This is a genomic window from Streptococcus sp. 27098_8_186, assembly GCF_041432055.1.
GTDB lineage: Bacteria > Bacillota > Bacilli > Lactobacillales > Streptococcaceae > Streptococcus > Streptococcus dentalis.
Genome location: NZ_JAPVYV010000002.1, coordinates 56,781 through 113,796 on the forward strand (window position 1 = coordinate 56,781; position 57,016 = coordinate 113,796).

58 protein-coding genes and 2 pseudogenes (2 of these 60 only partly in view) are annotated in these 57,016 nt (G+C 43.3%); 49 read left to right on the top strand and 11 right to left on the bottom strand.

The window, feature by feature from the left end; all coding sequences use genetic code 11:
* From ftsZ to ileS, 7 genes are all read left to right on the top strand, one after another.
* Positions 1-738: the 3' portion of a cell division protein FtsZ gene (gene ftsZ, locus O3602_RS03025; protein ID WP_003005955.1), read on the top strand. Its footprint begins 528 nt before the window's first position; 738 of the gene's 1,266 nt are visible here — the last part of the coding sequence; its start codon lies off the left edge, out of view; its stop codon occupies positions 736-738.
* Between the two features lie 2 nt (positions 739-740).
* Entirely contained in the window at positions 741-1,409 is a 669-nt protein-coding gene (locus O3602_RS03030) for a YggS family pyridoxal phosphate-dependent enzyme (RefSeq protein WP_371611126.1), read from the top strand.
* 9 nt (positions 1,410-1,418) lie between these two features.
* Entirely contained in the window at positions 1,419-2,048 is a 630-nt protein-coding gene (locus tag O3602_RS03035; RefSeq protein ID WP_342986528.1) for a cell division protein SepF, read from the top strand.
* A 1-nt stretch (position 2,049) separates the two neighbouring features.
* Positions 2,050-2,313, top strand: a complete 264-nt coding sequence (locus O3602_RS03040) for a YggT family protein (RefSeq protein WP_003011858.1) — start codon at positions 2,050-2,052, stop codon at positions 2,311-2,313.
* Between the two features lie 6 nt (positions 2,314-2,319).
* A complete protein-coding gene (locus tag O3602_RS03045; protein WP_155125500.1) occupies positions 2,320-3,111 on the top strand; it encodes an RNA-binding protein in 792 nt (263 codons plus the stop codon).
* Positions 3,112-3,120: 9 nt separating this feature from the next.
* On the top strand, positions 3,121-3,948 hold the full coding sequence (locus tag O3602_RS03050) for a DivIVA domain-containing protein (RefSeq protein WP_021152770.1): 828 nt from the start codon (positions 3,121-3,123) through the stop codon (positions 3,946-3,948).
* A gap of 253 nt (positions 3,949-4,201) precedes the next feature.
* The gene (gene ileS, locus O3602_RS03055) at positions 4,202-6,994 is read left to right on the top strand and encodes an isoleucine--tRNA ligase (RefSeq protein WP_270298895.1); all 2,793 of its coding nucleotides are present in this window, start codon (positions 4,202-4,204) and stop codon (positions 6,992-6,994) included.
* A 101-nt stretch (positions 6,995-7,095) separates the two neighbouring features.
* Here ileS and O3602_RS03060 read toward each other — a convergent pair whose 3' ends face one another.
* From O3602_RS03060 to O3602_RS03070, 3 genes are all read right to left on the bottom strand, one after another.
* On the bottom strand, positions 7,096-7,398 hold the full coding sequence (locus tag O3602_RS03060; protein WP_003012157.1) for a DUF1827 family protein: 303 nt from the start codon (positions 7,396-7,398) through the stop codon (positions 7,096-7,098).
* Positions 7,399-7,465: 67 nt separating this feature from the next.
* Complete coding sequence (locus tag O3602_RS03065) at positions 7,466-7,915, bottom strand: NUDIX hydrolase (protein ID WP_371611127.1); 450 nt, start codon at positions 7,913-7,915, stop codon at positions 7,466-7,468.
* Between the two features lie 116 nt (positions 7,916-8,031).
* Positions 8,032-10,284 carry an AAA family ATPase gene (locus O3602_RS03070; RefSeq protein ID WP_371611128.1) on the bottom strand — a complete coding sequence of 751 codons (2,253 nt, stop codon included), beginning with the start codon at positions 10,282-10,284 and terminating at the stop codon, positions 8,032-8,034.
* 248 nt (positions 10,285-10,532) lie between these two features.
* Here O3602_RS03070 and O3602_RS03075 point away from each other — a divergent pair, with 248 nt between their 5' ends.
* The 17 genes from O3602_RS03075 to O3602_RS03155 all read left to right on the top strand — a co-directional run bounded on the left by O3602_RS03075 (position 10,533) and on the right by O3602_RS03155 (position 24,346).
* Positions 10,533-10,763 carry a DUF1797 family protein gene (locus O3602_RS03075; RefSeq protein ID WP_003011913.1) on the top strand — a complete coding sequence of 77 codons (231 nt, stop codon included), beginning with the start codon at positions 10,533-10,535 and terminating at the stop codon, positions 10,761-10,763.
* A 165-nt stretch (positions 10,764-10,928) separates the two neighbouring features.
* Entirely contained in the window at positions 10,929-11,783 is an 855-nt protein-coding gene (locus tag O3602_RS03080; protein ID WP_371611129.1) for a bifunctional methylenetetrahydrofolate dehydrogenase/methenyltetrahydrofolate cyclohydrolase, read from the top strand.
* 13 nt (positions 11,784-11,796) lie between these two features.
* The gene (locus O3602_RS03085; protein ID WP_003012261.1) at positions 11,797-12,570 is read left to right on the top strand and encodes an HAD-IIB family hydrolase; all 774 of its coding nucleotides are present in this window, start codon (positions 11,797-11,799) and stop codon (positions 12,568-12,570) included.
* Between the two features lie 52 nt (positions 12,571-12,622).
* Positions 12,623-13,498, top strand: a complete 876-nt coding sequence (locus O3602_RS03090; RefSeq protein WP_003011660.1) for an NAD(P)H-hydrate dehydratase — start codon at positions 12,623-12,625, stop codon at positions 13,496-13,498.
* 9 nt (positions 13,499-13,507) lie between these two features.
* Positions 13,508-14,962 carry a glycoside hydrolase family 32 protein gene (locus tag O3602_RS03095; protein WP_003011892.1) on the top strand — a complete coding sequence of 485 codons (1,455 nt, stop codon included), beginning with the start codon at positions 13,508-13,510 and terminating at the stop codon, positions 14,960-14,962.
* A 236-nt stretch (positions 14,963-15,198) separates the two neighbouring features.
* Entirely contained in the window at positions 15,199-16,539 is a 1,341-nt protein-coding gene (gene xseA, locus O3602_RS03100; protein ID WP_371611130.1) for an exodeoxyribonuclease VII large subunit, read from the top strand.
* On the top strand, positions 16,517-16,729 hold the full coding sequence (locus tag O3602_RS03105; protein WP_003006013.1) for an exodeoxyribonuclease VII small subunit: 213 nt from the start codon (positions 16,517-16,519) through the stop codon (positions 16,727-16,729). Before xseA ends, O3602_RS03105 begins: the two co-directional genes overlap by 23 nt.
* Positions 16,726-17,601 (top strand): polyprenyl synthetase family protein, encoded by an 876-nt coding sequence (locus O3602_RS03110; protein WP_371611131.1) that lies wholly within the window; start codon positions 16,726-16,728, stop codon positions 17,599-17,601. The genes O3602_RS03105 and O3602_RS03110 overlap by 4 nt, the downstream gene beginning before the upstream one ends.
* Positions 17,594-18,412, top strand: a complete 819-nt coding sequence (locus O3602_RS03115; RefSeq protein WP_342986517.1) for a TlyA family RNA methyltransferase — start codon at positions 17,594-17,596, stop codon at positions 18,410-18,412. The genes O3602_RS03110 and O3602_RS03115 overlap by 8 nt, the downstream gene beginning before the upstream one ends.
* Entirely contained in the window at positions 18,402-18,836 is a 435-nt protein-coding gene (locus O3602_RS03120) for an arginine repressor (RefSeq protein ID WP_342986516.1), read from the top strand. Before O3602_RS03115 ends, O3602_RS03120 begins: the two co-directional genes overlap by 11 nt.
* A 6-nt stretch (positions 18,837-18,842) precedes the next feature.
* On the top strand, positions 18,843-20,501 hold the full coding sequence (gene recN / locus O3602_RS03125; RefSeq protein ID WP_371611132.1) for a DNA repair protein RecN: 1,659 nt from the start codon (positions 18,843-18,845) through the stop codon (positions 20,499-20,501).
* Between the two features lie 20 nt (positions 20,502-20,521).
* Positions 20,522-21,250, top strand: a complete 729-nt coding sequence (locus tag O3602_RS03130; protein ID WP_342986514.1) for a metallophosphoesterase — start codon at positions 20,522-20,524, stop codon at positions 21,248-21,250.
* Between the two features lie 89 nt (positions 21,251-21,339).
* The gene (locus tag O3602_RS03135; protein ID WP_004219672.1) at positions 21,340-22,173 is read left to right on the top strand and encodes a DegV family protein; all 834 of its coding nucleotides are present in this window, start codon (positions 21,340-21,342) and stop codon (positions 22,171-22,173) included.
* 110 nt (positions 22,174-22,283) lie between these two features.
* On the top strand, positions 22,284-22,559 hold the full coding sequence (locus O3602_RS03140) for an HU family DNA-binding protein (RefSeq protein WP_003006038.1): 276 nt from the start codon (positions 22,284-22,286) through the stop codon (positions 22,557-22,559).
* Between the two features lie 101 nt (positions 22,560-22,660).
* Entirely contained in the window at positions 22,661-22,816 is a 156-nt protein-coding gene (locus O3602_RS03145; protein ID WP_004219735.1) for a hypothetical protein, read from the top strand.
* 246 nt (positions 22,817-23,062) lie between these two features.
* Complete coding sequence (locus O3602_RS03150; RefSeq protein WP_151379160.1) at positions 23,063-23,509, top strand: Fur family transcriptional regulator; 447 nt, start codon at positions 23,063-23,065, stop codon at positions 23,507-23,509.
* A 144-nt stretch (positions 23,510-23,653) separates the two neighbouring features.
* Positions 23,654-24,346 carry a phosphoglycerate mutase gene (locus O3602_RS03155; protein WP_003012031.1) on the top strand — a complete coding sequence of 231 codons (693 nt, stop codon included), beginning with the start codon at positions 23,654-23,656 and terminating at the stop codon, positions 24,344-24,346.
* A gap of 50 nt (positions 24,347-24,396) precedes the next feature.
* Here the strand turns inward: O3602_RS03155 and O3602_RS03160 are convergent, their stop codons facing one another.
* The gene (locus O3602_RS03160; RefSeq protein ID WP_037606644.1) at positions 24,397-24,726 is read right to left on the bottom strand and encodes a helix-turn-helix domain-containing protein; all 330 of its coding nucleotides are present in this window, start codon (positions 24,724-24,726) and stop codon (positions 24,397-24,399) included.
* A gap of 145 nt (positions 24,727-24,871) precedes the next feature.
* Here O3602_RS03160 and O3602_RS03165 point away from each other — a divergent pair, with 145 nt between their 5' ends.
* The 5 genes and pseudogenes from O3602_RS03165 (at position 24,872) to O3602_RS03185 (ending at position 28,990) form a co-directional block, all read left to right on the top strand.
* Positions 24,872-25,261 carry a nuclear transport factor 2 family protein gene (locus O3602_RS03165; RefSeq protein WP_002890784.1) on the top strand — a complete coding sequence of 130 codons (390 nt, stop codon included), beginning with the start codon at positions 24,872-24,874 and terminating at the stop codon, positions 25,259-25,261.
* Positions 25,262-25,300: 39 nt separating this feature from the next.
* Positions 25,301-25,429, top strand: a pseudogene (locus tag O3602_RS03170) (phosphoglycerate mutase); the annotation flags it as partial.
* Positions 25,430-25,689: 260 nt separating this feature from the next.
* Positions 25,690-27,681, top strand: coding sequence for a methionine--tRNA ligase (gene metG, locus O3602_RS03175; RefSeq protein ID WP_151379159.1), 1,992 nt, complete (start codon positions 25,690-25,692; stop codon positions 27,679-27,681).
* A 72-nt stretch (positions 27,682-27,753) separates the two neighbouring features.
* On the top strand, positions 27,754-28,260 hold the full coding sequence (locus tag O3602_RS03180) for a DUF6287 domain-containing protein (RefSeq protein ID WP_270298864.1): 507 nt from the start codon (positions 27,754-27,756) through the stop codon (positions 28,258-28,260).
* A 244-nt stretch (positions 28,261-28,504) separates the two neighbouring features.
* Positions 28,505-28,990, top strand: a complete 486-nt coding sequence (locus tag O3602_RS03185; RefSeq protein WP_270298862.1) for a hypothetical protein — start codon at positions 28,505-28,507, stop codon at positions 28,988-28,990.
* Positions 28,991-29,197: 207 nt separating this feature from the next.
* Here O3602_RS03185 and O3602_RS03190 read toward each other — a convergent pair.
* The 3 genes and pseudogenes from O3602_RS03190 to O3602_RS03200 form a co-directional block, all read right to left on the bottom strand.
* A pseudogene (locus O3602_RS03190) lies at positions 29,198-30,583 on the bottom strand (IS1182 family transposase).
* 138 nt (positions 30,584-30,721) lie between these two features.
* The gene (locus O3602_RS03195) at positions 30,722-30,928 is read right to left on the bottom strand and encodes a helix-turn-helix transcriptional regulator (protein WP_003006064.1); all 207 of its coding nucleotides are present in this window, start codon (positions 30,926-30,928) and stop codon (positions 30,722-30,724) included.
* Between the two features lie 10 nt (positions 30,929-30,938).
* Positions 30,939-31,460, bottom strand: coding sequence for a DUF2975 domain-containing protein (locus O3602_RS03200; protein WP_270298859.1), 522 nt, complete (start codon positions 31,458-31,460; stop codon positions 30,939-30,941).
* A 248-nt stretch (positions 31,461-31,708) separates the two neighbouring features.
* Between O3602_RS03200 and O3602_RS03205 the strand changes: the two genes are divergently transcribed.
* The 3 genes from O3602_RS03205 (at position 31,709) to O3602_RS03215 (ending at position 37,339) form a co-directional block, all read left to right on the top strand.
* Positions 31,709-32,971 carry a DUF6287 domain-containing protein gene (locus O3602_RS03205; RefSeq protein ID WP_371611133.1) on the top strand — a complete coding sequence of 421 codons (1,263 nt, stop codon included), beginning with the start codon at positions 31,709-31,711 and terminating at the stop codon, positions 32,969-32,971.
* 209 nt (positions 32,972-33,180) lie between these two features.
* A complete protein-coding gene (locus O3602_RS03210) occupies positions 33,181-34,101 on the top strand; it encodes a metal ABC transporter solute-binding protein, Zn/Mn family (RefSeq protein ID WP_369088361.1) in 921 nt (306 codons plus the stop codon).
* 7 nt (positions 34,102-34,108) lie between these two features.
* The gene (locus O3602_RS03215) at positions 34,109-37,339 is read left to right on the top strand and encodes a pneumococcal-type histidine triad protein (RefSeq protein WP_371611134.1); all 3,231 of its coding nucleotides are present in this window, start codon (positions 34,109-34,111) and stop codon (positions 37,337-37,339) included.
* Between the two features lie 239 nt (positions 37,340-37,578).
* On the opposite strand, the gene O3602_RS03220 is transcribed toward O3602_RS03215, so the two are convergent.
* Entirely contained in the window at positions 37,579-38,763 is a 1,185-nt protein-coding gene (locus O3602_RS03220) for a DUF2974 domain-containing protein (RefSeq protein ID WP_371611135.1), read from the bottom strand.
* Positions 38,764-38,932: 169 nt separating this feature from the next.
* Here O3602_RS03220 and O3602_RS03225 point away from each other — a divergent pair, with 169 nt between their 5' ends.
* The 5 genes from O3602_RS03225 to O3602_RS03245 all read left to right on the top strand — a co-directional run bounded on the left by O3602_RS03225 (position 38,933) and on the right by O3602_RS03245 (position 43,580).
* Positions 38,933-39,610, top strand: coding sequence for a response regulator transcription factor (locus tag O3602_RS03225; protein WP_371611136.1), 678 nt, complete (start codon positions 38,933-38,935; stop codon positions 39,608-39,610).
* Complete coding sequence (locus tag O3602_RS03230; RefSeq protein WP_371611137.1) at positions 39,603-40,577, top strand: sensor histidine kinase; 975 nt, start codon at positions 39,603-39,605, stop codon at positions 40,575-40,577. Before O3602_RS03225 ends, O3602_RS03230 begins: the two co-directional genes overlap by 8 nt.
* 114 nt (positions 40,578-40,691) lie before the next feature.
* On the top strand, positions 40,692-40,820 hold the full coding sequence (locus O3602_RS03235) for a hypothetical protein (RefSeq protein WP_256263225.1): 129 nt from the start codon (positions 40,692-40,694) through the stop codon (positions 40,818-40,820).
* A gap of 15 nt (positions 40,821-40,835) precedes the next feature.
* Positions 40,836-41,594 carry an ABC transporter ATP-binding protein gene (locus O3602_RS03240; protein ID WP_187540860.1) on the top strand — a complete coding sequence of 253 codons (759 nt, stop codon included), beginning with the start codon at positions 40,836-40,838 and terminating at the stop codon, positions 41,592-41,594.
* On the top strand, positions 41,595-43,580 hold the full coding sequence (locus O3602_RS03245; RefSeq protein ID WP_270298845.1) for an ABC transporter permease: 1,986 nt from the start codon (positions 41,595-41,597) through the stop codon (positions 43,578-43,580).
* Positions 43,581-43,947: 367 nt separating this feature from the next.
* Here the strand turns inward: O3602_RS03245 and O3602_RS03250 are convergent, their stop codons facing one another.
* Entirely contained in the window at positions 43,948-44,211 is a 264-nt protein-coding gene (locus tag O3602_RS03250) for a SemiSWEET family transporter (protein WP_003012241.1), read from the bottom strand.
* Between the two features lie 287 nt (positions 44,212-44,498).
* Here O3602_RS03250 and O3602_RS03255 point away from each other — a divergent pair, with 287 nt between their 5' ends.
* The 9 genes from O3602_RS03255 to O3602_RS03295 all read left to right on the top strand — a co-directional run bounded on the left by O3602_RS03255 (position 44,499) and on the right by O3602_RS03295 (position 52,024).
* A complete protein-coding gene (locus O3602_RS03255) occupies positions 44,499-44,756 on the top strand; it encodes a SemiSWEET family transporter (RefSeq protein ID WP_003006102.1) in 258 nt (85 codons plus the stop codon).
* Positions 44,757-44,863: 107 nt separating this feature from the next.
* A complete protein-coding gene (locus O3602_RS03260; RefSeq protein ID WP_247913872.1) occupies positions 44,864-45,241 on the top strand; it encodes a YbgA family protein in 378 nt (125 codons plus the stop codon).
* Entirely contained in the window at positions 45,242-45,607 is a 366-nt protein-coding gene (locus O3602_RS03265) for a TIGR02328 family protein (protein ID WP_371611138.1), read from the top strand.
* 126 nt (positions 45,608-45,733) lie between these two features.
* Positions 45,734-46,072, top strand: a complete 339-nt coding sequence (locus tag O3602_RS03270; protein ID WP_003006111.1) for a nucleotide pyrophosphohydrolase — start codon at positions 45,734-45,736, stop codon at positions 46,070-46,072.
* Positions 46,069-47,799 carry a DUF2075 domain-containing protein gene (locus tag O3602_RS03275; protein ID WP_371611139.1) on the top strand — a complete coding sequence of 577 codons (1,731 nt, stop codon included), beginning with the start codon at positions 46,069-46,071 and terminating at the stop codon, positions 47,797-47,799. The genes O3602_RS03270 and O3602_RS03275 overlap by 4 nt, the downstream gene beginning before the upstream one ends.
* Before the next feature lie 82 nt (positions 47,800-47,881).
* Positions 47,882-48,757: an Rpn family recombination-promoting nuclease/putative transposase gene (locus O3602_RS03280; protein WP_371611140.1), complete on the top strand. Its 876-nt coding sequence runs from the start codon at positions 47,882-47,884 to the stop codon at positions 48,755-48,757.
* Positions 48,758-48,910: 153 nt separating this feature from the next.
* A complete protein-coding gene (locus O3602_RS03285; RefSeq protein ID WP_013903259.1) occupies positions 48,911-49,834 on the top strand; it encodes an L-lactate dehydrogenase in 924 nt (307 codons plus the stop codon).
* A 249-nt stretch (positions 49,835-50,083) separates the two neighbouring features.
* Complete coding sequence (locus O3602_RS03290) at positions 50,084-51,106, top strand: Rpn family recombination-promoting nuclease/putative transposase (RefSeq protein WP_003011732.1); 1,023 nt, start codon at positions 50,084-50,086, stop codon at positions 51,104-51,106.
* A 315-nt stretch (positions 51,107-51,421) separates the two neighbouring features.
* Positions 51,422-52,024 carry a nitroreductase family protein gene (locus tag O3602_RS03295; protein ID WP_003011752.1) on the top strand — a complete coding sequence of 201 codons (603 nt, stop codon included), beginning with the start codon at positions 51,422-51,424 and terminating at the stop codon, positions 52,022-52,024.
* Between the two features lie 53 nt (positions 52,025-52,077).
* Here the strand turns inward: O3602_RS03295 and O3602_RS03300 are convergent, their stop codons facing one another.
* Positions 52,078-52,773: a VIT family protein gene (locus tag O3602_RS03300; protein ID WP_003012100.1), complete on the bottom strand. Its 696-nt coding sequence runs from the start codon at positions 52,771-52,773 to the stop codon at positions 52,078-52,080.
* A 178-nt stretch (positions 52,774-52,951) separates the two neighbouring features.
* On the opposite strand from O3602_RS03300, the gene O3602_RS03305 reads away from it, so the two are divergent.
* Complete coding sequence (locus tag O3602_RS03305) at positions 52,952-53,803, top strand: VOC family protein (RefSeq protein ID WP_003012132.1); 852 nt, start codon at positions 52,952-52,954, stop codon at positions 53,801-53,803.
* Between the two features lie 39 nt (positions 53,804-53,842).
* On the opposite strand, the gene O3602_RS03310 is transcribed toward O3602_RS03305, so the two are convergent.
* A complete protein-coding gene (locus tag O3602_RS03310; protein WP_003011573.1) occupies positions 53,843-55,237 on the bottom strand; it encodes an MFS transporter in 1,395 nt (464 codons plus the stop codon).
* Positions 55,238-55,555: 318 nt separating this feature from the next.
* On the opposite strand from O3602_RS03310, the gene O3602_RS03315 reads away from it, so the two are divergent.
* A complete protein-coding gene (locus tag O3602_RS03315; protein WP_371611141.1) occupies positions 55,556-56,848 on the top strand; it encodes a PTS transporter subunit EIIC in 1,293 nt (430 codons plus the stop codon).
* Positions 56,835-57,016 carry the 5' portion of an alpha/beta hydrolase gene (locus tag O3602_RS03320; protein ID WP_371611142.1) on the top strand. The gene runs 676 nt beyond the window's last position, so the window shows 182 of its 858 coding nt (coding positions 1-182); it begins with the start codon at positions 56,835-56,837; its stop codon lies beyond the right edge, outside the window. Before O3602_RS03315 ends, O3602_RS03320 begins: the two co-directional genes overlap by 14 nt.

The following is a 57,016-nucleotide window of genomic DNA, read 5'->3' on the forward strand; positions in this document are numbered from 1 at the left end:
AAGACACCGCTTCTTGAAGCTTTGAGTGAAGCAGATAACGTTCTTCGTCAAGGTGTTCAAGGGATCACTGACTTGATCACAAGTCCTGGATTGATCAACCTTGACTTTGCAGACGTGAAGACTGTTATGGAAAACAAAGGGAATGCCCTCATGGGTATTGGTGTTGGTAGCGGTGAAGAACGCGTTATCGAAGCGGCTCGTAAAGCCATTTACTCTCCACTTCTTGAAACTACAATTGATGGTGCAGAAGACGTGATCGTCAACGTAACAGGTGGTTTGGATATGACATTGATCGAAGCTGAAGAAGCTTCAGAAATTGTGAACCAAGCTGCAGGTCACGGAGTGAACATCTGGTTGGGTACATCTATTGATGAATCTCTTAAAGATGAAATCCGCGTGACAGTTGTTGCAACTGGTGTCCGTCAAGACAAGGTAGAACGCGTTAGCGGAATTGCTTCCTCACAACGTCCTTATAAAACAGGTCCACGTGAACAACGTCCACAAGCTGCACCATTTGACCGCGAATTTGATTTGAAACAAGATGTTGAATTGCCAACAACTCCAAGTCGTCCAGCGGTAGAACCAAACCGTGGCTCAGCCTTTGGTGATTGGGATATTCGTCGTGAGAATATCGTTCGCCAAACTGAACCAACATCAACACATCAAGTTGATCGTTACGTAGATTCATCTTCAGATGATGATGAATTGGAAACACCACCATTCTTCCGGAATCGTTAATCATGAATCTGGTAGAGAATGCTGATCTTGTTCGGCAACAAGTAGAAACAGCAAGAAACAAAGCTAACCGTCAAGATCAAGTTAATGTGATAGCTGTCACCAAGTATGTGGATGTTGCTACAACAGAAGCACTGGTGAAAACAGGTATCCAACATATCGGTGAAAATCGTGTCGATAAATTCCTAGAAAAGTATCAAGCTTTAAAAGAGTATGACCTCACTTGGCACTTGATTGGGAGCCTCCAACGGCGGAAAGTAAAAGACGTGATCAATCTCGTCGATTACTTTCATGCCTTGGATTCGGTGAAGCTAGCTCAAGAAATTCAAAAGCGAGCAGAACACCCAATCAAGTGTTTCCTCCAAGTGAACATTTCTGGTGAAGAAAGTAAGCATGGATTTGCACCCGATGAACTGGATGATGTTTTAGCGGAAATCGCACAGCTGGACAAAATTGAAATTGTTGGTTTAATGACGATGGCTCCTTTTGAGGCTAGTCAAGAAGAGTTGCAGGATATTTTTTCAAAAACTCACCAACTTCAGAAACAACTAGAAAAGAAACAATTAAAAAATATGCCTTTTTCAGAACTAAGTATGGGTATGAGTCGTGACTTTGAAATAGCCATTGCGAACGGAGCGACTTATGTTAGAATTGGGACATCATTTTTTAAATAGGAAAGAACTATGTCATTAAAAGATAAATTTAACAACTTTATTGACTACTTCACAGAAGACGGTGAAGAAGTAGAAGTTCATGAGGCAAAAGCAGCTGGGGCGGAAACACAACCAGTTCCACAGCCACAGCCGACTCCTCAAGTGACTTCTCCACGTCCGCAGATTAGTCAAAGAGAACCAGTAAAACCAAAACCGACTCCTGTCGCACCTGTTACGACTCCAGTGTCTACAGCGGCAGTGAAGGAACCTGTTTCAACAACGAAAAATACATCTGAGAATATTACTCGCTTGCATGAACGTCAACGTGAATTGGCTGCCAATCGTGCGAATACAGATGAAAAGATTACCATTGATGTACGCTATCCCCGCAAATACGAGGAAGCGACTGAAATTGTTGATCTATTACTATCTAATGAGAGTATCTTGATTGACTTCCAATATATGACTGAAGTACAAGCACGTCGTTGTTTAGATTATTTGGATGGGGCTCGTTATGTTTTAGCAGGAAATCTTCGTCGTGTTGCAAGTACCATGTACTTGTTGACTCCAATTAATGTAGTCGTTAACATTGAAGATATCCGCCTTCCAAATGATGTGGAAGTGACAGAATTTGACTATGATATGAAACGTAATCGTTAAGATGGTTATCTTTCAATACTTATCAAATATCATTCAAATCTATTCCATCATTCTTGTCATCTATGCCTTACTATCTTGGTTCCCTGGGGCACCTCAGAGTACTCTTGGACAAATGGTTCACCGCCTAGTTGAACCATTTTTGAGCCTTTTTAGAAAGTTACCATTGCAGTTTGGGGGCTTGGATTTTACAGTTCTAGTAGCACTTTTGGTCTTGAACTTGATGAATCAGTTATTAGCCCGCTTGTTCCTACTTTTGATTGGATAGAATACAATGGGACAGACAGAGATTTACCAACATTTCAATCGCGAAGATCACGAATTCATTGATCGCTGTATTGAATTGTCTGAAAGAGTGGTGGAACGCTATTCTGTTGAGGTGACGGGTTTTTTAAACCCTCATCAGGTCACTATTTTACGAAATGTCGCGGCAAGCTACCAATTACAGGTCTTTGCTTCCAGTGATGAGCAGAAAATGGAGTATGCTAAGGTTATTGTTGCTCCAGATTATTACCAATTAGATCCAAGTGACTTTGATCTGGCCTTATTGGAAATGGTCTATGCTTCAAAATTTCATCACTTGACCCATTCCCAGGTACTGGGGACCATTGTTCACCAATTAGGTGTGGAGCGCAAGTCCTTTGGAGATATTCTGACGAGTGATGGAAAGATCCAAGTATTTGTTGAACAGCGTTTTGTTCACTATTTCATGGATCACATCCAGAAAATTTCTCGGGTACCTGTTAAGCTGAGGGAAGTTCCTCTATCTGAACAAATGATCGTAGAGGAAGAAAGCCAGCAGCGAGATATTCTCGTGTCGAGTTATCGGTTAGATAAGGTGATTGCTGGGACCTTCAAGCTTTCGCGATCACAAGCTAGTCAGTTGATTAGTTCTGGTCTAGTGAAAGTTAACTATGCGACTACTTCCAATGTTAGCTATTCTGTAGGTCTGAATGATTTAGTCAGTGTCCGACGCTTTGGGCGTCTTAAAATTGTTTCTGAAAATGGTATTTCAAAGAGTGGAAAATATAAAGTAACTGTTGAAGTACTCTTAAGTAAAAAATGAGGAGGAGTTATGGCTCTTACTGCTTTAGAAATTAAAGATAAAACTTTTGGCGTTAAATTTAGAGGGTATGATGCGAACGAAGTAGAAGAATTTCTAGATATCGTTGTTCGCGATTATGAAGATCTTGTTCGTTTAAATCATGATCAAGAAGCAAAAATTCAAGCTCTTGAAGAACGCTTAAACTATTTTGATGAAATGAAAGATTCATTGAGTCAATCTGTTTTGATTGCACAAGATACTGCTGAACGTGTGAAACAAGCAGCTAACGAACGTTCTGAAAATATTGTTCGTCAAGCTGAACAAGATGCACAACACTTAGTAGATGAAGCAAAACAAAAAGCAAATGAAATCCTTCGTCATGCAACGGATAATGCCAAGAAGGTTGCCGTTGAAACAGAGGAATTGAAGAACAAGACACGCGTCTTCCATCAACGTTTGAAATCAACCATCGAAAGCCAATTGAGCATTATCGATACACCTGAATGGGATGAAATTCTTCGTCCAACAGCTATGTACATTCAAACAAGTGATGAAGCTTTCCGTGAAATTGTAGAGAAAGCTTTGGGTGAATCAGTTCACCATCATCATGCAGAAGATGATAACATTGATTTGACTCGTCAATTCTCTCCAGCTGAAATCGAAGAATTGCAAAAGCGCATCGAAGCTGCTAATTTAGAATTGGGTGCAACACAAGCGTTTGAAGGTTTGAATGAAAAAGTTCAATCCGCTTTAGAAGAAGCAGAACACGCTCGTCATGAAAATGAGGAAGTCGTTGAGGTTGAAGAAACTGTTCAACCAGAAGATGATGCAAATCGTGAATCTGTCAATATTTTATAATTTTGTAAAAATAGGTCCATTAATGATAGGTCTAGCGAGCAGATGATGGTGGAAGATCTGCACTCCCTCTTAATGGATGATCCTTTTACAGTATTCGTTCTGAACCCTTGAGTAAGAACGGACGTTTCCCTCGTTACGGGATGAGAGGAGAAGGTCGCTTGCGACTTCTCGAACAAAGGTGGTACCACGAGCAATCGTCCTTTTTAGGATGCTCGTGTTTTTTTTATAGCTTTTAAATCAATAAGGAGACATAATGAAACTCAAAGAAACATTGAATCTTGGGAAAACAGCTTTTCCAATGCGGGCTGGGCTTCCAACGAAGGAACCAGTTTGGCAAAAAGAATGGGAAGATGCAAAATTGTATCAACGCCGTCAAGAGTTGAATGAAGGAAAACCGCATTTTACCCTTCATGATGGCCCTCCCTATGCTAACGGAAATATCCACGTTGGACATGCTATGAACAAGATCTCAAAAGATATCATCGTTCGTTCTAAGTCTATGTCAGGATTTTACGCCCCTTATATTCCAGGTTGGGATACCCATGGTTTGCCAATTGAGCAAGTCTTGGCTAAACAAGGTGTGAAACGTAAAGAAATGGACTTGGTTGAGTATTTGAAACTCTGCCGTGAATACGCTCTTTCTCAAGTAGATAAACAACGCGAAGACTTTAAACGCTTAGGTGTTTCAGGTGATTGGGATCATCCTTATGTAACCTTGACGCCTGACTATGAAGCAGCGCAAATCCGCGTCTTTGGTGAAATGGCCAATAAAGGCTATATCTACCGTGGGGCTAAGCCAGTTTACTGGTCTTGGTCTTCTGAGTCAGCCCTTGCGGAAGCAGAGATTGAATACCATGATTTGGTATCAACGTCTCTTTACTATGCTAACAAAGTTAAAGATGGTAAGGGTGTCCTAGATACAGACACTTACATCGTTGTCTGGACAACAACTCCATTTACGGTTACAGCATCTCGTGGATTGACGGTAGGTGCAGAGTTTGATTATGTCGTAGTGAAACCTGCTGGATCTGACCGCAAGTATGTCGTAGCATCTGAGCTCTTGCCAAGCCTTTCTGAAAAATTCGGTTGGGAAAATGCTGAAGTCCTTGCGACTTACCAAGGGAAAGAATTGAACCATATCGTGACAGAACACCCATGGGATCCGGAAGTGGATGAATTGGTGATCCTTGGTGAGCATGTAACCCTTGATTCAGGTACTGGTATCGTCCATACTGCTCCTGGTTTTGGTGAGGATGACTACAATGTAGGGATTGCCAATGGCCTCGAAGTTGCTGTTACTGTTAATGAACGCGGAATCATGATGGAGAATGCTGGTCCTGACTTTGCAGGTCAGTTCTATGACAAGGTTGTTCCAACGGTTATCGAAAAACTTGGAGATTTGCTCCTTGCTCAAGAAGAAATCTCTCACTCCTACCCATTTGACTGGCGGACGAAAAAACCAATCATCTGGCGTGCCGTACCACAATGGTTTGCCTCAGTATCGAAATTCCGTCAAGATATCTTGGACGAAATTGAAAAAGTGAAGTTCCACTCAGAATGGGGGAAAGTCCGTCTTTACAACATGATTCGTGACCGCGGTGACTGGGTCATCTCTCGTCAACGTGCCTGGGGTGTGCCTCTTCCAATCTTCTATGCAGAAGATGGAACACCGATCATGACGGCTGAAACCATCGAACATGTAGCGCAACTCTTTGAAGAGCATGGTTCCATTATCTGGTGGCAGCGTGAAGCGAAAGACCTCTTGCCAGAAGGATTTACGCATCCAGGTTCACCAAATGGCGAATTTACAAAAGAAACAGATATCATGGACGTCTGGTTTGATTCAGGTTCATCATGGAATGGGGTTGTCGTTAACCGTCCTGAACTCAAATATCCAGCGGATCTCTACCTAGAAGGTTCAGACCAATACCGTGGTTGGTTCAACTCATCTCTTATCACATCTGTGGCGAACCATGGTGTCGCACCATACAAACAAATCTTGTCTCAAGGTTTTGCTTTGGATGGTAAAGGTGAGAAGATGTCTAAATCTCTTGGAAATACCATTGCTCCAAGTGATGTTGAAAAGCAATTTGGTGCTGAAATCTTGCGTCTCTGGGTAACCAGTGTAGACTCAAGTAATGACGTGCGTATCTCAATGGATATCTTGAGCCAAGTGTCTGAGACTTACCGTAAGATCCGGAATACTCTTCGTTTCTTGATTGCCAACACTTCTGACTTTAACCCAGCTGAGGATGCAGTTACTTATGACGAGCTTCGTTCAGTAGACAAGTACATGACCATTCGCTTTAACCAACTTGTTAAGACCATCCGTGATGCTTATGAAAACTTTGAGTTCTTGACGATCTACAAGGCGCTTGTTAACTTTATCAACGTTGATTTGTCTGCCTTCTACCTGGATTTTGCCAAGGATGTTGTTTACATCGAAGGAGCGAAATCGCTAGAACGCCGTCAAATGCAAACAGTCTTCTATGATATCCTTGTGAAAATCACTAAACTCTTGACTCCAATTCTTCCTCACACTGCTGAAGAAATCTGGTCCTATCTTGAGTTTGAAGCAGAAGACTTCGTTCAGTTGTCAGAATTGCCAGAAGCAGAAACGTTTGCCAACCAAGAAGAAATCTTGGATACTTGGTCAGCCTTCATGGACTTCCGTGGTCAAGCTCAAAAAGCCTTGGAAGAAGCGCGGAATGAAAAAGTCATCGGTAAATCACTTGAAGCTCACTTGACCGTTTATCCAAATGAAGTGGTGAAAACACTTCTTGGAGCTGTTGATAGCAATGTAGCTCAACTTTTGATTGTCTCTGAATTAACTATCGCAGAAGGACCAGCCCCAGAAGGTGCAGTGGCCTTTGAAGATGTAGCCTTCACAGTTGACCGTGCTGCTGGTGAAGTTTGTGACCGTTGCCGTCGTATCGATCCAACAACTGCAGAACGTAGTTATCATGCAACCATCTGTGATCACTGTGCAAGCATCGTTGAAGAGAACTTTGCAGACGCAGTTGCAGAAGGCTTTGAAGCAAAATAATAGATATCAAAAGAAGTTCCATAAAGGAACTTCTTTTTTAATTGCTAGAATGGTCTATAAATTCATGCATTAAGGAAATAAAAAAGTAAGGCAAATTGGCCTTACTTTGTAATTGGAAAGGAAATTTCAATTAGTTTATCGGAGTAGAGGGTTTTAATAGCGGATTGGTCAATGATTTGAAGATCAATCTTACGTTTTAAAAAGAACTCACGAATTTTTTCTACTTCAGTTTCACGAATAGCTCGGTGTTTGTTACTGATCAATAATTCATAGTGTGTTGGGGCCTGTGTAAAAACGACATCGGTATTGCCCGCGGAATAAACCTCGACAAGCAAGGCGTCAGTGCTGGCAAGTTGGCTTTTGACCAGTGCAGCATGACTATTTGTGGTATTAATGAGCTTCATATGAGTTCCTCCTAACCTCTATCTTCATTTATTATAGCACTTTTTTATTTATTGTGAAAGAATTCCTTTATTTTTTGTGGGTATTTTTCCACTGTTCAATGCCCCATTTGTGACTGCCACGTTTGAGTTTTTCAATAGCTTCATCTACAGGAAACCAAGCAAGATTGTTAAAATCTTCCAGTGGTTTTTGAGCCTCTGTATAGTCTACAACTTCATAAATATAGGCAGGATTGTAGTAGTAGGTGTCGCGATGGCTAGAATAGAAGTACTCATCTGCTTGGCCATAGTATTGTCCTAAAATAGCGGTAAAGCCTAATTCTTCGATCAGTTCCCGTTTCAGAGCTTGCAAGTGATCTTCACCTGCCTCGATTTCCCCGCCTGGTAAGAACCAGGCTCCATTAGGAGCTTGAACGAGGATGATCTGATCCGTGTCCTTATTGGGAATAACAGCGTAGACACCATAGCGATTGACGTAGGTCACATCTTGTTTTTTTTCACCAAAACTTGGAATGGTCATGGTTTTCTCTTTTCTTATTTTTTCATCATTATATCATATTTTTTAGCAAAAATCTGGAGGGAAAAAAGAAAGAGACTGGATTTTCCAGTCTCTGAATGTACATTTACTGATTATGATTATGACTTCTTTTCAGCCGTCTTATGAACAGCTTTGATGCTAATATTTCCATTGCTGGTCATGACTGCTTTGAGTTGTTTCTCACTTGGATGTTCCAGGTAATAATCGGTAATAGCATCTTCGATATGATCTTGAATGGTACGACGGAGTGGGCGGGCCCCCATTTTTGGATCGTATCCCAGATCGACCAATTTTTCTTTGACCTTCTCTGTCACATCCAGATGAATCTCATTTTGTGCGAGACGTTGATTGACTTCATCCAGCATGAGGGTAACGATTTGGAGAAGGTTTTCTTTTGATAGAGGTTGGAATTCAATGATGCCATCAAAACGGTTCATGAATTCAGGGCTAAAGAAGTTACCGAGTTCTCCAAGTACAGAGTTGGTTCGACCTTCGCGAGCAGCTCCAAAACCAACATTGGCCTCAGCTTTGCCAGTTCCAGCGTTAGAGGTCATGATGATAATGGTATCTTTGAAGCTGACGGTACGGCCTTGACCATCTGTCAAACGGCCATCATCCAAGACTTGCAAGAACATGTGCATGACATCTGGATGGGCTTTTTCCACTTCATCCAATAACACGAGGGAGTAAGGATTGCGACGAACCTTTTCCGTTAGTTGTCCAGCTTCATCGTAGCCAACATAGCCCGGAGGAGCTCCGACTAGTTTCGCTACGCTATGTTTTTCCATGTATTCGCTCATATCAAAGCGGATCATATTGTCTGCAGAGCCAAAGAGCTCGATCGCTAATTGTTTAGACAACTCGGTCTTTCCGACACCAGTTGGTCCGACAAAGAGGAAGCTTCCGATTGGACGGTTAGGCGATCCTAAGCCGACACGATTGCGTCGAATGGCTTTCGCGATTTTATCTACTGCATCGTCTTGACCAATCACATGAGCTTTCAAATCAGAAGCCAGATTGATCAATTGAGACTGTTCTTTTTCTTTCAAATCGCCAACAGGAATATTGGTCTTTTGTTCAACGATGTGTTCAATAGTTTTTTCACTGATGACAGGGGTCTCTTGATCGGTGATATGTTGACCTTGCATTTCCTTGTATTTCGCGATTTGATCGCGGAAGTAGGCTGCTTTTTCAAAGTCTTCTTCGCGCGTCGCTTGGGCTTTGAGGTTTTCAGCTTCAATCAAGCGCTGGTCGATCACTTTTGGATCCACAAAGTTTAGGGTCAGGTTCATCTTAGATCCCGCTTCATCCAACAGATCAATGGCCTTGTCTGGCAGGAAGCGATCTTGGATGTAACGGTTTGACAGAATAGCTGCCGCTTCGATGGCCCCGTCTGTATAGTGGACGTGGTGGTAGTCTTCGTATTTTTTCTGGATGCCCTTGAGGATGGTGATGGTTTCTTCAACCGTTGGCTCATCGACCTTAACGGGCTGCATCCGACGTTCCAAGGCCGCATCTTTTTCAATGATACGGTATTCATTGAGGGTAGTAGCCCCAACTAATTGGAGTTCACCGCGCGCCAAGGCTGGTTTGAGGATATTTCCAGCGTCCATATTGCTCTCACCAGCAGATCCTGCACCAACAATTTCATGGATTTCGTCGATGAACAGGATAACATCTTCGCGTTGACGAATTTCATCCATTAATTTTTGCATGCGTTCTTCGAATTGACCACGGATGCCTGTACCCTGAACGAGGCTCACAACGTCTAGGCGGATGACTTCTTTTCCTTGCAATTTATGAGGAACGTCGCCATCGACGATTTTTTGAGCCAGGCCTTCCACAACGGCAGTTTTTCCGACCCCAGGCTCTCCAATCAGAACCGGGTTGTTCTTGGTTCGACGGTTGAGAATTTCGATGACACGGATAATCTCCTCGTCACGGCCAATGACAGGGTCAATATCCCCTTTGCGGGCAATTTCTGTAACATTGATGCCGAACTCCTCTAACAGTCCTTTTGGCTTTTGAGGGCGTGCTTGACGAGGGTCTTGACCGTCGCCACGGTTATTGTTTTGACCGTAGCCACCACCTCCATAACTGCCTCCGGATTGAGTTGGAGGGGTTTGAGGTTCTTGCGGACTTTGGAAGTTTCCAAGGTTATTGAAGAAATCTTCAAAAGGATCTCCAGTGAGTTGACTCCGTTGGCTCATGCCCTTCAAGAAGCTGTTATTTGGGTCTGTTTTCATAATTTTATAGCAATTTTGACAGAGGTCTACTTGCTGCTGACGTCCATTTACATTTGTATATAAATGGATGGTTGATTCATTTATTTTACAATTTTGACAAAGCATATACATACCTCACAGTAGGTTTTTGATGGTTTTCCATCAAGAGACGAGCCTATTTTTAAAAGGTCAAAAATAGTCAAAGATTTATAGTTTCATTATATCAGTATTCTAGAAGTTTGCAAGAATTTGCTACGGAATGTCGCTAAGGATTAAAGAAGAGAGTAAATCAATGGAAAAATGTGAATTTTTATTGGAAGAGCTTTCTCTTTTATGATAAAATAGGAGAGTAGAAAGTAAAGAGGAGAAATAAAATGGAATCACATTTAGTACGGATTATCAACCGTTTGGAGACGATGACAAAAGACGGTGGAAACTTAAAACGTAATTTTGAACGTGACGGTGTTGTTGTCGCTGAAGTAGCCTACAACCACAATGAAGAAGAAGGTTCAACCTTTACACTTCGTGATGTTAAAGCGCGTGAAACCTATACATTTGATAGCATTGATTTAATTGCAATGGAAATTTATGAATTACTTTACTAAGTAGCTGAGTGGATGAGTTTGGGGTGGTCTCAAGCTCATTTTTTGTCCATCTGGTTATAGTTTTCGTCTATAAGAAATTCTAAGCAGGAACAGTTAGGTTTGAGAGTTGAAATCTGCTATAATAGAGAGGACTATTTTCATTACTTGACTAGAAAGAGAATTGACATGACGACAATCATTGATGGGAAGGCGCTCGCTACAAAATTACAGAGTGAGATTGCGAAGAAAACAGCACGATTAAAAGAAGAGACAGGAGTTGTGCCTGGCCTCGTTGTAATCGTGGTAGGAGATAATCCAGTTAGCAAAATCTATGTAAGAAATAAAGAGCGTTCTGCTATTGCGGCAGGCTTTCGGAGTGAAGTGAGACGACTTCCTGAAAGCATCAGCCAAGCTGAGTTATTAGAAGTGATCGAACATTACAATCAAGATCCTCTTTGGCATGGGATTTTGGTGCAGTTGCCACTGCCTAAGCATATCGATGCGGATGCAGTCCTTTTAGCCATTGATCCGACAAAAGATGTGGATGGCTTTCATCCATTGAATATGGGACGCTTGTGGGCTGGAAATCCTCTCATGGTCCCTTCAACACCTGCTGGCATCATGGAGATGTTCAAAGAGTATGGGATTGATCTAGAAGGGAAGCGAGCAGTCGTGATTGGTCGTTCCAATATCGTTGGAAAACCAATGGCGCAGTTGCTCCTCGCCAAAAATGCGACGGTAACCTTGACCCATTCTCGGACCCATCATCTGCCTAAAATTGCTAGAAGAGCAGATATCTTGGTTGTTGCGATCGGTCGTGCGAAATTTGTAACAGCAGACTTCGTGAAAGAAGGTGCCGTCGTCATTGACGTCGGAATGAATCGTGATGAGAATGGCAAATTGTGTGGGGATGTCGATTTTGACTCCGTTGCCCCTTTGGCCAGTCATATTACCCCGGTACCAGGAGGAGTTGGTCCTATGACCGTCACCATGCTTATGGAGCAGACCTACGAAGCAGCTGTTCGTGCCTTAAAAAAATGAAAGTGTGAACAAGATGAAGTTTGTATTTGATTTAGATGGAACTCTGTCATTCGATGGTGTCACAATCGATGATGAAATCAAACAGGTCTTATTGAGAGCAGAAGAATTTGGCCATGAAGTTGCCTTTGCTTCTGCACGTTCTTACCGGGACTGCTTGGACCTTTTAGGGGATCCATTGAGTCAACAACTCGTGATAGGCTTAAATGGTGGATTGGCCTATCGTCAGGGACAATTAGTATATGAGGAACAATTGGACAAGGATGTGTATCGGGAAGTCCTTGGCTTTTGTCACCATTACAATCTACCATTTTTTGTGGATGATACCTTTGATTATAGCGGACAGATTTTGGAAAAGATTCCTTTTGTTGTTAATGTAGACCCTCTCAAGAAAGCCCAGTATCGTTCGTTAGAGGAGCTGACAGATCCGATTAAGGTTGTGATCTATATGGGTGGCCATGAGGAGCTCGTGGATGAGATCATCGAGCGAATCGAAAAGACAGACAAGGCCCATATCCGCTATCATGCGCATGAAAAATGCATCTATCTCAATCCAGCAGATACGCATAAAGCAACAACCGTAGAAGAACTCTGTGGAGAGAATTTCGTGGCTTTTGGCAATGATCAAAATGATATCGAGCTCTTTGAAAAAGCTCTTTATGCAGTTCAGATTGGTGATTTTCCAGCCCTTCAGCCTTATGCGGATGATCAATTGGTAGCCAAACAAAATCAACCACAAGCTGTGGCTGCTAAGATCTTGCAAGTCTTTGCAGAATTCAGAGGAAAATAAAAGAAGGGGGGGGAGTCGTGGCTTCTCCTTTTTCGCTAGAAATGAGGATGGTATGAGAAGAGTTGAGAAAGAAGAGATCCAGCGAGTCATTGTGCAGCGAGAGGCAAAGTCTTATAAGGGTGATTTTGGCCGTCTGCTCTTGATTGGCGGGACTTACCCCTATGGGGGAGCTATTATTATGGCGGCGCTTGCTGCGGTTCATAGTGGAGCGGGTCTAGTCACTGTTGCAACAAATCCTGATAATCTGACAGCCCTTCATAGCCATCTTCCTGAAGCCATGGGCTTTGATTTGGCAGATCACGAACTCCTTTGTGAGCAGCTCCAAAAAGCCAGCGTGATTCTCGTAGGACCTGGCTTAAAGGAAGTAAGAGAAAACCAAGCAATCTTGCACATGATTTTTGAGCAAGTCTCTAGCCAGCAGGTCTTGATTTTGGATGGAGGAGCTATTAGTCTTTTTGCAAGCTCTCAGTTTGACCTGCCAGAGGCTCAGTTGGTCTTTACCCCTCATCAAAAAGAATGGGAAAAACTGTCAGGGCTTGAGCTAGCAAGCCAGATTGAAGACAAGAGTCGAAGAGCAGTACAGAACTTTCCTAAAGGGACTGTCATTGTAGAAAAAGGGCCTCACACCCGCATTTGGACAAGTGGGCAAGAAGAGGGCTATCAGCTAGATGTTGGTGGCCCCTATCAAGCAACAGGGGGCATGGGGGATACCTTGGCAGGGATGATCGCAGGATTTGCGGGTCAATTCCCACAGGTCAGTCTCTATGAGCGCGTGGTGGTTGCGACCTATCTCCATTCAGCCATAGCAGAAGATTTGAGCAAGGAGGATTATGTGGTTCTACCCACGACTATCAGCAAAGAAATCCCCAAATGGATGAAAAAGTGGAGTGACAAAGATCAGGTTACCAGCACTGAAAATAGAAAATAGGTAAAAAAGATGAAGGAAAGCATTCGGAAAGCAAATCAGTATATCAATGAAAACAGGGAGAAGGTTGACCAGCAATATAGAGGGGCATTTCATTTGCTGCCTCCAATCGGCTGGATGAACGATCCAAATGGTTTTGTTTATTTCCGTGGGGAATACCATTTGTTTTACCAATTCTATCCCTATGATAGTGTTTGGGGTCCCATGCATTGGGGGCATGCCAAATCAAAAGATCTTCTCCATTGGGAAGAATTACCAGTAGCTATAGCACCAAGTGAAAGCTATGATAAGGATGGTTGTTTCTCAGGTAGTGCTATTGTGAAAGATGACAAGCTCTATTTGCTGTATACTGGTCATGTAGACGATGAGGAAAAGCGCGAGGAGACTCAGTGTCTTGCGGTGTCGACAGATGGCATTACCTTTGAAAAGTTGCCTACTAATCCAGTGATCCATGCTCAACATATTGAGGGGATCGCAGATATTGCAGATTTTCGTGATCCTAAAGTATTTGAATACGAAGGAAGCTATTACGCTGTCGTTGCTTCTAAGACGCCAGATGACAGTGGTCAAATTCTCCTATTTGCATCAAGTAATCTAGTAGATTGGGACTTTACATCAGTCCTTCTAGAAGGTGAAAAAGGGCAAGGGATTATGTGGGAGTGTCCTGATTTCTTCCCTTTAGATGGCAAATGGGTCTTGATTCTGTCTCCCATTGAAATGGAAAGGCAGCAAGAAAAATACTGGAATTTAAATTCGACGGTTGCCTTTATCGGTGACATGAATTGGGAAACAGGGCGCTTTCATGTCGATTCTTATGATGAATTGGATGGTGGTTTGGATTTCTATGCCCCTCAAACTAGTCAAGGACCAAATGGCGAACGATACATGGTTGCCTGGATGCAAATGTGGCACCGGTCTATCCCCAGTCATGATTTAGCCCATGGGTGGGCAGGTAGTATGACTCTTCCAAGAAAATTGTCCTTGAAAGACGGACGATTGGTTCAGGAGTTACCTGAGTCAGTGAAAGAACACTTTCTTGTAGAACATGCATCAGAAACCATTGTTCAGGGCAATCAGATCACGATCCCAGCGAGAGGGAAACAAACCTTGTTTGAGCTAGATACCAAACCGGGTCGCTCCTTTATCCTTGGATATGGCGATGAAACCGATCCTGATAGTGTCTTGCAATTGGTTTACGACGCCTCTCAAAAACGCTTTAGCTTAAGTCGAGACCAATTTGGGCACCCCATTTCTGGAAAAGAAAATCCAGCATTTCAATCGAGATGGATTCAGTTGGATGCTGAAAAAGATCATCATTTTTTGATCATTCGCGATACCAACTCAATCGAAGTATTCGTGGATGGTAAAACTCTCTCGATGACCTTTTATGAAACGACTGAGAATCCTGTCTATACCCTCACGGCAGATGAAGGAGTTGATTGGGTCGTAAAAACCTATCAAAAATAGGAAAGCAATAGCCTCCTAAAGAATAAAAAGACAAGTACTGTGACTTGTCTTTTTTGTGTATTCCAACTTGGTCTTGAGTTTTAAGGATGCTGGTGTCAAACAGACAAGTAGAGAGCAACTTGAATAAAATGAGGCCTGTAGAGAAAGGAAATTCATGATTTCGCTTTGTCTGCCAGCCTTTTTTGGTGTTTTTTGGTATAATTAAACTTGATCATATTCTGCAGAAAGGAGTTCCTATGTCCAACTATTTATCCGTATCAAGTTTGACCAAATATTTGAAATTAAAATTTGATAAGGATCCCTATTTGGAAAGGGTTTATCTGACAGGGCAGGTCTCCAATTTCCGAAAACGTCCCAACCACCAATATTTTTCATTAAAGGATGAAAAAGCGGTTATTCAGGCGACGGTCTGGGCTGGGGTTTATCGAAGCTTTGGTTTTGAGCTAGAAGAAGGCATGAAGATCAACGTCATCGGTCGCATTCAGCTCTATGAGCCAAGTGGGAGTTATTCCATTGTTATCGAAAAGGCTGAGCCAGATGGGGTAGGGGCCTTGGCCATCCAATTTGAGCAACTCAAGAAAAAGTTGACCGAAGAAGGGCTCTTTCAGGATCGGTGGAAGCAAGCTCTGCCACAATTTCCAAGAAAGATCGGGGTCATCACCAGTCAAAGTGGGGCCGTGATTCGCGATATTATCACAACGGTGAGCCGACGCTTCCCTGGTGTAGAGATTGTGCTCTACCCGACCAAGGTTCAGGGAGAAGGCGCATCTAGTGAGGTGGTTGCTAATATTCAAAGGGCTAACCAACGGGATGATTTGGATGTCTTGATTATCGGTCGTGGGGGTGGTTCGATTGAAGATCTCTGGGCCTTTAATGAAGAAGCAGTGGTGCGAGCCATCTTTGAATCGCGGATTCCGATTATCTCCAGTGTTGGACATGAGACAGATACGACTCTAGCCGATTTTGTAGCAGACCGACGAGCCGCTACTCCGACAGCCGCTGCTGAATTGGCCACTCCAGTAACCAAGTTGGATCTCTTGTACCATTTACAAAAGCAGGAAAATCGCATGGCAACAGCGATGTCCAATCGCTTGGCCTATAATCGTGAACGCTTGGCCAAATTAAGTCAATCGGTTATTTTTAGACAGCCTGAAAGACTCTATGATGGCTACCTGCAAAAGATTGACCAGTTGCAATTGCGTTTGAAACAAGGGATGCGCGATGCTTATGGACAAGGGGCCAATCAGCTGCAAGGTCTGCGTCATCGCCTAGAAGCCACGTCTCCTTTGCATCGCATCGAGCGCTACCAGGACCGCCTGCTCCAAGATAAGAGAATCTTAATCAACCGAATGGAACAAGTCCTTAAAGAGCAAAAGATCAAGGTGCAAGGCTTATCAGAAGCTCTCTTGATGCTCGATACCAGTCGGATTATTGCGCGTGGCTATGCCATGGTTAAGGAAGGAGATCAGGTCCTAGATTCGGTTGCGAAAGTAACAGAAGGGGACCCGCTATCCCTCATCATGAGAGATGGCCAGTTAGAAGTAGAGGTAAAACATGTCGAAAGAAAAGAAATTTGAAGAAAATTTAGCAGATTTGGAAGCCATCGTCCAAAAATTGGAGAGTGGTGATGTGGCTTTAGAAGAAGCCATTACAGAATTCCAAAAAGGAATGAAGTTGTCAAAAGAATTGCAAGATACCTTGGATCAAGCAGAGAAAACCTTGGTCAAGGTCATGCAAGCAGATGGTACTGAAGCGGATCTAGCATGAGACAAGAAGAAAAACGAAATAGAGTAGAGCAAGCGGTTCGCTCTTTTTATGAGGAGAAAGCCGTTGCCCCCCATTTAGTGGAGTCGGTCCTTTATTCCATCCAGGCAGGTGGAAAACGCCTGCGCCCCTTGCTCCTTCTAGAATTGTTAGAGGCCTTTGGACTGGAATTGACGGAGGCTCACTTTCAAGTGGCAGGGGCTTTAGAGATGATCCATACAGGAAGCCTTATTCACGATGATCTGCCTGCCATGGACAATGATGATTACCGTCGGGGACAATTGACCAATCATAAGAAATTCGGAGAAGACCTGGCGATTTTAGCAGGGGATGCGCTTTTTCTCGATCCCTTTGGGATGATAGCTGCGAGTGCCCTTCCTGATGCGGTCAAGGTCTCTTTGATCCTTGAATTGTCGGATGCTTCTGGTAGTCGTGGAATGGTAGCTGGTCAAGTCCTTGATATGGAAGGGGAGCACAAACAGCTCACGCTGACAGAGTTGCAGACCATCCATGCTAATAAGACAGGACGCCTCCTTGCCTATCCTTTCATCGCAGCAGGTTTGATTTTAGAGTTGCAAGCAGACATTGGTCAGCTCCTAGAAAAAATCGGGAAAAAATTAGGCCTGGCTTTTCAAGTGAGGGATGATATTTTGGATTTGGTCGCTGATTTTGAAGCTCTGGGGAAGACCCCTCAAAAGGACTTAGTAGCTGAAAAATCGACCTATCCAGCCCTGTTGGGATTGGAAGAATCAAAAGCTATGCTGACAAGCGAATTAGACGCTTGCGAGGACTTGTTGGATCAGATTACAGCTGCTTGCGACTTTGATCCGCGAGCGATCAAGAAATTAATAGAAGGATTACGAATAGATGGCTAAGGAAAGAGTGGATGTATTAGCCTATAAACAAGGCCTATTTGATACCCGCGAACAAGCCAAAAGAGGGGTGATGGCAGGTCTTGTCGTTGCCGTTATCAATGGTGAGCGCTTCGATAAACCGGGTGAAAAAATTGATGAAGCAACCGAGTTGAAATTAAAGGGTGAAAAACTAAAATATGTCAGCCGGGGCGGTCTTAAATTAGAAAAAGCCCTGAACCAATTTGGTTTATCTGTAGAGGGTAAAATTGCGATTGATATTGGAGCTTCTACAGGTGGCTTTACAGATGTCATGCTGCAAAATGGAGCCAGCCAGGTCTTTTCGGTGGATGTCGGGACCAATCAGTTGGCCTGGAAATTGCGCAATGATCCTCGGGTGGTCTCGATGGAACAGTTCAATTTCCGCTATGCCGAGCCAGATGATTTTGAAGCGACACCGAGCTTTGCGAGTATCGATGTCAGCTTTATTTCCTTGGACTTGATTCTGCCAGCCCTTCACCGGATTTTGGCAGAAAATGGACAAGTCGTGGCCTTGGTGAAACCTCAGTTTGAGGCAGGACGCGAACAGATCGGGAAAAATGGGATCATTAAGGATCCTAAGATTCATTTAGCCGTTCTTGAAAAGGTCGCTGCTTTTGCAGGGACACATGGCTTTGCGGTAATGGGAGTAGATTATTCCCCTATCCAAGGAGGCCATGGCAACATCGAATTTTTGATGTATCTAGAAAAAAAAGAAGAGAAAACAAAGCCGACTACAGAGCAGCTGGAGGCTGTTGTGGAGCGGGCACACAAGGAATTTAAACATGAAGAGTAAGAATATCAGATTAGAAAAAATTCGTCGCTTCATTCGCGATCATGAAGTGGGGACGCAAGAAGAGATCGTCGAACATTTGAAAGAAGAAGGCATCTCAGCAACCCAAGCGACGGTATCACGGGATATCAAAGAATTGGGCATCGTAAAACGCCCTCTGAAAGACATGTCCTATGTCTATGAATTGCCACGTAAGCACCACCAAGGGATCGGGATGATCGAAAGCAATATTTTGTCTCATCGTCGTATGGGAGAATATGTCAATTTCACCATGGTTCCAGGGACAGCGCCTTTAGTTAAACGGCGCTTGCGGGAGATTTATAAGGAGCATATCTTTAGTATTGTCGCAGATGATGATACGATCTTGCTGATCGCCTATTCAGCTCCAGAAGCAGAGAATATCCTCAAATCAATCTTTGGGTGGTAAGAGCCTATGCTATTAGAAATTTCGATTAAGAACTTTGCCATTATCGAAGAGATTTCCTTAAATTTTGAAAAGGGAATGACGGTACTGACGGGGGAAACAGGTGCTGGTAAATCCATCATCATCGATGCCATGAACATGATGCTGAGAAGCCGTGCAACGACGGATGTCATTCGACACGGAGCCCCAAAAGCGGAAATCGAAGGTCTCTTCACCGTTGAGAGCAATCGTCACTTGACGGCTCTCTTTGAAGAGCAAGGACTAGAGTGGACCGATGAATTGATCATTCGCCGAGAGATCTTGCAAAATGGACGAAGTGTCAGCCGGATCAATGGACAAATGGTGAATTTGTCTGTCTTAAAGGCAGTTGGGCAACATTTGGTGGACATCCATGGCCAGCATGATCAGGAAGAACTCATGCGGCCCCAATTGCATATCGCTATGCTGGATGAATTTGGGGATGCAGCCTTTTTCCAAACTAAAGATGCTTATCGTCAGACCTTTGAAGACTACAAACGCCTGCGCAAACAAGTGGTGGAACTCCAGCGCAACCAGCAGGAAAATAAGGCCCGTATTGAAATGATAGAGTTTCAAATTGCAGAGATTGAGGCTGCTTCCTTGGAAGTGGATGAGGATGTGCGTTTGGAGCAAGAACGCCAACGCCTGCTCAATCACAAGATGATTGCAGATACCCTAACCAATGCCTATACCATGCTGGATGCAGAAGAGTTTTCGAGCCTCTCCAATGTTCGCTCAGCCATGAATGATCTGGAGAGCATCGAAGAATATGATCCCAGCTACAAAGAGCTCTCAAGCCAATTATCTGAAACCTTTTATGCCCTTGAGGATATTACCAAGCGCTTAGAAGATGTGGTCGATGGTCTGGAGTTTGATGGCAATCGCCTCATGCAGGTGGAATCGCGTTTGGATTTGATCCACTCTATCACGCGCAAGTATGGTGGCCAAGTCAAGGACGTCTTGGAATACCTGGCGCAAATCACCAAAGAATATAGCCTTCTCACTGGAAGTGACCTCTCGTCTGAGGATTTGGAAAAAGAACTCAAACGTTTGGAAAAGAGTTTGGTCACCTTGGCTCAAGATTTGAGTGATCAGCGGCATACTTTGGCCCAAGCCTTGGAAAATGAAATCCAGCAAGAATTGGCAGATCTCTACATGGACAAGGCGCGCTTCCAAGTGCGTTTTAGCAAGGCTAAGTTTAATCGGGAGGGAAATGAAGCTGTCGAATTTTATATTTCGACCAACCCAGGTGAGGACTTTAAACCCCTTGTCAAGGTAGCATCTGGCGGAGAATTGTCACGCTTGATGTTGGCCATTAAATCTGCTTTTTCTCGAAAAGAAGGAAAAACTAGTATCGTCTTTGACGAGGTGGATACAGGAGTCTCTGGGCGCGTGGCCCAAGCTATCGCAGCGAAAATTCATAAGATTGGTCAAAATGGCCAGGTGCTTGCCATTTCTCACTTGCCGCAAGTCATCGCTGCAGCAGATTATCAATTCTATATTGAGAAAATCAGTGATGAACACTCAACTGTCTCTACTGTGCGTTTGCTCAATAGAGAAGAACGAATCGAAGAAATTGCCAAGATGCTGGCAGGAGAGGATCTAACGGAAGCTGCCCGTCAACAAGCAGAGCAACTTCTCAAGCGTTAAGAGAAAGAAGGTTTGAACCAATGTCAACATACTTTGTAGTCGGAGATATTCACGGAAAAGCACAAATGCTAGAAGAGCTCATGACAGAGTGGGATGGAAAAGCTCAATTGGTTTTTTTAGGGGATTTGATAGATCGAGGCGAAAACAGCAAACGATCGATTGAAATCGTGAAGGACTATGTAGACCACCACGGAGCTGTTTGCCTTTCCGGGAATCACGAGTACATGTTTTTAGCCTGGTTGGACAATCCAGAAGAGCGTTATGACCACTACCGAAGAAATGGTGGCGATACGACTATCAACTCTCTGTTAGGCCGGCCGCTCGATGCTCCTGTAGATGGGATTGCGGATGCGCAAGCCGTAGAGAACACCGTTCCTGACTTGGTGGCCTTTATCCGCAGTTTGCCCTTTGACTACGAGACAGAAACCTATTACTTTGTCCACGCTGGTGTGGATCTAACCCTTGAAAATTGGCGGGAAACCAGTGATTACCAAAAAGTCTGGATTCGTAAACCATTCCATGAAGCGGAGAATCATACAGGCAAATGGATCGTCTTTGGCCATACACCGGTCTATGGACTGCTCAATGAGCCAGTCGGCACCGAAAATCTTTGGATTTCAGATCAGAAAATGGGCGTCGATGGTGGCGCTGTCTTTGGAGGAGTCCTCCATGGATTGCTCTTGGATGATCAAGGTATTGTCCAAGACCATGTCCTTCACAATACAGGTTTTTCTGCCGCAGACGACTGAGGAAGCAGGAATGGATATCTTTCACTGCAAAACCCCGTGTTTTTTGATATAATGAAAGCAGAACATTCTTAGGAAGAGTATAGAATTATATGGTAAATATTAAAATAGTTACAGACTCATCTATTACAATTGAGCCTGAAGTGGTTGAAGAATATGGCATCACCATTGTGCCACTTTCTGTTATGGTGGATGGAGTCCTTTATTCTGACAGTGAGTTGGGAGAAGGGGACTTCTTGCGCTTAATGCAGTCTAGCAAAAATCTTCCAAAGACCAGCCAACCACCTGTTGGAGTCTTTGCGGAGGTGTATGAAAAGTTAGCAGCAGACGGAGCTCATATCGTTTCGATTCATATGTCTCACGCCTTGTCAGGAACAGTAGAGGCGGCTCGCCAAGGGGCAACTTTGTCAGGGGCAGAAGTAACTGTGATTGATAGTGGCTTTACAGACCAAGCCATGAAGTTCCAAGTGGTTGAGGCAGCTAAGTTGGCTAAAGAAGGAGCAGATCTAGACACCGTTTTAGCTCGTATCGAAGAAGTCAAAGAAAAGACAGAGTTGTATATCGGCGTATCTACCTTGGAAAATCTAGTTAAAGGTGGTCGGATTGGCCGAGTTACCGGACTTTTGAGCTCGCTTCTTAACATCCGTGTGGTGATGGAAATGAAGGACCATCAGTTGGAACCAATCGTCAAGGGCCGTGGAAACAAGACCTTTAAGAAATGGTTGGATGAATTGGTAGAGAAATTATCCCACAGCAAGGTGGCTGAGATCGGGATTTCTTACGCAGGGACACCAGAATGGGCCAATGAAATGAAGGCTCAGTTGCAATCGCTCGTTGAAAAAGCGATCCCTGTTCTCGAAACTGGATCGATTATTCAAACCCATACAGGTGAGAATGCATTTGCAGTTTTGGTGCGCTACGAATAAGCTAAATAAATGTTTAAAAAAACAGGTTTAGTACTTGACCTAAAGGCTTTTTTTAGATATGATAGTACTGTTAAGGCGTAAAGCCTAAAAAAAATTGGAGGATTTGTTAAATGGCTAACAAACAAGATTTGATCGCAAAAGTGGCAGAAGCTACAGAATTGACTAAGAAAGATTCAGCAGCAGCTGTTGACGCTGTGTTCGCAGCAGTTTCAGAATACCTTTCAAAAGGTGAAAAAGTTCAATTGATCGGTTTCGGTAACTTCGAAGTTCGTGAACGTGCAGCTCGTAAAGGTCGCAACCCACAAACTGGTAAAGAAATCAAAATCGCAGCTTCTAAAGTTCCAGCATTCAAAGCTGGTAAAGCTCTTAAAGAAGCAGTTAAATAATTGCATTTTGAAAAACCATCCTAGATTTCTAGGATGGTTTTTTTGTTGGACAGCTCTATAGGATAAGGGTATAATAGGAAAAAAGAAAGAGAGAAAAGACCATGCGATTCATTTTAGGCCTCTTTGCCTTGTTGTTTATCCGACCTATTTTGTATCTATTGAAAGGGCTGTGGTTTGTACTGGAATTTTGCTTTATGATCCTCGTGGTCAAAATGATCCTAGGAACCGTGCGCTGGATGACCAGTTGGATCGGTTGAGAGTAGATGAATCTATTTCAGGCTCGTGAATCAATGTCCCCTGGACATTAACTCGCTTTTCCGATTTCAGGCTCGTGAAAAAAATGTCCACTGGACATAAGCTCGCTCTTCCATTTTCAGGCTCGTGAATCAATGTCCCCCGGACATTTTTTTTAATTAAAAGCATTCTAAATAGTGATTTATTTTGAAACATGATATAATAAGGGTAACGAATCGATTAAATCATATTGGAAAGGGGGAATCATAGTGAACGCATTGCATCGTCATGAAGAAGAGCGCGTGGAAGAAGTCTTGCATAATTTACGTGCTAAGGGCATTCGGATTACCGATACCCGCAGAGCAGTTCTTTCTTATTTAGTGGCGAGTCATGAACATCCAAGCGCTGAGAAGATCTATCGCGATTTATTGCCTCAGTTTCCAAGCATGAGTCTAGCAACTGTCTACAACAATATCAAGGTTTTGATTGATGAGGGGGTTGTTTCTGAGATCAAGGTTCGCAATGATACCACGACCTTTTTTGATTTCATGGGGCATGACCATTTGAATGTGGTGTGTGAAAAATGTGGCCGTATCGCAGATGTGGACATTGAAGTCCCAGATCTTCGCAAAGAAGCAGCGAGTCAAAGTGGCTACCAGATCACCAAGACCCAGATGACCGTCTATGGCATTTGCCCCGACTGTCAGAAAATTTAATGGGAGAGAAACCAGAGCCGTCAGGCTCTTTTTTGTGAGAAATTGCACTTTTCTATGGTCGCCACTAGATTTTTCACTGAAAATCTAGTAGAATAGAATAGATAAACGGGGGAAACCTCGGAGAATAAAAAGGAGATCCATCTAATGGTAAAATTGGTTTTTGCTCGCCACGGTGAGTCTGAATGGAACAAAGCTAACCTTTTCACTGGTTGGGCTGATGTTGATTTGTCTGAAAAAGGTACACAACAAGCGATCGACGCTGGTAAATTGATCAAAGAAGCTGGTATCGAATTTGACCAAGCTTATACTTCAGTATTGAAACGTGCGATCAAAACGACTAACTTGGCTCTTGAAGCTTCTGACCAATTGTGGGTTCCAGTTGAAAAATCATGGCGCTTGAACGAACGTCACTACGGTGGTTTGACTGGTAAAAACAAAGCAGAAGCTGCTGAACAATTTGGTGATGAACAAGTTCACATCTGGCGTCGTTCTTACGATGTATTGCCTCCTGCAATGGACCGTGATGATGAACACTCAGCACACACTGACCGTCGTTATGCTTCACTTGACGATTCAGTGATTCCAGATGCTGAAAACTTGAAAGTTACTTTGGAACGTGCCCTTCCATTCTGGGAAGATAAAATCGCTCCAGCTCTTAAAGACGGTAAAAACGTATTCGTAGGAGCACACGGTAACTCAATCCGTGCTCTTGTTAAACACATCAAACAATTGTCAGACGACGAAATCATGGATGTGGAAATCCCTAACTTCCCACCATTGGTATTCGAATTTGACGAAAAATTGAACGTTGTAAAAGAATACTATCTTGGAAAATAATTATAAAAGATAAAAGGCGGGATTTATTCCGCCTTTTTTTGAGAAGATAATTAGTTTAGAATTTCGATATACTCCAGTCCCCAACTTTCAATGGCATCTAGAACACCTTGAAATTTTCTACCCATTTCAGTTAGACTGTATTCGACCCGAGGGGGAACTTCAGCATAGACTTTACGCTCCACGATTTTATCATTCTCGAGCTGTCTGAGGTGTCGTGTTAGAATGGTTTGGGTAATGCCAGGAATTAGACGTTGTAATTCATTAAAACGCTTAGTCCCCGTACTGAGTTGATAGATGATGACGAGAGCCCATTTGCCTGTTAGTACACGCTGTGTCGTGGCAAAAGGACAAATTCCGTATTCACTGACTTTGGTTACCATAATTCCTCCAAATTTTTTAAAATTATTCTCTTGTTTGACAATAATAGTATCGTATTTGATACTAGATAACAATAAAGTGCCTACTTGTCTTTTTATTAGTAAGTGATAAAATTATATCATAAATAAGAGAAACGAGGAGTAACTCATGTCAGTAAATTTAGAAATTTTTAATGCATATAACAATGGTCTTATAACAGGTGATTTTCCAGCTGTTTTTGAGACTATGGCAGATGATATCATCTGGCACCAGCCAGGTCAGCATAGTAATTCCGGTACAGTTGTTGGAAAAGAAGCACTTGGAGCACACTTGGCTCAATTTTCAGAAAAAACAAACGGTACCTTCAAAGTATTGACTAACTGGGTGTCTGAAAATATTGACCTTGTAGCAGCCAATGTGACCTTTGTCGGAACTCGCCCAGACGGCGAGGAACTCAACATGAATGGTATTGATCTTTTTCGCATGGATGATGGAAAGATCAAGGAAGTTTGGCTCTTTTCATCAGATCAAGCAGTAGAAGATGCTTTCTGGGGTTAGACAGTAAATTAATCTAGAATCTGAAATGAAATTTGATTTATGGATCGTGATGACAAGCACTCAGCACACACTGACAGTCGTTACGCTTCACTTGACGACTCAGTAATTCCAGATGCTAAAAACTTGAAAGAAACCTTGGAACGCACTCTTCCATTCTTGGTAAATAAAAATATCCAGTGGATATTTTTATCCCGAGCCTGAAAACGCCAAAGCGAGGCTTATCCAGTGGATATTTTTATCCCGAGCCTGAAAACGCCAAAGCGAGGCAATTTTAACGGGATTTGTTATCCATATAAAGGCTGACTTCGGTCAGCTTTTTTGCTTGTCTTCCTTTGATCCTAGCTGGTTTTGGGTTTTCAGGGTCTCCTAAAAATGTTATAATAGAGTGTTACTAAATTGGGTTCCATTAGCCCTGAAAGGAAAATCAAATGACAAAATCATTCTACATCACAACACCTATCTATTACCCATCTGGTAAATTGCATATTGGTTCAGCTTATACAACCATTGCCTGTGACGTCTTGGCGCGTTACAAACGCATGATGAACTACGATGTTTTCTACTTGACTGGTCTCGATGAGCACGGGCAAAAGATCCAGCAGAAAGCAGAAGAAGCTGGGATTACACCACAAGCTTATGTAGATGGGATGGCGGTTGGAGTGAAAGAACTCTGGCAATTGCTCGATATCTCATATGATAAATTCATCCGTACGACAGACGATTACCATGAAAAAGTGGTGGCCCAAGTCTTTGAACGCTTGCTTGCGCAAGACGACATCTACCTGGGTGAGTACTCTGGTTGGTATTCAGTATCTGATGAAGAGTTCTTTACAGAAAGCCAATTGGCTGAGGTTTACCGTGATGAGAATGGCAAGGTCATCGGTGGGGTAGCCCCATCAGGACACGAAGTAGAATGGGTTTCTGAAGAATCTTACTTCCTTCGCCTCAGCAAATACCAAGACCGCTTGGTGGAATTTTTCAAATCCCAACCAGATTTCATCACGCCAGATGGTCGTCTTAATGAAATGTTGAAAAATTTCATCGAGCCAGGCTTGGAAGATTTGGCGGTATCTCGGACCACCTTTACTTGGGGAGTTCCAGTTCCATCTAATCCAAAACACGTGGTCTATGTATGGATTGATGCCCTTCTCAACTACGTGACAGCTCTTGGTTATGGTCAAGAAGATCATGAAAACTTTGATAAGTTCTGGAACGGAACCGTCTTCCACATGGTTGGAAAAGACATCCTTCGTTTCCACTCCATCTACTGGCCAATCCTTCTTATGATGTTGGATATCAAATTGCCAGAACGCTTGATTGCCCATGGTTGGTTTGTCATGAAAGACGGCAAGATGTCTAAGTCTAAAGGGAATGTCATCTACCCAGAAATGTTGGTGGAACGCTTCGGCTTGGATCCACTTCGTTACTACCTCATGCGCAGTTTGCCAGTTGGTTCTGATGGGACTTTCACCCCAGAAGACTATGTGGCTCGCATCAACTATGAATTGGCCAATGACCTTGGAAACCTCCTTAACCGGACGGTAGCCATGATCAACAAATATTTTGGTGGTCAAGTTCCGGCTTATGTCGAAAATGTCACTGCATTTGATGCTGAGTTGGCTAAGGTAGTTGAAGAAAACATCGCTGAATACCACAAGCAAATGAACGCGGTGGATTACCCACGCGCTTTGGAAGCCGTATGGAACATCATCTCTCGGACCAACAAGTACATCGATGAAACAGCTCCTTGGGTCCTCGCTAAAGAAGATGGTGATAAGGAACAATTGGCAGCGGTTATGGCTCACTTAGCTGCTAGCCTTCGTGTTGTGGCTCACTTGATCCAACCATTCATGATGAACACCTCAAACGCCATCATGGAACAACTTGGCTTAGGATTGGACTTCGATCTTGAAAACTTGACTTTAGCAGCCTTCCCTGAAAATATCACAGTGGTTGCCAAAGGAACTCCAATCTTCCCACGTCTCGACATGGAAGAAGAAATTGCCTACATCCAATCTCAAATGACTGCAGGTAAACCTCAAGAAAAAGAATGGATTCCAGAAGAAGTGGAACTCAAGTCTGAAAAAGATGAGATCAAATTTGAAGACTTTGACAAGGTTGAAATCCGTGTAGCAGAGGTCAAAGAAGTGGAACGTGTCGAAGGATCAGACAAACTGCTTCGCTTCCGCCTAGATGCAGGAGATGGCGAAGACCGTCAAATCCTCTCAGGTATCGCTCAATTCTATCCAAATGAACAAGAATTGGTTGGCAAGAAACTCCAAATCGTGGCCAACCTCAAACCACGGAAGATGATGAAGAAATATGTCAGCCAAGGTATGATTCTTTCCGCAGAACACGGAGATCAATTAACAGTCTTAACGGTTGATCCATCTGTACCAAATGGAAGTATCATTGGTTAAACGAATGTCCAATTTGTCCTCAACAAAGATAAGAAACCTCGGAAAGCAGGCTCTACCTATCAGGTTTATTTTGTGCAAGAAGGTACGAAAGGAACTAGTCCTGGACAAGAGCTGATCATGACCTTGATTCCTGAAAATGTTCAAGGGCCAGACCGTGTAGTTTCTCCTTTGAGACGCATCTTTTATCATCAAGCTTCTTTCCAAACCTACCAAGACAAGTGGTGGGAAGCTTATCCTGCTCCAAAGAAAGAAGTGGATCTGGATATTTCTGCGATTAATAGTGGAGACTTTTCAAGTCTAGTGGGTACCTGGCGCAATGCGAAGGGGCAGGAAATGGTCATTCAGGCGGATGGTACAGTCAAAGGACAAGGAAGGATTAAAGCAGTAGCAAATTCAGATAAGACTAGCAAAATCCCTTATGTCGAGTTGAGAGTGGGAGAAACTGGTGCAGCTGTTGGTCTCTTTAAGATTGGGTTTGAAAACCCTGATGGAGACCAGTCAGACACGAGAAAGCCTCGCTTGGTCATTACCCAATCAGCTGGGAACTATTCAGTGGATCAATACTTCTATCGTCAATAAAGAAAAATAAGGATAGGATTTCAGTTGGTTTCCGATGCTAGAATGGGATCTATTCATTCTCTAGTGATTATGATTGATTGGTGACTTCATGGTTCATGCATATAGTGTAGCGGATGATGGGGCAAATCATGAAATAGGTCGTCACTAAGAATAAGGTGACATTACCTGATAGGAATCGACCTCATTTTGGAGTATGATGGAAACGAAGTTCATAGGTCCTATCGTATGTAAAGGAGAAAGAAATATGATAATGTTTTATATGGTGCCTAGACGTATGGTATTGAAAAAACATGAAATCCAAGAGTTTCGTGGTATTGCAGAAGGTTTAGTAGGGGAGAGTGGGATTGATGTAGACTTCCCATCAGAGACCCCACCCGCAAGAGGAATGAAAGTTGTGGGCTGGATTCTTGCCCTGTCTATGCTAGGTTTGCTTGGAATAGCAGTGCATGTCATCCGTTTACTTGGATTTAAAGCAGAAGAATCGCTTGTAGTGATTGGAAGTTGGATGTTATTGTTCTTGCCAGTCCTTCTTTTATGGACAGTTGGAGTCGGAGTGTGGAGCTATTTGTTCCGTCGTTACCAAGATAAATTATGGCTTGAATTAGGTGATTTATTAGATATTGCTGATGAGGCAACCATTGCTTTACATGAGCAAAACCGTTCAGACATCGCTGCAGAGATCAAACGGGTAGAAAGACTTGTTAAAAAATACAGAAGATACGGAGTATAGAACCTAGAAAAACTATCTTGGTGGTTTGAAAAGAGAACAGTTAAAGTCCTAGAATGGATGGAAAATGGACTTCTAGCCGTAAGGGAAATCGGGAAAAATACTTTGACTTCAAAGGAAAACCAGGAAAATTAATTTTCCTGGTCAGAACGTAGACAAACGTCATTTTTGGCGTTTGTCTTTTTGTATGTTCAAAAATATTTTGTCTTATCATCTACTATTCCATCCAAAAACTGGATTTAGAATAAAATAAAAAGGGATATTCGCTATCCATTTCACCAATCTTTTGATATCTAAGCATGCCAAAGTAAGCCCAACCTTATCTTCAATTTTGGACTTTCCTTTCTCTCTAGTGTATCTCAAGTTATGATATTCCTTAGCAGTCCCAAAGAGTCGCTCAATTGTTTCTTTGCGCTTCTTATAAAGCTCCTTCATCCCTCTTTGGTGGTGAATCTCTTCACAAAATTCAAGATCATCTTTCCATACATGTCTCGTGATTACTTTTTGGTGATTTTGGCTTTGGGTACAAATGGATAATAGGGGACAAGAAGCACATACTTTGGGATTACTCTTATACTCACGATAACCTTCTCGAGTCGTGGTGCGATAGCTTAACACTTGGTTCTCTGGACAAAGGTAACAGTCATAGAAAGTATCATAAACAAAATCATTGGGCCTTAAGTTCCCCTTTACTCCCTTTGGACGAGTATAAGGGAAGACAGGGATGATAATTCGCTCTAATAAATAATGGGCAATAGCTGGTGTCTTATAGCCTGAATCCGCAATAATATAGTGTGGGGAGAAGGGTTCTAACTTTGAAAAAAGATCAGGGAAGGCTTGACTATCATGGACATTTCCTGCTTCAACCGTATAAGCCAAAGCCTCACCATGCTTATCACAAGCTACTTGGGCAGAATAGGCAAACACTTCCTTATGTTCACCCTTGTGGAACCAACCACTCTCAGGATCTGTTGTTGAGATTTTCTTTTCTTTAGCCTCGCTTTCTGTTACGGGCTTTAAGGACTTTTTTTCGTGTTTTCTCCTATCCAAATCAATCTCAACTGCCAATTGTTCACTCATAAATTTAGCTTCTTGCTCTACCCATTCCTTACGATACTTGTGGCTGTTAGCTGAAGCTTTGATATGGGTACCATCCAAAAATAGTTCAGAAGGATCAATTAAGCTAGTACATAAAGCTTGATTGAGCACTCGCGAAAATATCTTTGAAATTAGTTCTCTATCTTAAAAACGACGACTGTAATTCTTTCCATAGGTGGTAAAATGAGGGACCTTGTCATCTAAGGTTAGTCCAAGAAACCAACGATAGGCAACGTTTACTTCAATCTCTTTAATCGTTTGGCGTATAGAATGGATACTATAAAAACATTGAATCAAAGGGATTTTGACTAACATGACAGGAGCTAGACTAGGACGACCGTTATCTGGACTATAGGTATCTTCTACCAAATCATAGATAAAGTCAAAATCAACCTCTTTATCCACTTGTCGAAGAAAGTGATCTTCTGGGACTAATTCGTCTATCGTATAGAAGCCATATTGGCATCGATTATAATCTGGTTTTTCTTTGTGAAACATAGCGAACATCTCACAATTCTTCTTACCTCTATTATACGAGTTTACACAAAGAAAAGCCCTTAGAAACTTATGTTCCAAGGACTTTGTCTTCAATCTGAAGCACTCCTGTGGAGTGCTTTTCTTATAACAATACATGTTCTATTCATCTGGCCGGTATTCTAGGATATCTCCTGGCTGACAGTCGAGTTCTTTGCAGATGGCTTCAAGGGTGGTGAAGCGAATAGCTTTAGCCTTGCCGGTTTTGAGGATGGAGAGGTTAGCTGTCGTGATGCCGATTTTGTCGGCTAGCTCATTGGATTTCATTTTTCGCTTGGCCAGCATGACATCTAGATTGACGATAATCATGGCACCCTCCTTAAATGGTTAGCTCATTTTCTTCAGCAATCTCAATCCCTCTCTCTAAAATCTTGCCAGAGACCCAGACGATTGGAACGGCAAGGAGAAGCCCTGTATTAAAGGTAAATTTGAAAGTGAAGGGAAGGAGATAAGCATTTCCACTGGTTTCAAGTGTGCCAGACATAAAAGACAAGACCAAGAGAATCTTCCAAGCTCGGTTGCAAAGATTAATGTTGGAGTGAGAAAAGATCTTTTCTTGGTAGAGATTTTGGAGGAAGCTACGAATAGTGATGAGAAGGTAAATATAGATAGCGCTTGAGGCTAGTGGGAAGAGCAGCTGCCAGAGAGGTTGTGGATGTTGGGGAAAGAGCTGGATGCCATTCGCATCAAAGGACAAGCGACCTGATTGAATGAGATCTTTGAAAAGGCCCATGCGGGAAAGCAGATGGACGACCAATGCAGCCACGGTCATAAAGCCACAGAAGTAAATGAAAGCCGTTAAGACTTCAATGACATTTTTTAAGGTTTTTGAGTTTTTCATCGCAAGCCTCCTTGAAGTTTATTTATTTTTCACTTATAGTATACTCTTTATAAAAAATTAGTCAATAAAAAAGTATCGAAAAACGATAAAAAAATAACGATAAACAAAATATTGTTTTTGAAAAACAGGTATTCTCTGCTCAAACTAGTCGGTTTAAGACGGGGAAACCACTACATAGAGGGGAATTTTACTATACTGTCGATTTAGGGTATACTAGTGTAAAGATCTTATTCCATGGAGGTAGTGAAATGAATCTTAAGTGGAAGAAAAAATACCTGGGGCCGATTTTGGGGCTGGTCGGAGCAGTTGTTCTGATCGGTGGAGTCTATCTCTACTCTAGTTCCAACATCCAACCAGACCATCAAAAGGAATTTAACCAGACCAGTAAGAAGGTCACCAAGCCAAAAGAAAAAGCTATTGACCTGAGTGGTGACTACGTCTCTAATGAACGGGATGAAGCCAAAATCGAGAAAAAAGGCAAGGCCTGGAAGATCGATTACCAAACGGCTGACGGCAAGGTATCTGCTGAATTTAGTACGGATTGGAAGGTCGAAGGGTCTAATAAAGTTTCGACAGGCAAGATGAAAAAGTCCGATGGCAATACAGACTTTACAGTCACTGTTCGTGTCTTTAAATACAAGACAGATAAGAAGCCTTTGATCACGATCACCATGTCTGACAAAAATCCCGACCACGAGATGGTCTTTGCCAATCGAGAGGATTTTTTCAAATCGACAGATCCAAATGATGTCGTCCTTGATGGCAATCTCTCACCGTTTGAAGGGGCCTATTCCAATGATACCTATGAAAAGGAAATCGCAGCTTCGGGTTTTAAACTCTATGGCTATACTCCTGAAGAGTATTACCAAAACAAGACCAGCGCCTTTCCAAGCATTGTAAATAGTGAGACCGGCTGGATTTTCTGGAGTGGAGGGACTCGGGCGAGTTATCTTTTCAATAAAGAAAAAGAGCCCAAAAAGCGAAAAGGCTATTATGAAGTTTATTTCACTGGGGCAAATGGGACTGCGATCCAAGGGCAAGAGCAAACCTTGTACTTGATCCCAGCAGGTGTGACAGGTCCTGATGGAGTGGCTTCTCAAGAACGTCGGATTCTCTTTGGTGACGCGGCTTTCCGTGATTACCATCTAGAGTGGTGGAAAGCTTACCCGCAACCGAAAAAAGAGAAAGACTTGGATATTGCGGCCATTAACGGAGGCGACTTCTCAAGCTTAGCTGGAACCTGGCGCAATGGCAAGGGTGCTGAAATCGTCATCCAAGCAGACGGAAAAGTCAAGGGACAAGGCAGCCTCAAGGCTGTTGCGGACTCGGATAAGAAGAGCAAGATCCCTTATGTTGAGATGAAGATGGGTGAGACCGGTGCTGCGATTGGACTTCTGAAAATCGGTTTCCAAAATCCAGATGGAGACCAGTCTGATACCAGCAAACCACGTCTAGTGGTCACTCAATCTGCAGGCAACTACCCGGCTAATCAATATTTCTACCGTCAATAAAAAGTTTGAGACAGCTTTGTCTCAAACTTTTTTACTGTCTAAAAGGCAGCTATCTATTTGCAGAATGCTAGTTCCTAGCATTAAAAGGAAAAAAATGTAAAAAAGGCTTGACAAAGCAAATAATTAGCAGTATGATTAACTAGTTAATTAACTGATTAATAAACTGGTTAATAAAAATAAAAAAGAGGTGAAGGATGATTAGGAGAAAAATGAAGGTTCTGGGATTCTTGTTTCTCGGTTTCTTTCTGCTGACAGCTTGTGGAAGTCAAGGAAATGCGGGCAAGCCCCCTTCTAAAAAAGGTCTTAAAATTGTCACGAGTTTTTATCCCATCTATGCCCTGGTCAAGGAAATCTCTGGCGATCAAAATGACATCTGGATGGTTCAGTCAGGTGCAGGGATCCATGATTATGAACCCTCAACCAAAGAAGTAGCCCAGATCTATGATGCGGATGTGTTTGTCTATCATTCTCAGACCCTGGAATCTTGGGCCGGCCGCTTAGATCCCAATCTTCAAGGTTCCAAGTTGCGAGTGATCGAAGGCAGCCAAGGAATGACCCTTGATAAGGTGGCTGGATTAGAGGATGTCGAAGCTGGTCAGGGAAAAGAAGCCAAGCACTTGTATGATCCGCATACTTGGTTGGATCCTGTAAAAATCGCAGAGGAAGGAAAGATCATCGCCCAACGTTTGGGAGAGATCGATCCAAAGAACAAGGAACTCTATCAGGCCAATGCTCAAAAGCTTGAAAAGCGCTGTGAGGACCTGGTAGCCCACTACCAGCCTCTCTTTGACAAGGCCAAACAAAAGACTTTTGTGACCCAGCATACGGCCTTTTCTTATCTGGCCAAACGCTTTGGTCTCAAGCAGTTAGGGATTGCAGGGATTTCCCCAGAGCAAGAACCGACCGCTCGGCAATTGGCCGAGATCCAGCAGTTTGTCAAAGACTACAAGGTGAAAACGATCTTTGTGGAAAAGCACACGTCGTCAAAAGTAGCAGATAGTATCGCCAAGGCAACAGGGGCGCGTGTCAAGGTCTTGGATCCACTGGAAGCCGATCCACAAAACGATAAGGATCTATTAGAAAATTTAGAAGAAAATATGGCGACTTTAGCCAAGGAATTAGAGGAGTAAATCAAGAATGAAGAAAAAGGGAACGATTGGAATTGTAGCGACCTTAGGAATAGGGCTCTGTGCCTATGCGCTCAGTCAGCAACCACAAGTCAAGGAAGAGAAAAAGAATCAGATTCAATACCTGCAGGCAGAAAAGAAATCGTCATCGACTGACACCAGCAAAAAGGAAGACAGCATCGAAGCGGTCAATGCCAAGGAAAAGACCCAGGCAGAGCAGATTGTCATCAAGATTACAGATGAAGGTTTTGTCACTTCTCATGGGGATCATTTTCATTACTATAGCGGCAAGGTTCCATTTGATGCCATCTTTAGTGAGGAGTTGATTTTACGGGATCCAACTTACCAGCTGCAAGAAACGGATATCGTGAGTAAGGTCAAGGATGGCTATATTATCAAACGCGCTGGGAAATACTATCTCTACTTAAAGGATGCCCAACATACAGTCAATGTGCGCTCGATTGAAGAGATCGCCCAACAGCAAAAAGGGGGCGTAAAAGAAGAAGGGGAAACGGGATCGGTGCAAGCGAGCTCCTCGCACAAGGCAGGCCAGACCCGTGACTTCCGTCAACCGAGTCAAGCGCTGAAAGAAGGGAAGACTCTTGAGATGCTGACGGCTAAAAACCATACAGGTGGTGGCTACCGTACGGACGATGGTTATGTCTTTAGCCCTGGAGATGTCATTTCAGATACAGGGGACGGCTTTATTGTGCCCCATGGTGGCCATTTCCATTATATTCCAAAGAGTGCCTTATCTGCTGGCGAGTTAGCAGCAGCTCTCACTGTCTTAGGTGGTCAAGCTGGCCATCAGGCTGGAAACTCACACCTAGCTGGAGCAAGCACAGAACAAAGGCAAGGAACTTCAGATCAAGCCTCTCCAAGCCTTGGGAAGCAAGCGAGCAACCAGCCGTCATCCAGTCCAACCAATACACAGACGACACCGACGACGTCTAAACCGGCTGCCTCCAAACCGAGTCTAACCCTGACCAACTTGATCGAAGAATTGCAGAAAGCCCCGTTGTCTTCTCGTCATGTGGAGTCTGATGGTTCTGTCTTTGATCCAAGCAAGATTACCAAGTGGACCGATCAAGGGATTGTCTACCCTCATGGGGATCATTTCCACTTTATCCCATACAGCTCCCTATCGCCTTTAGAGCGTGAGTTGGCGCGGCAATTCCAATTGCTTCGTGCTCAAGGATCTAGTAGTCCAACAGAAGGAAGTCCAAGCTTGCCTTCAAATCCGAGCACAAAACCAGTTGATCCTGATCATGAGCATGGCGACAGTCACGAGCACAAAGAGGAGCACGACCATGGCTTCCACGCAGACAAGGTCATCAGCAAGGACGAGGAAGGCTATATGGTCGCTCATGGCAACCATGCCCATTATTTCTATAAAAAGGACCTCTCTCCTCAAGAGATTGCAGCAGCAGAGGCAACTCTAGCTGGTAAGAAAGAAGAGGACAAGGGTCAGCCCCTGACAGATGATGTTGCGACCTATTCTCGTGATGCCTCAGATGAGGAAAAGATCCAGTACATCAGTAAGACCTATGGTGTCCCTCGTGAGGCCATTAAGATTTCCAATGGTTTCTTTGTCTTTAACAATCCAGACCAAGAATACGATCCGACCCACATCCATCCTTATGCTGTTCGTAAGGAACATGTCCGGATCCCACTTGAAACTGGCAATCCTGAACTAGACTTTATCAATGAACTCTATGCAACAGCGCTTCGTTCAGGGATTTCTCCTTATAGCCTCCAGATTGAAAATGGCCAGTTTGTCATCCCGCATGGCGATCACAACCACTACATCAAGGTGCGTTCAGCAGGACTAGCAGACTACTTAGCCCACCGTCTTCCAACCATCCAATCGCCATATAAAAAAGGAGACTTGGACAAGAAAGTCGTAGAGGACAAGGTCAACCAACTCTTAGCAGAAAGCCGGACTCTCTATGCTTCTGATCCATTGCAACAAAGACGGATTGAGCTCATCTTGGGCCACTTCTTGGAAAATGTCAAGAGTTTCCCAAGTAACTCAACAGAGGGCTATCTGGCAAGTCTCAAACAGGTTGATGAGCAGTACATTCATGCCACTCAAGCGGTCAAGCCAAAAGAAGAGACAGCCTTGGATCGTCGTTACCAAGAATTGCTGGAACAAGTGCGTTTGCTAGACACAGAAGCCTTCCAATTGAAGAAGGAAGAGTTGGTCTCTCAATTGCAGGAAGCCTATGCTGCCAAGGACAGCAAGCGTTTAGAACAGGAAGGGAAGCTATTAGAAGCTGTTCAGGAGATGCAAGATCGGACGGGTGTGACCTCGGTCGACTATCTCAAGTACTTCTATCAAAGCCTGAGCGATGCGCGCTTGATACCAGAACTGCGTACCAAGGCGGCAGATCTAGCCTTGAAGCTCTATCGGGCTCAAGCCTTTGAAGAAGCCTGGGATTCCAAGTCTCACTTTATGGAACTCTACCAAACCAAGCAAGCTATTGACCAGCTCTTCTCTCAGGAAAAAGGCCAAACCTACCCTATTGAAAAAACAGTCTTGGATCAAAAAGGAAGTCAAACCCCATCCTACAACGTAGCGGTTTATGATTTCCTCAAAGGCTTGTATGGAGAGTTGGACAAGGCAACAGAAACCCGTCAACAGAACAAGATTTTGACAGCTCTCTTAGAGCAAATCCAGTCGCTCTTGCCACAAGTCGAAGACCAAGGCAAACGAACTGCCTTTGAAACAGGCTTGGCTCAACTTGGAAAAGAATCTGATCCAGACAAGGCTATTACAAGTGGGGAAGCACTTCTACGCGAAATCAGTGATACCATTGAAAAGCAAAAACAAAAGCAAACCGAAGAGCCTCAAATTGGAGATGTCGCTCTTTATCAACAGCTCTATAACCAGTTGATGGCCTTGCACCAACAATTAGTGGACAAGGGAGCTAGTGATGCTGTATTTGATCGCTTAGAAGCTCTCTTTGACCAATTGTCTAATCCAAAGAGTGATAAAGCAGCCTTACTACAGGCCATCCAAGCCTTCCAGGCAGAATTGGCAGCAACGCCATCTGCAAGCGAAGCGGGCAAACCAGCTTCGACAGCTGAAACGCCTGTCGCTACAGAGACTCCAGCAGCAACAGAAGCAGCAGCTTCAGAAGGGAACAAGCCTGCCACAACTGAGACAGAAACAGAGCCTGCAAGCTCAGCTGTAACAGAAGCAAGCACACCAGATGCTCCATCTCCTCAGAACCAATAGAAAATAGAAAAGAGAGTGGGACAGAAATCGGTAATTCGTTAGAATTCGATTTCGTCGTCCCACCTCCGCACAGTTGAGTAGGGCTGTCAAAGCTGATGAAATCAGCGTAGTAGAGTCCACTCAACCACTGCGTCTTGCTCGACAATCCAAAAATAATTGAGAGGCTAGGACTTTTGTCCCAGCCTCTTTTTGCGTTCTAGTGAATAGAAGAAGTGGTCTCTTTTTTCAGTTTTTGAGTCTCACTCCTTGTGCTCCAGGAGCAGTGGCGAGGAAAGCTCGACTGCTTTTTTTCGCTTGAAAAATGCGGCCATTTGAACCAGGATGCGGGGGACCGTCTGCCATTTTTTCCAAGCTTGAAAGCGGGTGTCGATGAGCTGCTTGGCCAAGCGTTCTAACATTTCCCGTTCGGTTGGATCCAAATCCTGGGCATTTTGGAGGATTTCCTTGGCCTTAGCTAGTTGCTTGAGATCGGTTAGGTCATTGATGGAAGTGATGCCGGCATCCAGAAAAATGCCAAAAAAGGTGTCAAAAAACTTCTTGCGCTCCTCTGCCGATGTTTCGCGTACCCATTGCTTCAAGGTCAGATCGGTCTGTTGGCTATCGGGACTGGTTTCAGAAACGGTCATAAAGCTGTAGTCCTTGATTTCCCAAGTAAAGGCGTCGTGCTGGGCAAAGCCACCAAAAGCGCGACTTTTGACAATGGTCGTTGGTTCTGGCACTTCCAACATCATGCCAACAATGGACCCTTGAGGGACAAAGCGACGAATGTTTGGAGACGTGCGCTGGTAGCCTTCGGTTTCGATAATGGCCTTGTTGAGGCCAGGAGCATCGTAGCTGTAGATCGCGTCGATCCGTTCAAATAAGGAATCAGGTAGATACGAGCAAGCATAGGTCGCAAGGTTGCCCCCTTTGGAGTGACCGGCTACTAAGAAACGTCCTTTCGGAAATTCTTTCATGACATGTTGCAGGTAGCTGGCTGCGCGCTTCTGAGCAGGAACATGGTCCATATAGGTCATGTGGAAGTCTTCCTTCCAGCCGATCAAGGTATCATCCGTTCCTCTGAAAACGACCAAATACGTATCCAGACTAAGCCGATAGGTCATGGCCGCAAACTGTTTTTGCACATCGGGATCGTATTCATCGACATAGTTGAGGAGTTTGATGTTCTTAAAGCGCTTTGAAGTAGCCAACTCATCGACTAATTGCAGGTGCTGGTTACTCACGATGAAATCGGTAGTCCGATCGATCAGTTCCATCGCATCAGACAGGCGCACTGGAATTCCTGTTGTATCTCCTTGAGGCACAATGTGTCCAAAGGGCAGATAGGTCAGCTCTGTCAATGCGAGAACATCCAGCTCCTTGAAGGGACGGTCATATATGGAATCGTAAGTCACTTCTTTTAGGTAATCAAAAATAGTCGACATTTGTGCCTCCCGTGTTGTATTTCTTTCAGTATAGCACAAAAATGGATGGAGAAAAAGCGCCTCCCATCAAGAAAAGAGGAGTGAGATCATCTTTCCCTCTGAAACAGCCTTTTTCTCTGCTTCTTAATCTGTTATAATAGGAAGAAGAAAAAAAGAAGGAAAGAAAGCCATGCATAAAATTCTCTTAGTCGAAGACGATGACATTATCCGCCAACAGGTCAAACAATTATTGGAACAATGGGGCTATGAAGTGGTCGCAGTCGAGGATTTTATGGATGTCCTAGGAATCTTTGTCGAAAGTGACCCCCACTTGATCCTCATGGATATTGGCCTGCCACTCTACAACGGCTACCACTGGTGCCAGGAGATTCGCAAGGTTTCAAAGGTTCCGATCATGTTTCTTTCTTCACGGGATCAAGCCATGGATATTGTCATGGCTATCAATATGGGTGGAGACGACTTTGTCACCAAGCCCTTTGATCAAAATGTCCTCCTTGCCAAGGTTCAAGGACTCTTGCGCCGCTCTTACGAATTTGGGACAGATCAAAATCTGCTAGAGCACCGGGGAGCCATCCTCAATCTCAAGTCCACAGACTTGGTGTATGAAGGGGAAGTCATTAATCTGACCAAGAATGAATTTCAGATCCTGCGCGTCCTCTTTGAGCATGCGGGCAGTATCGTGTCGCGCGATGACATGATGAAGGAGCTCTGGAATAGCGACTTCTTTATTGATGACAATACCTTGTCTGTCAATGTGGCCCGCCTTCGTAAGAAATTAGAAGAGGCTGGCTTATCAAACTTCATCGAAACCAAGAAAGGCATCGGTTACGGGTTGGTTCATGAATAAATTTGGAAAGATCTTTTGGCAGTATGTGGTATCCCGCAGGCGCTTGCTCTATCTAGTGCTTATCTTTTTGATCGTCGATCTGGTCTTTGCCTATCTCTTTCCAGAGACGGGGAAGGTTTTTCTCTATGCGACCCTGGTGCTAGGTTTTTTTACTCTTTGTATCTTGATCTGGGATTTCGTTATGACCTTTCAAGACTATCGAAAAGCTGCGCTTTATGAGGAAATAGAGGCTGCTTCGCCCTTGGAACACCTTCTTTATGAAAAATACAGGGAAGAACAGCAGGAGCGTCTGGAAGAAGGTAAGACAGCCCAGGCCAAGTTCAATGACCTGATGGATTACTATACCCTCTGGGTTCACCAGATTAAGACGCCCATTGCGGCCAGCCAGCTCTTGGTGCAAGATGTCGAGACGCCCATTGTCAAGCAGCAGATGGAACAGGAGCTCTTTAAGATTGACTCCTATGCCAATCTGGTTTTGCAGTACCTGCGACTGGAGAGTTTTCATGATGATCTAGTCTTAAAGCGCGTGTCGGTAGAAGACTTGGTCAAAGAAGTAGTCCGCAAGTATGCCCTCTTTTTTATCCAAAAGAACTTGACCGTGGACCTACATGATTTGGGGCAGGAGGTCATCACCGATCGCAAGTGGCTCCTGGTCATCATCGAGCAGCTCTTGTCCAATAGCCTCAAGTACACCAGCACCGGTGGAATTGAAATCTATTTTAAAGACCAGACTCTCTATATAAAAGATAGCGGGATTGGGATCAAAAATAGCGATGTCCTTCGCGTCTTTGAGAGGGGCTTCTCCGGCTATAATGGCCACCTGACCCAGCAATCCTCAGGGCTGGGACTCTATCTATCTAAGAAAATCGCAGAGCAATTGGGCCACAGGATCACCCTCCATTCAGAGGTCGGTCAAGGCACGACCGTTGCCATTCGCTTTGAAGAGAAGAAGTTGGTCATGGATTAAGATTCCCCATCTTACAAAAATGTAAGAAATAAACGGTAAAATGAAAGGTTAGGTTATGGTAGCCGCCTTTTATTTTTTATACAATAGTCTCATCAAATGAAGGAGGTCAAGAAAATGAAACTCTTGAAATGGATGAAACAACTCAAAAAGACTGAGAAACCCTGTAACCAAACCGATCTTGAAAAGACGGAATTTGGTCTCCAAGTCCTGCAACAAACCCAAGAATTTTTCTTGATCTACTAGTAAAAGGAGAAAAGCATGTCATTACTAGATGTTCAACATATCAAAAAAATCTACAAAACCCGCTTTCAAGGAACGCAGGTCGAAGCCTTAAAGGATATTCACTTCACCGTGGAAAAGGGTGAGTACGTGGCTATTATGGGGGAATCAGGATCCGGGAAATCGACCCTTCTCAATATCCTAGCCATGCTGGACCAACCAACTGAAGGACGGGTCTACCTCAATGGCACGGACACCTCAACCATCAAGAACAAGGATGCGTCCAGCTTCCGCCGAGAAAAACTAGGATTCGTCTTTCAAGATTTCAACCTGCTCGATACCTTGTCTGTCAAGGACAATATCCTCTTGCCTCTCGTCCTCTCACGCAGACCGGTCAAGGAAATGATGACTAAGGTGGATAGCGTGAGTCGGGAACTGGGCATTCACCAGCTTCTAGAGAAATACCCTTACGAAATCTCTGGTGGGCAAAAACAACGGGTGGCTGTAGCACGGGCCATCATCACCTCACCTGAAATTCTCCTTGCTGATGAGCCAACAGGGGCGCTGGATTCTAAGTCTTCGGCTGCTCTTCTAGATGTCTTTGAAGATATCAATAGCATGGGGCAAACCATCCTCATGGTGACCCACTCAACCGCAGCAGCTGCTCGGGCCAAGCGCGTGCTCTTTATCAAGGATGGGATCCTTTACAACCAGATTTTCCGTGGGGAAAAGACGGAGCGTCAGATGTTTCAAGAAATCTCAGATACTCTGACAGTCATGGCAAGTGAGGTGGAGTAGATGTTTCGATTAACCACTAAACTAGCTTGCTCCAATCTGATCAAGAACCGCAAGCTCTATTATCCCTTTGCGATTGCGGTCATTCTCGCAGTGACCATCGCTTACCTCTTTGACTCCCTGACCTTTAATCCCCGCATTTCCGAGCTTCGAGGGGGCTCTTCTATAGTGTTCACTCTCAGCTTGGGATTCTTCGTGGTCAATGCGGCGGGAGCTATCATCGTGCTCTATGCCAATAGCTTCGTCATGAAAAATCGCTCCAAGGAGCTGGGAATCTACAGCATGCTGGGTCTTGAGAAACGCCATCTCATCAGCATGATCTTCAAGGAACTCTTGATGTTTGGCTTTCTAACCATCTCAGCCGGAGTCTTGATTGGAGCCCTCTTTGACAAGCTGATCTTTGCCTTTCTCTTGAAACTCATGAAGATGAAGGTCCAGCTAGTATCTACCTTCCAACCTGGGATTGTCATCTTGGTCTTTGTCACCTTTGGTCTCATCTTTGGACTTTTGATTCTTCTCAATGCTTGGCGCATTCTCCGTTTGAATGCCTTGCAGTTGACGCGTGAGAAATCTAGTGGCGAAAAGAAAGCCCGCTTTTTGTGGCCTCAAACCATCCTGGGCTTAGCAGCTCTTGCTTTTGGCTACTACCTAGCTGTGTCTGTCAAAGACCCCATTATTGCGCTTGTGACCTTCTTTCTAGCCGTTATCCTGGTCATGATCGGGACCTACCTGCTCTTTAATGCTGGGATCACCGTTTTCTTGCACCTGCTTAAGAAAAAGAAGGCCTATTATTACCAACCCAACAACATGATCTCGGTCTCTAACCTTATCTATCGCATGAAGAAAAATGCAGTGGGACTTGCGACCATTGCCATCCTCTCGACCATGGTGCTGGTGACCATCTCTGCTGCGACCAACATCTATATGGGTGGTGAAATGATCAAGAAAATCATGAATCCACATGATTTTTCCATTCAAGGAAAAGGAGTGGATTTGGAGCAAATCAATCAGAAATTTGATGAATTTGCCTCTGAACACCATCTCGAGATCAAGAATCGTGACCTGATGTCCTATGCTACCTTTGGAGTTAAATCACAAAAGGGCACAGACTTCACCGTCTATCCTGACGATGAGAACGATGTCAGACCGAGAACAGTCTTTCTGGTCTTTGATGTAGCCAGCTATGAGCACATGACCGGAGAAGAGGTCGATCTGACTGGCAACCAAGTCATTCTCTTTGCCCATAACAAAGCTCTTAAAGGACAAAAGCAGTTCACTATCAATGGGCAAGACTTCCAAGTCAAGGAAGAAGTGAGCAAGGATTTTATCACCGATCACGTGCCCAACATGTATAACATGCTGACGGAGGATTTCAATTACCTGATCGTACCTGACCTTTCAGCCTTTGTTGCCAAGTTTCCGAACCTTGCTGTCGTTACCCAAATCTATGGTGGTTTCAATGTCAATGTCGATGAAGACCAGCAGCTCAAGTTAGCAGCTAGTTATGACAAGATGATCGATGAATTGAGTAGCCAACAGGGCCAAGGAACATTTATCTATGGAGGTAACCGAGCCAATGATGTGGCAGGGTTGAATAGCCTCTTTGGTGGTATCTTCTTTATCGGTATTTTCTTGTCATTGATCTTTATGGTCGGAACCGTCATCGTCATTTACTACAAGCAAATCTCAGAAGGCTATGAAGACCGTGACCGCTTCGTCATCCTCCAACAGGTAGGGCTCGATGAACACGAGGTCAAACGGACCATCAACCGTCAAGTGCGGACTGTCTTCTTCCTCCCTCTCATCTTTGCCTTTATCCACCTGGCCTTTGCCTACCATATGATCCGACTCATTCTTAAAGTCCTCGGTGTCATCAATAGTGGCCAAGTCCTCGTCGTGACCCTCAGCGTCTGCGCTGTCTTTCTCATCACCTACCTGATCGTCTTTTGGATCACCTCTCGGAGCTATCGTAAGATTGTGCAGATTTAAGAAAAGAAGCTCGAATCAAATTAGAAACTTTCCTTAGGTGAGTACGGACGTCAGCGAACTTTATAGAAGTTCCATGACTTAGTTTTGGACCTAAGGTTCCAAAACTCCCGAGTGCCTGAAACAATTATGTTTCAGGCACTTTTCTCACAGCGGAAAGTTTCAATATACTCTAATAATAATCAGATATTATTTGGATATTTTTGCACAATAATCCAGCATAGGTTATTCAAAGAAAAGAATTGTCAATTTTTTTAGCTTGCTCATAGCGGGCTTTTTTGTACGAAAACCGACTGCGATTGTTTTTGTTTTTCAAAGGGATACACAAAAAAGACTGAACCCGTAGAGTTCAGTCTTTGTTCACTTTCTATTAAAGTGATGTAAGGAAAGTCAATCCCCCTAGGATGACACCTGCCGAATTCGGAATGATCAAAATCCAGTCTTTTTTAGGTTCCTTTGTCCAACCATAAATGACCCAGATCAAGCAAGAAATAGCAGCTGACAAGGGTTGGAAAGGTTGGGCCTTATTTCCCTGTAAATTAGCAATAATTTGTGGGATGTAGGCAATGAAAACGATAATCCCAATAAAGGCACCGATCGAGCCAACGATTTGGTTGATTTTTTGTTTATTCATAAAATTTTACCTCTGTGTATTAAAATAGCATAAGTAGGAAGAAAATGCAATTAATTTGCATGCTATGCAAGATGAAAATGATTACATTCGCACAAAATTAGACAATGTGTCAAAAAATGGCAACTAGAGAGAAGACTCTCTCGAAAAGAAATCCATCTTCCTGCAAAATCACAAGATTGTGACACTTTACAGTTCGGTAACATTTGAAAAAAAGACTTGAATTTGTAAAGGACAAAAGGTAGAATAGTGCATACTTTAAAGAAAGAAAAGGAAATGGTAGTTTCAAAATGAATGAAAAACAAATGAAAATTCTTGGTTGGGTTGCGACCTTTATGTCTGTTATGATGTATGTGTCTTACTTCCCACAAATCATGGATAACCTTGCAGGTCACAAAGGGAACTTTGTTCAACCCCTTGTCGCAGCCATCAACTGTAGCCTTTGGGTTTACTACGGACTCTTCAAAAAAGAACGCGATATTCCACTTGCTGCAGCTAATGCACCAGGGATCATCTTTGGTTTGATCACAGCGATCACAGCCTTGTAATTAATTAAAAAAGCTGGACAAAAGTCTGGCTTCTTTTTTTATGACTTCACTCATTTCCATGGTATAATGGGAGGACTATTCATAGAGAAGATCAAAAGGAGACAAGAGTGGATCAAAAACATCACTGTCAAGTCCTATGGGCGAAAAATAAATACCTGGTGCTCAGTCGTTCGAGTAATATCTACAAGGAAATCCGGGAATACCTCAAGCGAGACCAGGTGGAGGTCAGCCACGTCGAGGACCTGATCCAGCAAGCGCTGGCCTTGCCAGAAAATCGTGGCCAGGTCTCCAATGCCTTTCAGCATATCTGGGGCTATTTCAAAAAGCAGGCGACTGCAGAGGAAAAGGCGGACTTTATGCTGCTACTTGAGAAATACCAGCATGGCCAAGCTAGCCAAGAGGATCTCATCAAGGGAATCCAGACTCTCCTTGAGCGCTACCCGAATCGCTACTTACAAGACTCGACGCTACTAGGAGGTCAATAGATGAGACTCTGGCACCAAGACTTGATTCCCAAACTCCCTCGTCCCCAACTCCTGGGCCAACATCGGGAATGCTGCGCCCTTCGAGGCAATGGCTGGGGCAAGAAGCACGCGACGGTCAACTATGTCTTTGACTACTCACCCTATCGCCTCTATGCTTATCACTGCCTGATTATGGAGGAGATGACGGCTCGTGGCTACAAGGTTAGCCCAGAGTGGTGGGAATCAACCTACCGAGGCAAGACCTGCCCAGCTTATTCAGAACTGGAAGAGGAAGCCTTGAGCATCCCCATCTATCCCGAGCATCAGGACACTTACCTCCAAGAATGCCTGGATAACCTAGCAGAAAAAGGGATTCAACTAGATTAAGAATAAACGAACCAGACCAGGTTCGTTTTTTTGCGCCAAATCCCAACAAAATGCTTTGAAAGCGTTAATTTCTTTCCCAAACATGCTATAATAATAGGAGATTATGTACAGGAAAAGGATAGACGGATGAAAGAATTAATCGACTTAATTAATCAATTTAGAGATGAACGTGACTGGAGAAAGTTTCATAATGAAAAAGATTTAGCCATTTCGATTTCACTAGAAGCGAGCGAATTGTTGGAACTATTTCAGTGGAAACAATCAGAGGAAGTAGTTGAAAAGTCATTAAAAGAAATCAAAGAAGAACTTGCGGATGTTTTTATGTATTCTTTCATGTTAGCAGATAATTTGAATCTGGATGTAGAAGAAATTATAAAAGAGAAAATTGATATAAATGCAAAAAAATATCCTGTAGAATTAAGCAAGGGAAATAATAAAAAATATACGGACTTGGAGAAAAAATGAGCAATATTCAATCACCCGTAGTTATAGAAATCGATTATTCAAATCGAACATTTGATCAATTAAAAGAAACGATTGCTCCGAAACATTCTAAGCTTATCTTTGATTATCCAACTGTATACATCGTAAACGATGAGAATAAAAACAAGTATAGTGTTTATGTCGGAGAAACAACAGATATCATTCGTAGAACAAATCAGCACCTATCAGATGATATAAAGAAAGACCGAGAAGATTGGCGACAATTTGAACAATCTAAAACCTCTAAAATGTTTGTTATTGGACACAACCATTTCAATAAATCTTTGACCTTGGATATTGAGAATAGGTTAATGCTTTACTTATCAAGTGTTGACCAAGTTGAAAGGGTTCAGAATAGAAGAGGAAATCCTCAAAACCAATATTATACTTCCGAAGAGTTAGACGAGATTTTCTCAAAGATATGGAGAACCCTAAATCGGAAAAACCATTATTTATTCCCAGCAGAAAGTTTTATTCGAAATTCAGCGATATTTAAATCCTCTCCATTTCACAAGTTAACAGATGAACAAGTGAAGGCCAAAAATGAAATATTGCTCAAAATTACATCTGTCATTAGTAAAAATGAAACAGGAGTTCTAATTTTAGTAAAGGGTGATGCTGGTGCAGGGAAAACGGTTTTGATGAGTTCCCTCATCGATGATTTGTTGAATTCTGAAGATACTCAAATGATTCGTGAGAACAATGATATCAATTTGGTTGTGAATCATGATGATCAACTCAGTGTTTACCAAGAAATTGAGAAAAAATTGGAATGGAAGAGTGGATCAAATATTAATGTTGTGATGAAACCAACTCAATTTTTAAATGCTCTGAAAAAAGAAAAAACTGATGCTGGAATTGTAGTGGTTGATGAAGGTCATTTATTATTGACTGCAAAAAATCAAGCCTATTTAGGCGGGAATCATTTAAATGATTTACTCGCTAAATCTAAAGTGGTCGTGTTAGTTTATGATGAAAATCAGATCATGAACAAATCCCAAATATGGACAGATGATGCTTTCTTGAAATTGGAACATGAAGCCAATTTAAAAGGAAATCTCATTACGCTACATAACCAAATGCGTATCCATGCAACTAAAGAAACAGTTGAGTGGATAAGGAACCTGATTGATGTTGGAGTTGTAAATGAGGTTCCAATTGATAATGATTATGATATTAGAGTTTTTGATTCTCCTGAAGAACTTCAAAGTGCAATCAAGGAAAAAAATGATAATCAGAGTTTAGGGATTTCACGCTTAACAGCAACCTATGATTGGGAATATAGTAGTCAATCAAAACCGAAGGATTCTGACTATTGGTGTGTCCGTATCGGAGACTGGTCTTGTCCGTGGAACAGACAACTTGCAAAAGAAAAAGAATCTAAACATTTATCCTGGATAGAGCAGTCTCAAACGATTCATGAAATTGGCTCAACATTTACCGTTCAGGGATTTGATCTAAATTATGTGGGAGTTATCATTGGCCCATCTGTCAAATATAGAGACGGGAAAATTATTTTTGATATAAGTGAAAGCAAAAATAAAAGTGCTGTTCAAAACAGAAAACTTGAATCAGGTGAAATGATTAATTACGGAGAAACATTATTGCGAAATGAGTTAAATGTTTTGTTAACCCGTGGAGTTAACGGGCTATACGTCTATGCGGTTGATGAAGAACTTCAACAAGCTTTAAAAAATGCGACAAAATAAGATGCTTCCTATTTCCCAAATTTTTTTCGAATAATAGAAGTAGAGGGACCTTCCCTCTATTTTTTATCGAAAAGGAGCAGGGATGCAGAAAAGACACGCGCATGTATCGCCGACCTTGGATATCATGGCCAAGAAGATTTTTAGTTTGCCGGAGGTGACGGCAGCATTTATTCGGGACATTTTGGAGCTGGATGTGGCGGACGCTCAGATAGTGGAAGGAAGCCAGCCACACAGCATGGCCTATGAGGAGGATGACTTGTTCTCCACTGCGGTGGATGTGAGAGCCAAGCTCCATGATGGAACCGAGGTGATCATCGAGATCCAGATTCGCAAGCAGCAGTATTTCTTGAATCGGTTCCATTACTATTTGGCCAATCAGCTGGTGGAGAATGTGCAAAAACTGCGCCAGCAAGGCCAGACTCATAAGATGTACGAGCAGATGGAGCCCGTCTATGGAATTGCCATTTTGGAGAAGTCGCTCTTACTAGACGAAGAGGCCGCCATCAATAAATACTGGCTGACCAATAGCCGGTCTGGCAAGCAACTCAAGGCTTATTATAAAAATGGCAAGCACCAAAATCTTCTGCAGGTTGCCTTTTTAGAGCTAGACAAGTATAATAAAGATGAGAACCTGACAGATGCAGGCAGACAGTGGCTAGAGTTTTTTGGGAATCTTCCCTTCACAAAAGCTCCCAGTCAGGCAGTAGCCCATGCAGATTCATTACTGGATTCATCTAGCTGGACCAAGGAGGAGAAGACCATGATAGACGAGCGTATTCGTATTCAAGAAAATTATGATATGACCCTGGAGACGGCGATAGACGAAGCGCGTGAAGAAGGTTTGGTACAAGGTCGTAAACAGTTGGTATGCGAGATGATCTCACGAGGAATGACACCTGATCTGATATCAGAGATGACAGGTTTGTCGCTTGAAGAGATTGAGACTCTTCTTTCCTGAGTCGTTAAAAGAGGCAGTGCCTCTTTTCTTTTTTGAAAAAACTTGAAAATTTTCCCATTTTTTCAATCCGCCTTTCTAGAATTGTGGTAGAATAGAGTCAACAAAGAGTTATCCTCACCAACAGTGTGATCGATACTAGAAAAGAGGATTCTGATGACAAGAAAAATTGGTATTATTGGTTTGGGGCATGTGGGTGCGACCTTGGCCCACAGCATGATTTTGAAACACACCTGTGATCACTTGGTCTTGATTGATACCAATGAGAAAAAGGTCAAGGCAGATGCCTTGGATTTTTGTGATACGGTTGCCAATACGGGGTATCCGGTGCATATCACGGTCAATGACTACGCGGCTTTAAAAGATGCGGATGTCGTGGTGTCGACTCTTGGAAATATCGAGTTGCAGGCTAATAACACAGATGACCGTTTTGCGGAGCTTCCTTTTACTAGCAAGCAAGTAGTGCAAGTGGCGCGTGATCTGAAGGCTTCTGGCTTTAGTGGGGTCTTATTGGTCGTGACCAATCCGGTCGATGCTGTAACTCAACTCTATCAACAATATACCGGCCTTCCAAAAGAGCAGGTGATTGGGACAGGGACCTTACTGGACACAGCTCGAATGAAGCGTGCAGTCGCTGATCGTTTGCAGGTTTCTCCTGCTAGTGTATCAGGCTACAATCTTGGTGAGCATGGAAATTCTCAATTTGTCGCTTGGAGTCAGGTCCGTGTCAAAGGACATGCTATTACCGATCTCTTCTCTCAAGAAGAGCTTGACGCCATCAACTACGAGTCCTTGCGCGGTGGCCACACGGTCTTCTTTGGCAAATTCTATACCAATTTTGGGATTGCTGCGGCAGCCCAACGCTTGGCAGAAGCTGTGATCAATGATAGCCACGAGGAAATGCCAGTGTCTAACTATCGTCCAGAATATGGAACCTATCTTGGCTACCCAGCAATTGTAGGTCGAAAAGGAATTCTTGAACGATTGGACTTGCATTTGACAGAAGAAGAAAAAGAAAAATTGCTCCATTCAGCCGAAACTATCAAAGAAAATACACGAAAAGGATTAGAGCATGCATAAAAGCAAAGAGAGTGGGACAGAAATCGGTAATTCGTTAGAATTTGATTTCGTCGTCCCACCTCCGCACAGTTGAGTAGGGCTGTAAAAGCTGATGAAATCAGCGTAGTAGAGCCCACTCAACCACTGCGTCTTGCTCGACAATCCAAAAATAATTGAGAGGCTAGGACTTTTGTCCCAGCCTCTTTTTCTGCAATTTTTTCGAATGGTATAAGTGAGGGGACTCCCTACACGAAATCATTGGAGGTTGCTATGAAAAAACGACACGAGTATGTATCGCCCACCTTGGATTTAATGGCGAAAAAGATTTTTAGTCTGCCGGATGTGACAGCCAAATTCATCCGCGAAGTATTGGATCTGCCAGTAGAGTCCGTTGAGATTTTAGAAGGAGACCAGATCCATGAGCAGGGGTTTTTAGGAGATCTTCCTTTTGAGACATCCGTCGATGTGAGAGCAAGACTAGATAGCGGGCTTGAAGTGATCATTGAGATTCAAGTTTTGAAGCAAGAGTATTTCTTGAATCGTTTCCACTATTATTTAGCCAATCAACTGGTAGATAATGTCCAACGCAAGCGAAAGAAAGGAGCGACCCATTCTATGTACCAGGAGCTGGAGCCGGTCTATGGGATCGCTATCCTGGAGCGAAGTATTTTTCCTCATTTAGATTCACCCGTCAATGTCTATGAAATGCGCCATACGGTAGATGGGACACCTCTTTATAGCTCTCGAAAGGATGGAGTAGCGCACAATATGTTAAAGGTTGCCTTTTTAGAGTTGGATAAGTATAATGAAAGTAGAGATACGGAGTTGAATGCTCACTGGAGACAATGGCTTGAATTTTTTGGCAATCGACCATTCAGTCATCAACCAGATCAAGTGATCGAGCAGGCAGAATCACTCCTGATCCCATCAAATTGGACAAGGGAGGAAAAAGAAATGATTGATGAACGGATTCGTATCAGAGAAAATTGGGAGATGAGCATGGATACCTTTCGGAAAGAACAACTGGAAGCCGGTTTTCAGAAAGGGTTGAAAAAAGGTCTTGAACAGGGCCTCGAACAAGGTCTTGAACAAGGTCTCGAGCGTGGTCTCGAACAGGGATTGGAACAAGGTAGACAAGAAGGCATGGAGCTGGGAGTTCAAGCTGGTCAGCAGTCTCTGATTCAAAAACTATCTTTGAAGGGGATGAGTATCGAGATGATTGCTGAAATGACAGATTTATCCCGCGAATCCATCAAAAAAATGTTGGCTACTGATTCGTCTAACGAGGAGTAGTAGCGCGAACAGAATTTGAGGAACAAAGAAACTTTGAGAATTATCTTGCTTAGAAAAAAGTAGTTCTAAAATGGATTGTAAAGATCGTCAGGAGTTCGTTATTCTTGGATCTTGATCCTCTAAAGATTTATACGGTTATGATTTATTGAAGGTTGGAAACTTTTATCCAACCTTTTTTTCTCACTCCTCTTGGCCCATCTTTAGTGAAATGGAATAAAAGTTTAAAAAATCCGAGTTGTAATCCTTGACATTACATTACGATCATGTATAATAGCTATTGTAACAAATAATCTTACAACAAGAGAGGGTCTTATCATGACAAACTTTACAGATTTACAAGCAAAACGCCGTTCTATCTATGCATTAGGAAAAGATGTGGAACTTTCAAATCAAGAATTAGTTGATACTATCCAAGGGGCAGCTCTTGAAACACCAACAGCTTTTAATTCACAAACATCACGTGTGGTGATTTTGTTGGATAAAGAATCAGATGCCTTCTGGAATGAGATTGCTTATTCAGAGCTTGAAAAAGTAACACCTGCAGAAGCCTTTGAAGGAACAAAAGAACGTTTGGCAGGTTTTGCCCAGGCTAAGGGAACCATTCTCTTCTATGAAGACCAAGATGTGGTGAAAGGCCTTCAAGAGCAATTCCCGCTTTATGCAGAAAACTTCCCAATTTGGTCAGAACAAGGTCACGGAATCGCTCTTTATGCTACATGGTTGGCTTTAGCTGAGAAAAATATCGGTATGAATGTGCAACACTACAATCCACTTGTCGATGCTCAATTAGCTGAAAAATATGACATTCCAGCTAACTGGAAGCTTCGTGCCCAAGCACCGTTTGGTCAAATCGTCGCACCAGCAGGAGATAAGGACATCCAAACAGAAGGACGTTTTAAAGTCTTCGGAAATAACTAATCCATTAGTTTGAATCATTTATCTAAAAAAGCTGAGACAGAAGTCTCAGCTTTTTAGATACTAAAGAGTTGTCCGAAGAAGTATGTCACACCCATGGTGAGAAGGCCAATGATGAGGTTGCGAAGCATGGCTGGCTTGGTTGGTGCTTTTCCCAGTTTTGCACTGGTATAGCCAGTGAAGATCAAGGATAGTCCAACAACGAAGACCGTCACCGGGATGCGATAGGCAGTTGGAAAGAGAATAATAGAGAGCATTGGAGGAAGGGAACCAACCGAAAAAGCAAGAAAGCTAGATGCAGCAGCATGCCAAGGATTGGTAAACTCCTCATATTCGATACCATATTTCTCTTCGACCAGGGCTTTGAGGGGATGTTTCAGAAAGGCCCGTTCTGTCAAAATCTTTGCGGAAGTTTCGCATTCTCCATTTTGAAGATAAGCGTGGTAGAGAGATTCTCTCGCTAACTTTGGATCGCGATCCAACAAGGCTTGTTCGCGGTTCACAGCGGCTTCTTCCGTGTCTTTTTGTGTGGAAACAGAGACATACTCACCGCCCGCCATCGAGAAAGCACCTGCCAAAATCGCCGATAAGCCAGAAAGAAAAATGATCCAGATGTTTGGTGTGGCACTGGCTACCCCGATCACCACCCCAGCTATAGAAATAATCCCATCATTGGCCCCGAGAACAGCGGCTCTCAAGATATTCAAGCGGTCGTTAAATGATTCATCTACTCCATGTTTCATTTCAGTCATACAATATCTCCTTCATCTTATTTAGAATGATTATAAATAAAATACAAAAAGAAAGCAAGGATTTTAACTCAAATGATAAAAGTTCGACAATTTAATGGAAATTATAGGTGTAATGTTTGACATTACACCTAAATAGGATATAATGTAATATATATTGTTACAACATAGGGGGGAGAAAATGGTTTACGCATATAATAGTGAGATTTACCTCGCAGAAGCAGTGCTAAATGTTAAGGATTTAGCTCGTCAGACGGCCTTTTATACACAGATTATAGGACTTGAAATCCGAACCCAAACGGAAACCGAAGTTATTTTGGGGGCAGGGGGAAAAGACTTAGTGCATCTGATTCAAACTAATCGTAAAGAAGCGGTTCAGTCCAGTTATGGCCTTTACCACATGGCCATTTTGTTGCCGTCTCGCGAGGACCTAGCAGATGTGTTTAAACACATTGCGGAATTGAATTATCCGTTTATTGGGGCAGCAGACCACGGCTATAGTGAAGCTCTTTATCTGGAAGATCCAGAAGGAAATGGCATCGAACTCTATAGAGATAAACCTGTTGCCGACTGGGATATTCGGGAAGATGGCCGCATCATTGGGGTGACAGAGGAACTCTCAGCACAAGAAATTTATGACATGGGCCGAAAGGTAGAGCCTTTTGTCATTGCGCCAGATACCCGCATGGGGCATATCCACTTATCGGTCAAGGATAGCCAGCTAGCAACAACTTTTTACCAAGCCGTTTTGGACCTATCTAATAAGTTCACGATTCCATCTGCCAGCTGGATTGCTTCAGGAGACTACCACCATCACCTAGCTGTCAATGAATGGGGTGGAAAAGCTTTAGCCAAGCGTGAAAAAGATATGCCTGGCCTTGCCTATTACGTCGTTGAAGTGGCAAACAAGGAAGGCCTAGTTACCATCGCAGAGAGGGCAAAAGCCTATGGGGCTCCTGTCAAATGGTTGAGCTCTAATGATTTTACCTTTGAGGATCCTGATGGCATTGTCACACGGGTCAGAAAAGGATAATAAAAAAACAGCAAATCTTGCTGTTTTTGATGAGATAAATTAGTTCGTTTCATTTTCTTTTCCCACAACCCAAAATAAGAGAAGAAGTTGGAAGATGCCTAAGGCAAATAGGACCATGAAACCGTTGCGACTTCCTTTAGCAGTGGCTTGGGTGAAGTCCATCTTTTGATTAGCTTGGCTCATGGCAACAATCAGCGAAGCCAGGGTTGTTCCGACAGCGCCTGCAAATTGTTGCAGGGTGTTAAAGATCGCGTTCGCATCAGGTTGCTCTTCTAGAGAGAGTTGTTTTTGTCCGTTGGTCATGATATTGCCGAAGGCCAGCCCCATACCGGTCATGAAGATCATGTAAAAGACAAGAATCAAGACATTTGATAACTTCAAGCCAAAGAGTGTGAAGAAGAAATGAGCCAGAAGAATCAAACCAGCTCCAAGGAGAATTGGTTTGCGGGCGCCTAGTTTATCTAGAATGAGACCGGAGAAAGGAGCAAAACCTGCTCCAATGATGGCTCCTGGAAGTAGCATCAAGGCTGCAAGCGTGGTGCTCGAGTGGTTGACTAATTGGTCATAATTGGGCAAGAGGAAACTCATGGCCAGAGATCCTAATTGGAAAGTGAAAAAGGCAAGAACATGGCCAGTGAGGAGATGGTTCTTTAAGATGGCAAGGTTGATAATGGGAGTCTCTAACTGATTGGACCGCCAGACTAAGAGAACCAGTCCCAAAGCCCCAATCACCAGCCAACCAAGGACAGAAAAACTAAAGAAAGTATGGTCAGATAGGCCGTGAATCCATAAAATCAAGCCTAAAAATGAAGCAATAATAGCGAGAAGGCTCATGATATCAAGGGTTTCTCGTTTGACTGTACTGATTTGTTCAATGGAGCGAAGTCCTGCAACTAGCGAAGCTAGAAGGATCGGGAATTGAACCAAAAAGATGGACCGCCAACCGAAGTTAGCTGTCAAGAGACCACCGACAGTAGGCCCAATGGCGGGAGCGATAGCTGTAATCAGGGTACCCACTCCCATCATGAGACCGATCTTGCGTTTTGGGACCTGCTCTAAAATGATATTAAACATCAGAGGAAGGGCAAAACCAACCCCCATTCCTTGGACCAATCGACCCAAGACCACAAAGCCAAAACTTGGAGCTAGGAAGTCAATGAGAACACCTAAAACAGATAGGAGATTTCCAACTAAAAAGATGGACTTCATTTTGAAAGAGCGCTTGAGGTAGGCAGATAAGGGGACCACACAGGCAACTACTAGAAGATAGATGGTGGTGACCCACTGAACGGTTGCGGTATTGATTTCAAATTCCTTCATCAATATTGGGAAGGTGATATTCATGGCAGTTTCTCCAGCAACCCCGCAAAAAGAAAGGATCCCCGTCGCAAAGATTGCAAACAGGACCTTGGCTGAAATTTTATCTTGTGACATAGGTGTCTGATTCCTCCTAGATCTTCCTAAAGAGATGGACTATGGTGTAAATAATCAGTTGACAATCCATTGTAACGATCTGATTTTCCGTCAGGTAGCATAGCAAGACCAACGGTAACCTGATCCATCGTTTTGTTAGCTAACAAATAGTATAGAGGAAATGAAGACCCCTGTCAAAGAGTTTTTGAAAAGTTTTGAAAATATTAACAGCATTCTCAAAAGACGATGCTTCTCCAAACGAAAGGAAAGGCTCGCCAGTATGGTATAATAATAGAAAAGTAAACGTGAATAAGTCAATCAACTCGAACAGGAGGCCTCATGACCAAGTATTTAGTCCAGAAGTTTTTCTGGTTACGAGAAAAAAGTTTGATTCAAATTTCCCAGAAAACCCTGGTTTCCTTATTTCCTTTTTTTCTATTTTCAGGAATCATTCGGGTGATCGCTCTATCGGTCTTCTCCGATCGAGGCTATATCCATCAGCTCTTTTCGATGGATAGCTGGTTGCCATGGGATCAGGCCATTAGTCAAGTCCTCATTAATTTTTCCAATTTTTTAGGAGGTCTAGCTGGGCCTTTAGTGACCTACTTCGCTGGAAAATATACAGCTGGGCACTATGGTAGAAGTACAGGGACAGCAGGTGTCACCGCTCTTTTGGTCAGCTTGATTGTAGGGTCTCAGGAATTGTTGGTGGGACCGCTCCATGACGGGCAACTGACGCGTATCAACTTACCCGCGACGACCAATATCGTCTTAGCGATTTTTTTAGGCTATCTAATTGGGCAGATCTTTCGTCTATCCAAGGCCAGTGACGACCAGATTGTGGACAAGGATTTCATCTATCAACCCAAGACGGTGCGTCCCATTTTCTTGTCCTTAGTTCTAGGGGTCAGCCTCAATCTTCTTTTGGTTCTTGGAAATCAATTTAATATTTTTCAGACTATCCGACAGTTCTTGGCTTCTCTAACTGTAAGCAGTCATCATCTCCTGTCCACCTTTGTCATGGGACTATTTAGTGGACTATCTGCTTGGTTTGGTAATAGTCAAGCCTTTGCCTTGAACTCAATTGCGGATGATAGCTTTGCCTTGGAAAATCTGACCTACGCTGTGACCCATCATTCAACGACAGGCATTCCTCATCTCTATACCTTGACCAATTTGTACCGCAGTTTTGGTCTGGTGGCTGGTGTCGGCGCCGTCCTAGCCTTATTGGTAGCGATCCTGCTGGTTTCACGAAGTGAAAAGGACAAGAAAGTCAGCCTCCTCAGTCTGTTTCCAAGTCTCTTTAACAATGGGGCTTCTTTCATGGTAGGAATACCGGTCCTTCTCAACCTCCTATATGTGATTCCCTTCTTATTGATCCCTTTGGTGAATATGGGAATAGCAGCTGTAGCTTTGTGCTTCAAGCTGATGCCAGCAGCTGTCTATCCGGTGCCAGATGGGACTCCTAGCCTTCTCTATGCTTTTATTGGAACGGGAGGAAGTCTGAGAGCCTTAGCTGTCAGTATACTTTGTTTTGCCGTCGATGTGCTCCTTTATCTACCATTTGTCCGTATGGGAAATCGTATCCGAAAAGATTTAAAAGTGAAAGGAGAAAGCGATGAAGCCATCTAAAAAAACAGAGATCGTCCTTACTTTGGTCAGTCTTTTCTTAATCGCTTTAGCCATTCCTTCTTATAGCTGGACTCGGACCAATGTTTCAAAAATTGAGAAATTTTATAATTCAAAATTGTCTCCCATCATCATGATCCCGGGAAGCTCTGCGACAGAGAACCGCTTTGA

Excerpts from the sequence above, each read along its gene's own strand:
- O3602_RS03205 (WP_371611133.1), top strand. The coding sequence starts at position 31,709 with ATGAATCTTAAGTGGAAGAAAAAATACCTGGGGCCGATTTTGGGGCTG.
- metG (WP_151379159.1), top strand. The coding sequence starts at position 25,690 with ATGACAAAATCATTCTACATCACAACACCTATCTATTACCCATCTGGT.
- O3602_RS03065 (WP_371611127.1), bottom strand. The coding sequence starts at position 7,915 with ATGACCATTCCAAGTTTTGGTGAAAAAAAACAAGATGTGACCTACGTC.
- O3602_RS03220 (WP_371611135.1), bottom strand. The coding sequence starts at position 38,763 with ATGTCGACTATTTTTGATTACCTAAAAGAAGTGACTTACGATTCCATA.
- O3602_RS03215 (WP_371611134.1), top strand. The coding sequence starts at position 34,109 with ATGAAGAAAAAGGGAACGATTGGAATTGTAGCGACCTTAGGAATAGGG.
- O3602_RS03165 (WP_002890784.1), top strand. The coding sequence starts at position 24,872 with ATGTCAGTAAATTTAGAAATTTTTAATGCATATAACAATGGTCTTATA.
- O3602_RS03115 (WP_342986517.1), top strand. The coding sequence starts at position 17,594 with ATGGCTAAGGAAAGAGTGGATGTATTAGCCTATAAACAAGGCCTATTT.
- O3602_RS03315 (WP_371611141.1), top strand. The coding sequence starts at position 55,556 with ATGACCAAGTATTTAGTCCAGAAGTTTTTCTGGTTACGAGAAAAAAGT.
- O3602_RS03235 (WP_256263225.1), top strand. The coding sequence starts at position 40,692 with ATGAAACTCTTGAAATGGATGAAACAACTCAAAAAGACTGAGAAACCC.
- O3602_RS03185 (WP_270298862.1), top strand. The coding sequence starts at position 28,505 with ATGATAATGTTTTATATGGTGCCTAGACGTATGGTATTGAAAAAACAT.
- recN (WP_371611132.1), top strand. The coding sequence starts at position 18,843 with ATGCTATTAGAAATTTCGATTAAGAACTTTGCCATTATCGAAGAGATT.
- O3602_RS03280 (WP_371611140.1), top strand. The coding sequence starts at position 47,882 with ATGCAGAAAAGACACGCGCATGTATCGCCGACCTTGGATATCATGGCC.
- O3602_RS03040 (WP_003011858.1), top strand. The coding sequence starts at position 2,050 with ATGGTTATCTTTCAATACTTATCAAATATCATTCAAATCTATTCCATC.
- ileS (WP_270298895.1), top strand. The coding sequence starts at position 4,202 with ATGAAACTCAAAGAAACATTGAATCTTGGGAAAACAGCTTTTCCAATG.
- O3602_RS03250 (WP_003012241.1), bottom strand. The coding sequence starts at position 44,211 with ATGAATAAACAAAAAATCAACCAAATCGTTGGCTCGATCGGTGCCTTT.
- O3602_RS03060 (WP_003012157.1), bottom strand. The coding sequence starts at position 7,398 with ATGAAGCTCATTAATACCACAAATAGTCATGCTGCACTGGTCAAAAGC.
- O3602_RS03285 (WP_013903259.1), top strand. The coding sequence starts at position 48,911 with ATGACAAGAAAAATTGGTATTATTGGTTTGGGGCATGTGGGTGCGACC.
- O3602_RS03120 (WP_342986516.1), top strand. The coding sequence starts at position 18,402 with ATGAAGAGTAAGAATATCAGATTAGAAAAAATTCGTCGCTTCATTCGC.
- O3602_RS03300 (WP_003012100.1), bottom strand. The coding sequence starts at position 52,773 with ATGACTGAAATGAAACATGGAGTAGATGAATCATTTAACGACCGCTTG.
- O3602_RS03075 (WP_003011913.1), top strand. The coding sequence starts at position 10,533 with ATGGAATCACATTTAGTACGGATTATCAACCGTTTGGAGACGATGACA.
- O3602_RS03035 (WP_342986528.1), top strand. The coding sequence starts at position 1,419 with ATGTCATTAAAAGATAAATTTAACAACTTTATTGACTACTTCACAGAA.
- O3602_RS03145 (WP_004219735.1), top strand. The coding sequence starts at position 22,661 with ATGCGATTCATTTTAGGCCTCTTTGCCTTGTTGTTTATCCGACCTATT.
- O3602_RS03095 (WP_003011892.1), top strand. The coding sequence starts at position 13,508 with ATGAAGGAAAGCATTCGGAAAGCAAATCAGTATATCAATGAAAACAGG.
- O3602_RS03155 (WP_003012031.1), top strand. The coding sequence starts at position 23,654 with ATGGTAAAATTGGTTTTTGCTCGCCACGGTGAGTCTGAATGGAACAAA.
- O3602_RS03230 (WP_371611137.1), top strand. The coding sequence starts at position 39,603 with ATGAATAAATTTGGAAAGATCTTTTGGCAGTATGTGGTATCCCGCAGG.
- O3602_RS03140 (WP_003006038.1), top strand. The coding sequence starts at position 22,284 with ATGGCTAACAAACAAGATTTGATCGCAAAAGTGGCAGAAGCTACAGAA.
- O3602_RS03290 (WP_003011732.1), top strand. The coding sequence starts at position 50,084 with ATGAAAAAACGACACGAGTATGTATCGCCCACCTTGGATTTAATGGCG.
- O3602_RS03200 (WP_270298859.1), bottom strand. The coding sequence starts at position 31,460 with ATGAAAAACTCAAAAACCTTAAAAAATGTCATTGAAGTCTTAACGGCT.
- O3602_RS03130 (WP_342986514.1), top strand. The coding sequence starts at position 20,522 with ATGTCAACATACTTTGTAGTCGGAGATATTCACGGAAAAGCACAAATG.
- O3602_RS03070 (WP_371611128.1), bottom strand. The coding sequence starts at position 10,284 with ATGCTTTGTCAAAATTGTAAAATAAATGAATCAACCATCCATTTATAT.
- O3602_RS03255 (WP_003006102.1), top strand. The coding sequence starts at position 44,499 with ATGAATGAAAAACAAATGAAAATTCTTGGTTGGGTTGCGACCTTTATG.
- O3602_RS03270 (WP_003006111.1), top strand. The coding sequence starts at position 45,734 with ATGAAAGAATTAATCGACTTAATTAATCAATTTAGAGATGAACGTGAC.
- O3602_RS03305 (WP_003012132.1), top strand. The coding sequence starts at position 52,952 with ATGGTTTACGCATATAATAGTGAGATTTACCTCGCAGAAGCAGTGCTA.
- xseA (WP_371611130.1), top strand. The coding sequence starts at position 15,199 with ATGTCCAACTATTTATCCGTATCAAGTTTGACCAAATATTTGAAATTA.
- O3602_RS03030 (WP_371611126.1), top strand. The coding sequence starts at position 741 with ATGAATCTGGTAGAGAATGCTGATCTTGTTCGGCAACAAGTAGAAACA.
- O3602_RS03245 (WP_270298845.1), top strand. The coding sequence starts at position 41,595 with ATGTTTCGATTAACCACTAAACTAGCTTGCTCCAATCTGATCAAGAAC.
- O3602_RS03085 (WP_003012261.1), top strand. The coding sequence starts at position 11,797 with ATGAAGTTTGTATTTGATTTAGATGGAACTCTGTCATTCGATGGTGTC.
- O3602_RS03080 (WP_371611129.1), top strand. The coding sequence starts at position 10,929 with ATGACGACAATCATTGATGGGAAGGCGCTCGCTACAAAATTACAGAGT.
- O3602_RS03105 (WP_003006013.1), top strand. The coding sequence starts at position 16,517 with ATGTCGAAAGAAAAGAAATTTGAAGAAAATTTAGCAGATTTGGAAGCC.
- O3602_RS03160 (WP_037606644.1), bottom strand. The coding sequence starts at position 24,726 with ATGGTAACCAAAGTCAGTGAATACGGAATTTGTCCTTTTGCCACGACA.
- O3602_RS03225 (WP_371611136.1), top strand. The coding sequence starts at position 38,933 with ATGCATAAAATTCTCTTAGTCGAAGACGATGACATTATCCGCCAACAG.
- O3602_RS03210 (WP_369088361.1), top strand. The coding sequence starts at position 33,181 with ATGAAGGTTCTGGGATTCTTGTTTCTCGGTTTCTTTCTGCTGACAGCT.
- O3602_RS03195 (WP_003006064.1), bottom strand. The coding sequence starts at position 30,928 with ATGATTATCGTCAATCTAGATGTCATGCTGGCCAAGCGAAAAATGAAA.
- O3602_RS03265 (WP_371611138.1), top strand. The coding sequence starts at position 45,242 with ATGAGACTCTGGCACCAAGACTTGATTCCCAAACTCCCTCGTCCCCAA.
- O3602_RS03295 (WP_003011752.1), top strand. The coding sequence starts at position 51,422 with ATGACAAACTTTACAGATTTACAAGCAAAACGCCGTTCTATCTATGCA.
- O3602_RS03050 (WP_021152770.1), top strand. The coding sequence starts at position 3,121 with ATGGCTCTTACTGCTTTAGAAATTAAAGATAAAACTTTTGGCGTTAAA.
- O3602_RS03045 (WP_155125500.1), top strand. The coding sequence starts at position 2,320 with ATGGGACAGACAGAGATTTACCAACATTTCAATCGCGAAGATCACGAA.
- O3602_RS03310 (WP_003011573.1), bottom strand. The coding sequence starts at position 55,237 with ATGTCACAAGATAAAATTTCAGCCAAGGTCCTGTTTGCAATCTTTGCG.
- O3602_RS03240 (WP_187540860.1), top strand. The coding sequence starts at position 40,836 with ATGTCATTACTAGATGTTCAACATATCAAAAAAATCTACAAAACCCGC.
- O3602_RS03275 (WP_371611139.1), top strand. The coding sequence starts at position 46,069 with ATGAGCAATATTCAATCACCCGTAGTTATAGAAATCGATTATTCAAAT.
- O3602_RS03110 (WP_371611131.1), top strand. The coding sequence starts at position 16,726 with ATGAGACAAGAAGAAAAACGAAATAGAGTAGAGCAAGCGGTTCGCTCT.
- O3602_RS03090 (WP_003011660.1), top strand. The coding sequence starts at position 12,623 with ATGAGAAGAGTTGAGAAAGAAGAGATCCAGCGAGTCATTGTGCAGCGA.
- O3602_RS03135 (WP_004219672.1), top strand. The coding sequence starts at position 21,340 with ATGGTAAATATTAAAATAGTTACAGACTCATCTATTACAATTGAGCCT.